This window comes from Paractinoplanes abujensis, assembly GCF_014204895.1.
GTDB lineage: Bacteria > Actinomycetota > Actinomycetes > Mycobacteriales > Micromonosporaceae > Actinoplanes > Actinoplanes abujensis.
This window is the reverse complement of record NZ_JACHMF010000001.1, coordinates 5,733,573-5,790,320: the sequence shown is the minus strand read 5'-3', so window position 1 is coordinate 5,790,320 and position 56,748 is coordinate 5,733,573. Positions and strand designations below refer to the sequence as shown.

General features: G+C 69.6%; 54 protein-coding genes and 1 other RNA gene (2 of these 55 running past the window's edge). 38 read left to right on the top strand and 17 right to left on the bottom strand.

Going from position 1 to position 56,748, the window contains the following annotated elements:
* A protein-coding gene (locus BKA14_RS26380; RefSeq protein WP_184953533.1) for an acetoacetate--CoA ligase crosses the window boundary here: on the top strand, window positions 1–285 show its 3' end. 1,653 nt of this gene lie to the left of the window's left edge; the window shows 285 of its 1,938 coding nt (coding positions 1,654–1,938); its start codon lies off the left edge, out of view; the stop codon is at window positions 283–285.
* A gap of 51 nt (window positions 286–336) precedes the next feature.
* Here the strand turns inward: BKA14_RS26380 and BKA14_RS26375 are convergent, their stop codons facing one another.
* The gene (locus BKA14_RS26375; protein WP_184953532.1) at window positions 337–1,041 is read right to left on the bottom strand and encodes a TIGR03089 family protein; all 705 of its coding nucleotides are present in this window, start codon (window positions 1,039–1,041) and stop codon (window positions 337–339) included.
* A 160-nt stretch (window positions 1,042–1,201) separates the two neighbouring features.
* On the opposite strand from BKA14_RS26375, the gene BKA14_RS26370 reads away from it, so the two are divergent.
* On the top strand, window positions 1,202–2,353 hold the full coding sequence (locus BKA14_RS26370; protein ID WP_184953531.1) for a glycosyltransferase family 4 protein: 1,152 nt from the start codon (window positions 1,202–1,204) through the stop codon (window positions 2,351–2,353).
* 18 nt (window positions 2,354–2,371) lie between these two features.
* Entirely contained in the window at window positions 2,372–3,487 is a 1,116-nt protein-coding gene (locus BKA14_RS26365) for a mannose-1-phosphate guanylyltransferase (RefSeq protein WP_184953530.1), read from the top strand.
* On the opposite strand, the gene BKA14_RS26360 is transcribed toward BKA14_RS26365, so the two are convergent.
* The 3 genes from BKA14_RS26360 to cofD form a co-directional block, all read right to left on the bottom strand.
* Window positions 3,478–4,035: an NUDIX hydrolase gene (locus BKA14_RS26360; protein WP_184953529.1), complete on the bottom strand. Its 558-nt coding sequence runs from the start codon at window positions 4,033–4,035 to the stop codon at window positions 3,478–3,480. The two genes, BKA14_RS26365 and BKA14_RS26360, sit on opposite strands and share 10 nt — an antisense overlap.
* A complete protein-coding gene (locus BKA14_RS26355; RefSeq protein WP_221478078.1) occupies window positions 4,032–5,057 on the bottom strand; it encodes a coenzyme F420-0:L-glutamate ligase in 1,026 nt (341 codons plus the stop codon). The genes BKA14_RS26360 and BKA14_RS26355 overlap by 4 nt, the downstream gene beginning before the upstream one ends.
* A 231-nt stretch (window positions 5,058–5,288) precedes the next feature.
* Window positions 5,289–6,245 (bottom strand): 2-phospho-L-lactate transferase, encoded by a 957-nt coding sequence (cofD, locus tag BKA14_RS26350; protein ID WP_184953528.1) that lies wholly within the window; start codon window positions 6,243–6,245, stop codon window positions 5,289–5,291.
* A 112-nt stretch (window positions 6,246–6,357) separates the two neighbouring features.
* On the opposite strand from cofD, the gene BKA14_RS26345 reads away from it, so the two are divergent.
* The 3 genes from BKA14_RS26345 (at window position 6,358) to BKA14_RS26335 (ending at window position 10,429) form a co-directional block, all read left to right on the top strand.
* Entirely contained in the window at window positions 6,358–7,302 is a 945-nt protein-coding gene (locus BKA14_RS26345; protein ID WP_184953527.1) for a hypothetical protein, read from the top strand.
* A 74-nt stretch (window positions 7,303–7,376) separates the two neighbouring features.
* Complete coding sequence (locus tag BKA14_RS26340; protein ID WP_184953526.1) at window positions 7,377–9,887, top strand: bifunctional FO biosynthesis protein CofGH; 2,511 nt, start codon at window positions 7,377–7,379, stop codon at window positions 9,885–9,887.
* A gap of 284 nt (window positions 9,888–10,171) precedes the next feature.
* Window positions 10,172–10,429 carry a WhiB family transcriptional regulator gene (locus tag BKA14_RS26335; protein ID WP_014688021.1) on the top strand — a complete coding sequence of 86 codons (258 nt, stop codon included), beginning with the start codon at window positions 10,172–10,174 and terminating at the stop codon, window positions 10,427–10,429.
* On the opposite strand, the gene BKA14_RS26330 is transcribed toward BKA14_RS26335, so the two are convergent.
* Entirely contained in the window at window positions 10,430–10,909 is a 480-nt protein-coding gene (locus BKA14_RS26330; protein WP_438861904.1) for a metallopeptidase family protein, read from the bottom strand. It lies immediately after the preceding gene.
* A 206-nt stretch (window positions 10,910–11,115) separates the two neighbouring features.
* On the opposite strand from BKA14_RS26330, the gene BKA14_RS26325 reads away from it, so the two are divergent.
* A complete protein-coding gene (locus BKA14_RS26325) occupies window positions 11,116–11,484 on the top strand; it encodes a DUF3499 domain-containing protein (RefSeq protein WP_184953525.1) in 369 nt (122 codons plus the stop codon).
* Window positions 11,485–11,496: 12 nt separating this feature from the next.
* On the opposite strand, the gene BKA14_RS26320 is transcribed toward BKA14_RS26325, so the two are convergent.
* From BKA14_RS26320 to BKA14_RS26305, 4 genes are all read right to left on the bottom strand, one after another.
* The gene (locus tag BKA14_RS26320) at window positions 11,497–12,345 is read right to left on the bottom strand and encodes a polysaccharide deacetylase family protein (protein ID WP_184953524.1); all 849 of its coding nucleotides are present in this window, start codon (window positions 12,343–12,345) and stop codon (window positions 11,497–11,499) included.
* Between the two features lie 341 nt (window positions 12,346–12,686).
* Complete coding sequence (locus BKA14_RS26315) at window positions 12,687–13,061, bottom strand: DUF779 domain-containing protein (RefSeq protein ID WP_184953523.1); 375 nt, start codon at window positions 13,059–13,061, stop codon at window positions 12,687–12,689.
* Window positions 13,062–13,065: 4 nt separating this feature from the next.
* Window positions 13,066–14,589, bottom strand: coding sequence for an aldehyde dehydrogenase (adh, locus tag BKA14_RS26310; RefSeq protein WP_184953522.1), 1,524 nt, complete (start codon window positions 14,587–14,589; stop codon window positions 13,066–13,068).
* A gap of 33 nt (window positions 14,590–14,622) precedes the next feature.
* Window positions 14,623–15,909, bottom strand: coding sequence for a GAF domain-containing protein (locus BKA14_RS26305; RefSeq protein ID WP_184953521.1), 1,287 nt, complete (start codon window positions 15,907–15,909; stop codon window positions 14,623–14,625).
* A 181-nt stretch (window positions 15,910–16,090) separates the two neighbouring features.
* Between BKA14_RS26305 and BKA14_RS26300 the strand changes: the two genes are divergently transcribed.
* From BKA14_RS26300 to hpf, 12 genes are all read left to right on the top strand, one after another.
* Complete coding sequence (locus BKA14_RS26300; RefSeq protein WP_184953520.1) at window positions 16,091–17,470, top strand: phosphomannomutase/phosphoglucomutase; 1,380 nt, start codon at window positions 16,091–16,093, stop codon at window positions 17,468–17,470.
* Between the two features lie 42 nt (window positions 17,471–17,512).
* Window positions 17,513–17,692, top strand: coding sequence for a Trm112 family protein (locus tag BKA14_RS26295; protein ID WP_184953519.1), 180 nt, complete (start codon window positions 17,513–17,515; stop codon window positions 17,690–17,692).
* Entirely contained in the window at window positions 17,692–18,918 is a 1,227-nt protein-coding gene (locus BKA14_RS26290) for an SIS domain-containing protein (RefSeq protein ID WP_184953518.1), read from the top strand. Before BKA14_RS26295 ends, BKA14_RS26290 begins: the two co-directional genes overlap by 1 nt.
* A 36-nt stretch (window positions 18,919–18,954) precedes the next feature.
* On the top strand, window positions 18,955–19,890 hold the full coding sequence (locus BKA14_RS26285; protein WP_184953517.1) for a cation diffusion facilitator family transporter: 936 nt from the start codon (window positions 18,955–18,957) through the stop codon (window positions 19,888–19,890).
* A gap of 40 nt (window positions 19,891–19,930) precedes the next feature.
* A complete protein-coding gene (manA, locus tag BKA14_RS26280) occupies window positions 19,931–21,085 on the top strand; it encodes a mannose-6-phosphate isomerase, class I (RefSeq protein ID WP_184953516.1) in 1,155 nt (384 codons plus the stop codon).
* A 1,152-nt stretch (window positions 21,086–22,237) separates the two neighbouring features.
* Window positions 22,238–23,098, top strand: coding sequence for a helix-turn-helix domain-containing protein (locus BKA14_RS26275; protein WP_184953515.1), 861 nt, complete (start codon window positions 22,238–22,240; stop codon window positions 23,096–23,098).
* A 42-nt stretch (window positions 23,099–23,140) separates the two neighbouring features.
* The gene (locus tag BKA14_RS26270; RefSeq protein ID WP_184953514.1) at window positions 23,141–23,344 is read left to right on the top strand and encodes a DUF397 domain-containing protein; all 204 of its coding nucleotides are present in this window, start codon (window positions 23,141–23,143) and stop codon (window positions 23,342–23,344) included.
* A 109-nt stretch (window positions 23,345–23,453) separates the two neighbouring features.
* Window positions 23,454–24,143, top strand: a complete 690-nt coding sequence (gene mtrA, locus BKA14_RS26265; protein ID WP_089293161.1) for an MtrAB system response regulator MtrA — start codon at window positions 23,454–23,456, stop codon at window positions 24,141–24,143.
* A 28-nt stretch (window positions 24,144–24,171) separates the two neighbouring features.
* Window positions 24,172–25,872 (top strand): MtrAB system histidine kinase MtrB, encoded by a 1,701-nt coding sequence (mtrB, locus tag BKA14_RS26260; protein ID WP_184953513.1) that lies wholly within the window; start codon window positions 24,172–24,174, stop codon window positions 25,870–25,872.
* Entirely contained in the window at window positions 25,872–27,680 is a 1,809-nt protein-coding gene (locus BKA14_RS26255; RefSeq protein WP_184953512.1) for an LpqB family beta-propeller domain-containing protein, read from the top strand. Before mtrB ends, BKA14_RS26255 begins: the two co-directional genes overlap by 1 nt.
* A 1-nt stretch (window position 27,681) precedes the next feature.
* Window positions 27,682–28,470, top strand: coding sequence for a ComF family protein (locus tag BKA14_RS26250; protein WP_184953511.1), 789 nt, complete (start codon window positions 27,682–27,684; stop codon window positions 28,468–28,470).
* Between the two features lie 259 nt (window positions 28,471–28,729).
* Window positions 28,730–29,353, top strand: a complete 624-nt coding sequence (gene hpf / locus BKA14_RS26245) for a ribosome hibernation-promoting factor, HPF/YfiA family (RefSeq protein WP_184956970.1) — start codon at window positions 28,730–28,732, stop codon at window positions 29,351–29,353.
* On the opposite strand, the gene BKA14_RS26240 is transcribed toward hpf, so the two are convergent.
* Window positions 29,354–30,487 carry a GNAT family N-acetyltransferase gene (locus BKA14_RS26240; RefSeq protein ID WP_184953510.1) on the bottom strand — a complete coding sequence of 378 codons (1,134 nt, stop codon included), beginning with the start codon at window positions 30,485–30,487 and terminating at the stop codon, window positions 29,354–29,356.
* A gap of 163 nt (window positions 30,488–30,650) precedes the next feature.
* On the opposite strand from BKA14_RS26240, the gene secA reads away from it, so the two are divergent.
* Entirely contained in the window at window positions 30,651–33,572 is a 2,922-nt protein-coding gene (gene secA / locus BKA14_RS26235; protein ID WP_184953509.1) for a preprotein translocase subunit SecA, read from the top strand.
* A gap of 125 nt (window positions 33,573–33,697) precedes the next feature.
* Here secA and BKA14_RS26230 read toward each other — a convergent pair whose 3' ends face one another.
* The 3 genes from BKA14_RS26230 to BKA14_RS26220 all read right to left on the bottom strand — a co-directional run bounded on the left by BKA14_RS26230 (window position 33,698) and on the right by BKA14_RS26220 (window position 35,140).
* A complete protein-coding gene (locus tag BKA14_RS26230; protein ID WP_184953508.1) occupies window positions 33,698–34,255 on the bottom strand; it encodes an Rv3235 family protein in 558 nt (185 codons plus the stop codon).
* A gap of 149 nt (window positions 34,256–34,404) precedes the next feature.
* On the bottom strand, window positions 34,405–34,635 hold the full coding sequence (locus BKA14_RS26225; RefSeq protein WP_184953507.1) for a helix-turn-helix transcriptional regulator: 231 nt from the start codon (window positions 34,633–34,635) through the stop codon (window positions 34,405–34,407).
* A 49-nt stretch (window positions 34,636–34,684) separates the two neighbouring features.
* Window positions 34,685–35,140 carry an Lrp/AsnC family transcriptional regulator gene (locus BKA14_RS26220; RefSeq protein WP_184953506.1) on the bottom strand — a complete coding sequence of 152 codons (456 nt, stop codon included), beginning with the start codon at window positions 35,138–35,140 and terminating at the stop codon, window positions 34,685–34,687.
* 94 nt (window positions 35,141–35,234) lie between these two features.
* On the opposite strand from BKA14_RS26220, the gene BKA14_RS26215 reads away from it, so the two are divergent.
* Together BKA14_RS26215 and BKA14_RS26210 are read left to right on the top strand one after the other, a co-directional pair.
* Entirely contained in the window at window positions 35,235–35,741 is a 507-nt protein-coding gene (locus tag BKA14_RS26215; protein ID WP_184953505.1) for a rhodanese-like domain-containing protein, read from the top strand.
* A gap of 270 nt (window positions 35,742–36,011) precedes the next feature.
* On the top strand, window positions 36,012–36,521 hold the full coding sequence (locus BKA14_RS26210; protein ID WP_438861903.1) for a DUF6912 family protein: 510 nt from the start codon (window positions 36,012–36,014) through the stop codon (window positions 36,519–36,521).
* Between the two features lie 12 nt (window positions 36,522–36,533).
* On the opposite strand, the gene BKA14_RS26205 is transcribed toward BKA14_RS26210, so the two are convergent.
* Window positions 36,534–37,592, bottom strand: a complete 1,059-nt coding sequence (locus tag BKA14_RS26205; RefSeq protein ID WP_184953504.1) for a hypothetical protein — start codon at window positions 37,590–37,592, stop codon at window positions 36,534–36,536.
* Between the two features lie 321 nt (window positions 37,593–37,913).
* On the opposite strand from BKA14_RS26205, the gene BKA14_RS26200 reads away from it, so the two are divergent.
* The 8 genes from BKA14_RS26200 (at window position 37,914) to ssrA (ending at window position 44,327) form a co-directional block, all read left to right on the top strand.
* Window positions 37,914–38,429, top strand: a complete 516-nt coding sequence (locus BKA14_RS26200) for a PadR family transcriptional regulator (protein WP_184953503.1) — start codon at window positions 37,914–37,916, stop codon at window positions 38,427–38,429.
* 62 nt (window positions 38,430–38,491) lie between these two features.
* Window positions 38,492–39,610, top strand: a complete 1,119-nt coding sequence (gene prfB, locus BKA14_RS26195) for a peptide chain release factor 2 (protein WP_184953502.1) — start codon at window positions 38,492–38,494, stop codon at window positions 39,608–39,610.
* A 148-nt stretch (window positions 39,611–39,758) separates the two neighbouring features.
* Window positions 39,759–40,439 carry a cell division ATP-binding protein FtsE gene (gene ftsE / locus BKA14_RS26190; RefSeq protein WP_184953501.1) on the top strand — a complete coding sequence of 227 codons (681 nt, stop codon included), beginning with the start codon at window positions 39,759–39,761 and terminating at the stop codon, window positions 40,437–40,439.
* Between the two features lie 60 nt (window positions 40,440–40,499).
* Complete coding sequence (ftsX, locus tag BKA14_RS26185; protein WP_184953500.1) at window positions 40,500–41,375, top strand: permease-like cell division protein FtsX; 876 nt, start codon at window positions 40,500–40,502, stop codon at window positions 41,373–41,375.
* Between the two features lie 105 nt (window positions 41,376–41,480).
* Window positions 41,481–42,719: a M23 family metallopeptidase gene (locus BKA14_RS26180; protein WP_239093515.1), complete on the top strand. Its 1,239-nt coding sequence runs from the start codon at window positions 41,481–41,483 to the stop codon at window positions 42,717–42,719.
* Window positions 42,720–42,772: 53 nt separating this feature from the next.
* Window positions 42,773–43,249, top strand: a complete 477-nt coding sequence (gene smpB, locus BKA14_RS26175) for an SsrA-binding protein SmpB (protein WP_184953499.1) — start codon at window positions 42,773–42,775, stop codon at window positions 43,247–43,249.
* 42 nt (window positions 43,250–43,291) lie between these two features.
* Entirely contained in the window at window positions 43,292–43,927 is a 636-nt protein-coding gene (locus tag BKA14_RS26170) for a cellulose binding domain-containing protein (RefSeq protein WP_184953498.1), read from the top strand.
* Window positions 43,928–43,951: 24 nt separating this feature from the next.
* Window positions 43,952–44,327, top strand: a transfer-messenger RNA (tmRNA) gene (ssrA, locus tag BKA14_RS26165).
* Between the two features lie 233 nt (window positions 44,328–44,560).
* Here ssrA and BKA14_RS26160 read toward each other — a convergent pair.
* On the bottom strand, window positions 44,561–45,307 hold the full coding sequence (locus BKA14_RS26160) for a hypothetical protein (protein WP_184953497.1): 747 nt from the start codon (window positions 45,305–45,307) through the stop codon (window positions 44,561–44,563).
* A 244-nt stretch (window positions 45,308–45,551) separates the two neighbouring features.
* Here BKA14_RS26160 and BKA14_RS26155 point away from each other — a divergent pair, with 244 nt between their 5' ends.
* The gene (locus BKA14_RS26155; protein WP_184953496.1) at window positions 45,552–45,722 is read left to right on the top strand and encodes a hypothetical protein; all 171 of its coding nucleotides are present in this window, start codon (window positions 45,552–45,554) and stop codon (window positions 45,720–45,722) included.
* Window positions 45,723–45,894: 172 nt separating this feature from the next.
* Window positions 45,895–46,977 carry a hypothetical protein gene (locus BKA14_RS26150; RefSeq protein ID WP_184953495.1) on the top strand — a complete coding sequence of 361 codons (1,083 nt, stop codon included), beginning with the start codon at window positions 45,895–45,897 and terminating at the stop codon, window positions 46,975–46,977.
* A 62-nt stretch (window positions 46,978–47,039) separates the two neighbouring features.
* Here the strand turns inward: BKA14_RS26150 and BKA14_RS26145 are convergent, their stop codons facing one another.
* Window positions 47,040–48,062, bottom strand: coding sequence for a hypothetical protein (locus tag BKA14_RS26145; RefSeq protein ID WP_184953494.1), 1,023 nt, complete (start codon window positions 48,060–48,062; stop codon window positions 47,040–47,042).
* 570 nt (window positions 48,063–48,632) lie between these two features.
* Here BKA14_RS26145 and BKA14_RS26140 point away from each other — a divergent pair.
* The 6 genes from BKA14_RS26140 to BKA14_RS26115 all read left to right on the top strand — a co-directional run bounded on the left by BKA14_RS26140 (window position 48,633) and on the right by BKA14_RS26115 (window position 55,977).
* Window positions 48,633–49,589 carry an NAD-dependent epimerase/dehydratase family protein gene (locus tag BKA14_RS26140; protein WP_184953493.1) on the top strand — a complete coding sequence of 319 codons (957 nt, stop codon included), beginning with the start codon at window positions 48,633–48,635 and terminating at the stop codon, window positions 49,587–49,589.
* A gap of 354 nt (window positions 49,590–49,943) precedes the next feature.
* Window positions 49,944–51,338, top strand: a complete 1,395-nt coding sequence (locus BKA14_RS26135) for an exopolysaccharide biosynthesis polyprenyl glycosylphosphotransferase (RefSeq protein WP_184953492.1) — start codon at window positions 49,944–49,946, stop codon at window positions 51,336–51,338.
* A gap of 29 nt (window positions 51,339–51,367) precedes the next feature.
* Entirely contained in the window at window positions 51,368–52,168 is an 801-nt protein-coding gene (locus BKA14_RS26130) for a GumC domain-containing protein (protein ID WP_184953491.1), read from the top strand.
* Window positions 52,165–53,601 (top strand): O-antigen ligase family protein, encoded by a 1,437-nt coding sequence (locus BKA14_RS26125; RefSeq protein WP_184953490.1) that lies wholly within the window; start codon window positions 52,165–52,167, stop codon window positions 53,599–53,601. Before BKA14_RS26130 ends, BKA14_RS26125 begins: the two co-directional genes overlap by 4 nt.
* Complete coding sequence (locus BKA14_RS26120) at window positions 53,598–54,920, top strand: MATE family efflux transporter (protein WP_184953489.1); 1,323 nt, start codon at window positions 53,598–53,600, stop codon at window positions 54,918–54,920. Before BKA14_RS26125 ends, BKA14_RS26120 begins: the two co-directional genes overlap by 4 nt.
* A 1-nt stretch (window position 54,921) precedes the next feature.
* Complete coding sequence (locus tag BKA14_RS26115) at window positions 54,922–55,977, top strand: glycosyltransferase family 2 protein (RefSeq protein WP_184953488.1); 1,056 nt, start codon at window positions 54,922–54,924, stop codon at window positions 55,975–55,977.
* Window positions 55,978–56,007: 30 nt separating this feature from the next.
* On the opposite strand, the gene BKA14_RS26110 is transcribed toward BKA14_RS26115, so the two are convergent.
* A protein-coding gene (locus BKA14_RS26110) for an acyltransferase family protein (RefSeq protein ID WP_184953487.1) crosses the window boundary here: on the bottom strand, window positions 56,008–56,748 show its 3' portion. 411 nt of this gene lie beyond the right edge of the window; 741 of the gene's 1,152 nt are visible here — the last part of the coding sequence; its start codon lies off the right edge, out of view — the gene reads right to left on this strand; its stop codon occupies window positions 56,008–56,010.

Here is a 56,748-nt window from a genome sequence, read left to right as displayed (position 1 = left end):
CTGTTGCTGTTCGTCGTGCTCACCGAGGGTCTCGAGCTGGACGACACGCTGCGCAAGCGGATCGCCGGTGAGCTGCGCGCCGCGCTGTCCCCCCGGCACGTTCCGGACGAGATTCACGCCGTACGGGCGGTGCCTCGCACCCTGTCCGCCAAGAAGCTGGAGGTGCCGGTCAAGCGGATCCTCACCGGCACCCCGGTCGAGTCGGCGGCCGCCAAAGGCGCGCTCGCCAACCCGGAGTCCCTGGTCGCGTTCGAGGAGCTGGCCAAGCGAAGGGGAGCAGGCTAGGCCCTGTCCTGCCGATCACGCGGGGCTGCGGCGTGATCGGCAGGACAGGCCCTAGGCGACGACGAGCGTGACCTTCTCCGACTCGACCCGGCTGTTCGTCTTGACCGGGTCGAGGTTGGCGCAGAGCACGATCGACGCGCCCGCCACCAGCGGCGCGACCAGCCAGTCGATCGGATCGAAGTAGGGCGTCGCGTCGATCAGCATCCGGCCGCCCGGGGTGATGCCGAGCTCGGTGGCGCGCGCCTGGGCGGCCGCGATCACCTCGGCGTGCGTCCGGTTGCCGAGCGCCCGATCCTCGGCGGCGACCGGCGCCCCCGGGAAGTGGTCACCGAACTGGCGTACCTCGAGGACGTAGTCAGCGAAACCGTCCGGCAACTCGCGCAGCGGCATCGCGAAGGGGAGCAGGCCCGTCGCGTACCGGTCCGGGGCTTTTGTCACAGTGTTCTGATCCGGCGCGGTGAACAGCGCATCGGCCGACTCCGGGTCGTTGATCTTCGCCGTCACTCCGGCCGACCACACGCCGAGCAGGATCGCGGCCGTCTGCCAGTGCGGCGGCAGCGTCACCGCGGCCGTGTCGCCGCTGCCCAGCCCCAGACCGTCGACCAGCATGTTCGCGGTTTTCGCGACCCAGTTGTCCAGTGTCGCGCCGGACAATTCCGTCCGATCACCGCTCGCGTCGTCGTAGAACGTCAGCAGCGGACTCGCCGGATCGCGGCGCACCGCGGACGCCAGCACCTGCGGGATCGTCGTCTCCACCGGGACAACGATAGAGGGATTACCGTACGTAATCGATCCTGAACGGGCGATGAGAACAGCGAAACGCTTGGGACAAGGCGGTGTCGCGGTCACATGCGCGATGCATTGCGGGCGTACCCTTGCCAGTGGTCTGAATTACAACCTCTTTGGGAGTTGCCTCGTGACCGCCGGTCGCCCCCCGCGAGTGCTCGTCGACGCCACCAGCGTTCCCGCTGACCGAGGAGGTGTCGGCAGATACGTCGACGGCCTGCTCGGCGCCCTCGGGCGGATGGATCCCGACCGGGTCGATCTGGCCGTGGTGGCCCAGCGTTCGGATGCGGAGCGTTACAGCCGCATGCTCGACAACAAGGCTGAGGTGATCGCCGGCCCGGCCGCCGTCGCGCATCGCCCGGCCCGGCTGGCGTGGGAGCAGACGGGTCTGCCCCTGCTCGCCCAGCAGGTCGGCGCCCAGGTGCTGCACTCGCCCTTCTACACCTGTCCGCTCCGCGCCGGTTGCCCGGTCACGGTGACCGTGCACGATGCGACGTTCTTCACCGAACCGGAGCATTACGACAACACCAAGCGCACGTTCTTCCGCAGCGCGATCAAGACGTCGCTGCGCCGCGCGGCCCGGGTCATCGTGCCCAGCAAGGCCACCCGCGACGAGCTGATCCGGCTGCTGGATGCCGACCCGACCCGCATCGACGTGGCCTATCACGGCGTCGACCAGGCGGCCTTCCACGCGCCCACCGAGGAGGAGAAGGCGCGCGTGCGGGCCCGGCTCGGCCTCACCGACGCCGGCTATGTCGCGTTCCTCGGGGCCAAGGAGCCGCGCAAGAACGTGCCCAACCTGATCCGCGGCTGGGCCCGCGCGGTCGCCGACTGGCCGCACCCGCCCGCGCTGGTGCTCGCCGGCGGCCAGGGTCACGACGACGAGATCGACCGGGCCGTGGCCGAGGTGCCGTCCCACCTGCGCCTGCTGCGCCCCGGCTACCTGCGGTACGCAGACCTGCCCGGTTTCCTGGGCGGCGCGCTGGTTGCCTGCTACCCGTCGTTCGGCGAGGGCTTCGGCCTGCCGATCCTCGAGGCGATGGCGTGCGCGACTCCGGTCCTGACGACCCCGCGGCTCTCGCTGCCCGAGGTCGGCGGCGACGCTGTCGCGTACACGACAGAGGATGCCGACCGGATCGCCACCGACCTGGCTGACCTGCTGCACGACGAGCCTCGCCGCCTCACGTTGGCCAAGGCGGGCTTTGATCGGGCCAAGGAATTCACCTGGGCGTCGAGCGCGGAAGTGCACGTCACAACCTGGAAACGAGTCGCGGCCCTCTGACCTTTACACTCTGTGCGCATGAGCGATCAACTCGACGGCCTGTACGGCGTGGTTCTGGCGGGCGGGACGGGCACCCGGCTGTGGCCGCTGTCGCGTGCCGGGCACCCCAAGTTCCTGCATCCGCTGACCGGCACCGATGCGTCGCTGCTGCAGGCCACGGTCGACCGGCTCGACCTGCTGGCCCCGATGGACCACATCTTCGTCGTCACCGGCGTCGCCCACGCGGCCGCCGTGTCGCGGCAGCTCGAGTCCATCCCCGAGGCGAACGTGCTGGTCGAGCCGTCGCCGCGTGACTCCTGCGCGGCGATCGCCCTGGCCGCGGCGGTGATCGCCCGGCGTAACCCCGAGGCGATCATGGGGTCGTTCGCGTCCGACCACCTGATCTCCGACAAGGAAGGCTTCACCGAGGTCATCCAGAAGGCGATGGTCGGCGCCCGCGAGGGGCTGCTGATGACGCTCGGCATCACCCCGACCCGCCCCGAGACGGGCTACGGCTACTTGCAGTGCGGCAGCGCGATCGGCGACGGCCCGGTGCTTGCGGTCGAGGAGTTCAAGGAGAAGCCGACGTACGACGTGGCCGAGGGCTACGTGAAGTCGGGCAACTACCTGTGGAACGCCGGCATGTTCGTGTGGCGGGTCGACGCGTTCCTGGCCGAGCTGACGCGGCAGCAGCCCCAGCTCGCGTCGGGCATCTCGCGCATTGCGCAGGCCTGGGAGACGGGCGCCCGCGAGGAGGTGCTGGGCGAGGTCTGGCCGACCCTGCCGCGCATCTCGGTCGACTACGCGGTGATGGAAGGCGCGGCCACTGTCGGCCGGGTCGGCACGGTCACCGGCGACTTCGGCTGGAACGACGTCGGCGACTTCCACACGCTGGGCGAGGTGCTGGCGGCCGACCCGTCGGGCAACGTGGTCGTGGGTCACGACCTGGAGCAGAAGTCGGGCGTGCTGCTGCGTGAGACCGAGGGCCTGGTGGTCGTGCCGACCCAGGGCCGTCTCGTCGCCGCCATGGGCGTGCGCGACCTGGTCATCGTCGACACCCCCGACGCCGTCCTGGTGATCCCGCGCGAGCGCGCGCAGGAGGTCAAAAGCCTGGTCGACGAGCTCAAGGAGCTCGGCCAGCACGGCTACGTCTGAAGCCGGGCCAAAGCCGGAGGGATCTGCTGGGCCGTGCCCGACGCGAGCGGGCTCGGCAGGTCGTCGGGAGTGAACCAGCCCAGCTCGGCCGATTCCTCGCTGATCTGTTCGCGCGTGCCCGCCGGGCAGCGCAGCAGGAACCGAACGTCGTAGTGCACCGAAGGCGTCGCCGGCTCGCCGTCGGCGGCGCCGCAGCGCACCTCGTGCACGTCGATGTCGATCGGCGTCTCGTCCAGCACCAGGCCCGAGATGCCCGACTCCTCGGTGGCTTCGCGCAGCGCGGCCGCGGCCAGGGTGGCGTCGCCGGCCTCGCAGTGCCCGCCCAGCTGCATCCATTTGCCCAGGCGGCCGTGCAGGCAGAGCAGCACCCGCCCGTCCCCGTCGACGATCAGCGCGCTGGCCGTGACGTGACCGGCCCGATGGGCGCGGGTCAGCGCGACCGGTCCGTCGGCCAGCAGCTCCAGGGTCCGCTTCCGGGCCAGGGCGGCCTCGTCGGAGGTGGGCCGCCAGGTTTCCAGCCGCCGGACAGCGTCCGCATGCAACGTCAACGTGACTCCTCAGTGCCGGAGAGCTCGAGGCGGATGCCGTCCTCGTGGGGCAGTGACAGGGTGACGATCGATTCGGCGGCCAGGGCGGCCCGCAGCCGGTGTGCGTCGGCGCCCAGCCGCATCCAGCCCGCGGGCGACATGTCGCGGGTCCGCAGGTGCAGCGCGGCCGTGGCGCCGCTGCCGGCGATCGCCTCGTCCGGCGCGACGACGATGGCGGGGGAGAGCGCATCGGCGACGGCCGCCGCGGCCCGGTCGACGGCGGCCGGGTCGACCGGGCGGCCGGGCAGGGCGCCGTCGGGCAGCTGGGCCGCGTCGCGCAGCCCGGCCGTGCGGGCCTCGGCCGTGCCCAGGCTGAACATGTCGGACGCGGCGTCGCGCAGCAGCACCGCGGCGCCGTCCGCGTCGCGGATGCCGGAGCGCGGGTAACCCCGCACCACGGCCACCGGCACCTGATCACATTTGCCCTTGACGAGCTCGCCCGCCGCGGCCAGCTCGTCGATCACCGCCATCTGGGTGATCTCCAATTCGTTCCCGTACGGGTCGGTCTCGCCCCGATGGTCGCGGATCGGCTCGATGCCGGCCGCGCCCAGGGCCACGTCGGTCAGCCCGTTGCGCCAGGCCCGGCCCATGGTGTCGGAGACGATGACGCCCACGTCGAGCCCGCGGGCGCGGAAAGCCGCCCGTAACTGCCGGGCCGACGCGTCGGGATCGGCGGGCAGCAGCACGAGGTGGGTCTTGTCGACGTTCGAGGCGTCGATGCCGGCCGCCGCCATCACGAACCCGTGGTGGGTCTGCACGATGGTCGTCGGCCCGCGCCGCGCCACCACCCGCGCGGTCTCCGCGGCCAGCACCTCGCGGCGGGCCTCCTCGCGCTCGGGCCCGTCGGCGGGCACCTCGGCCAGCCGCCCCTCCGCCTTCGACACGATCTTGCTGGTGACCACCAGCACGTCCCCGTCGGCCAGCCACGGCGCGGCCGCGCTGATCAGCTCGGCCAGGTCGTCACCGGCCACGATGTGGCCCATCCCGCGCACCGGCAGGATCTCCAGCCCGTCCGTCACGACCCCGTCCCCCTCTGCGGTGAGTGTCCCGCCCAGCTTGACCGACGAGGCCGTGAACCGCGACACCGCCCCCGGAGTAGCGCTGATCACTCTCCGAGGGCGGCGAACCGTTCGGTCGGCTCGACAGCGTCGCCGTGTACAGCAGTGGTTCGGCGAGCCCGGGCCGGGTTCTTGACCACCCGCGCCGGCCGCTGTCTAGGCGACTCCCGCCAGGGCCAGCGCGTCCTTCACCATCTGAGCTGTGGTCTCCTCCGACGTCATCCACAGCGGGACAGCGCGGGTCTCGACGCCGGGGACCTCGACGCCGGCGTCGGACGTGTCGACCAGCCAGCCGTCGAGGATGCCGCCGGCCGAGCGCGCGGCGTAGAGGCCGCCGACGCCCGCTGCGGAGACGTCGACCTGCACAGTGGCCAGGCATTTGTCGGCCATGCCGCGGATCGGGGAGTCGCCGATGATGGGTGAGACGCCCACGACCGGCGCCGGGCCGGTGGCCACGGCGTCGCGGATCGCGCCCACGGCCAGAATCGGGGCGATGCTCACCACGGGATTGCTCGGCGCGACGAGCACCACGTCGGCCCCGGCGATGGCCTCGAGCACGCCGGGCGCCGGCCGGGCCGCCTCGGCCCCGACGAACACGAACCGGTGGGTCGGCAGGTCACCGCGGTAGCGCACCCACCACTCCTGGAAGTGGATCGCCTTGCGCTCGCCCTCGACGTCGACCACCACGTGAGTCTCCAGGCGGTCGTCGGTGGCCGGCAGCAGCGTCACACCGGGCTGCCAGCGGGCGCACAGGGCGGCCGTGACCTGCGACAGCGGATAGCCGGCGGTGAGCATCCGGGTGCGTACGAGGTGGGTGGCGGTGTCTTTGTCGCCCAGGCCGAACCATGACGGCTCGGCGCCGTAGGCGGCCAGCTCCTCCTTCACCACCCAGCTCTCGCCGACCCGGCCCCACCCGCGCTCGGGGTCGTGCGCGCCGCCCAGCGTGTACATCACGCTGTCGAGATCGGGGCAGATCTGCAGGCCGTGCATGCGCACGTCGTCGCCGACGTTGACCACGGCGGTGACCTCGGCGCCGAGGCCACGGGCATGGGCGCGCACACCGGCCAGGAACTTCGCGCCGCCGATGCCGCCGGAGAGGACCACGATCCGCATGTCAGCCATCCTCCCGCACCGGTATGACAGAACGCGCCGCCGGGTATCGGAGCGCGTGCCAGACCGGTCTACCCTTAGCCGACCTCACCCACCGTCATCAGGGAGAAGTTCCGTGACCAGCCAACCGCAGCCCGCGCCGGGCGAGGGCAAACCGGCGGGGCAGTTCCTCCGCCCGCTGCGTGATCTCGCGGCGTACGCGCTTGTCGGCGCCCCTGCCCTGCTGCTCTTCGTGGCCGTCATCCGGCTGATCCCGGACGGCGAGAACCAGTTCGGTTACCGCACGCAGGACAGCTTCTACGGCTTCGTCAACACGGCGACCGTGTTCATGCCGCTGGCCGCGGTGCTGCTGGCGGTGCTGGTGCAGCCGCGCCACCCCAAGGCGTCGCTGATCACGCTGATCGCCGTCGTGGAGTACGCGGTGATGGCGCTCTTCGGCGTGCTCTTCGGGCTGCTGATCGGCCTGATCAACCACGCCTCCAACAACGGCGCGCGGATCGCGTTCGAGGAGCTGCTGGTGCGCGCGGCGTGGCTGAGCCTGCTCGGCGTGGCGGGGTATGCGACGTTCCGCCTCTGGCAGGGTCTGTTCCAGGTGGCCAAGCCCAAGCAGCAGCCCGGGGTCTACGGCCAGCCCGCCTACGGGCAGCCGGGCACCTACCCGGGCCAGCCCGGTTACGGCCCGCCGCCGCAGCCGCAGCAGCCGGGCTTCGCCCCGGGCAGCTACCCGCCGCCGGGCGCGCCGCCGCAGCCGGGCTACCCGCAGGGCTATCCGCAGCCCCAGCAGCCCTCGCAGTACGGGCAGCCGCAGGGCCAGCCGCCGGCGTGGAACCAGCCCGCCACCCCGATGCCCGCGTCGGCTCCGCCCGCGCCGCCGGCCTCGGGCCCGCCCGGCCCGTTCGCGCCGCACCCGGCCCCCACCACGGCGTTCCCGCAGTCCCAGTTCACCGAGCCGACCCGGACGGCGCCCGCCGCGACACCCCCGGGCGACGACCGCACCGAGAAGATCCCGGAGGACCGCCCCGGCTTCGGCCCGGCCGACGAGGACCCGCCGCGCCGCTGACTCGTGTCCTATGCCACTGCGGTTGCCCCGGTTCGCCCGGGGCAGCCGCAGGGTTTCCGGCCTAGGCTGCTGGGGTGGCAGAGGTCAGCACGGTCGGAAAAGGGCCCACAGAAGCGAGCATCCGGCGCGCCCTGCGCCGCGCCGCCGACGGCAAGGCGGTCGACGCCGAGGAGGCGACGGCCCTGCTGGCGGCGACGGGCGACCAGTTCGACGAGTTGCTGACGATCGCCGGCACCGTCCGCGACGCCGGTCTGCGCGAGGCCGGCCGGCCCGGCGTGGTGACGTATTCCCGCAAGGTCTTCATTCCCCTGACCCGGCTCTGCCAGGACAGGTGTCACTACTGCACGTTCGCCACGGTGCCGCATCGCCTGCCCGCGGCCTTCCTCGAGCGTGACGAGGTGCTCGAGATCGCCCGCCAGGGCGCCGCCCAGGGCTGCAAGGAGGCTCTGTTCACGCTGGGCGACCGGCCCGAGGAGCGCTGGCCCGCGGCCCGGCAGTGGCTCGACGAGCGAGGTTACGACTCCACCCTCGACTATGTGCGGGCTTGCGCGATCGCCGTGCTGGAGGAGACGGGCCTGCTCCCGCATCTCAACCCGGGCGTGATGAGCTGGGCCGAGCTGCAGCGGTTGAAGCCGGTCGCGCCCAGCATGGGCATGATGCTCGAGACCACCGCGACCCGGCTGTGGTCGGAGCCCGGCGGTCCGCACTTCGGCTCTCCCGACAAGGAGCCCGCCGTTCGGCTGCGGGTTCTCGACGACGCCGGCCGCGTGGGCGTGCCGTTCACCACGGGCATCTTGATCGGCATCGGGGAGACCCCGGCCGAGCGGGTCGACGCGCTCTTCGCGATGCGTCGCGCGGCCCGCGAGTTCGGTCACATCCAAGAGGTCATCATCCAGAATTTCCGCGCCAAGCCCGACACGGCGATGCGCGGCATGCCCGACGCCGAGCTGCGGGAGCTGGCCGCCACGGTGGCCGTGGGCCGCATCATCATGGGCCCCCGGGCCCGCGTGCAGGCCCCGCCCAACCTGATCGACGCCGAGTTCGCGCTGCTGCTGCGGGCCGGCATCGACGACTGGGGCGGCGTGTCGCCGGTGACGCCCGACCACGTCAACCCGGAGCGCCCGTGGCCCCAGATCGACCTGCTCCGGGCCCGGTCGGCCGAGGCGGGCTTCGAGCTGCGCGAACGTCTGACGATCTACCCGGAATACGTCCGCCGCGGCGCCGAGGGCTGGCTCGATCCCCGGCTCGCGACCCACGTGGCCGCGCTGGCCGGTCCGGACGGGCTGGCCCGCGAGGACGCCGAGGTGGTGGGCCGTCCCTGGCAGGAGCCCGACGAGGCGTACGGCTCGGGCCGCACCGATCTGTTCGCGACGATCGACACCGAGGGGCGTACGGGCGACCGGCGCTCCGATTTCGATCATGTCTACGGCGACTGGGCCGAGGTGGCCGCGCACATCACTACCGACACGCGGGCCAGCCTGCCGCAGGATGTGCTCACCGGGCTCAAGCTGGCCGCCTCCGACCCGGCCAAGCTGCTGCTGCCCGAGCACGAGGACGCCGCGATGGCGCTGTTCAACGCGGACGGCGAGGCCCTCGACGAGCTCGCCCATATCGCCGACGACCTGCGCAAACACGTCAACGGCGACGACATCACGTACGTGGTGAACCGCAACATCAACTTCACCAACGTCTGCTACGTCGGGTGCCGTTTCTGCGCGTTCGCCCAGCGCGAGAAGGACGCCGACGCCTATCGCCTCTCCGTCGACCAGGTGGCCGAGCGCGCCGCGCAGGCCTGGCAGGACGGCGCGTCCGAGGTCTGCATGCAGGGCGGCATCGACCCCAAGATGCCCGTGACGGCGTATGCGGACCTGGTGCGGGCCGTCAAGCAGCGCGTCCCCGGCATGCACGTCCACGCCTATTCGCCGATGGAGATCGTCACCGCCGCGGCCAAGGCCGGTGTGCCCGTGCGCGAGTGGCTGGCCGAGTTGAAGGAGGCCGGGCTGGGCACGATCCCCGGCACCGCGGCCGAGATTCTCGACGACGAGGTGCGCTGGGTGCTGACCAAGGGCAAGCTCCCGGCCAGCGCCTGGGTCGACGTGGTGAGCACCGCCCACGAGCTGGGCATCCGGTCGAGCTCCACGATGATGTACGGGCATGTCGACCACCCACGGCAGTGGCTGGGTCACTTCCGCGTGCTGGCCGGCATCCAGGACCGTACGGGTGGCTTCACCGAGTTCGTGGCGTTGCCGTTCATTCACACCAACGCGCCGATCTACCTGGCCGGCATCGCCCGCAACGGCGCGAGCTGGCGGGAGAACAGGGTCGTGCACGCGATGGCCCGGGTCCTGCTGCACGGCCGCATCGACAACATTCAGTGCTCGTGGGTGAAGCTGGGCGACGAAGGCACTCAGGTAATGCTCAACGGGGGCTGCAATGATCTTGGCGGCACCCTGATGGAGGAAACGATCTCACGTATGGCGGGTTCCGAGCACGGATCGGCACGAACGGTCGCTGAGCTGAAGGAACTTGCGGCGGCCGCGGGTCGCCCGGCCGTGGAGCGGACGACAATCTACGGTCGACGCTAGGTCACAAATCGGGTTAAATAGGACGTAGTCGGGCCGCGCTGCGTTACTTTCCGGTGCCCCGGAGAGATATGGCAGGAACGGGACCGCGACGCGCCGAAGCGTGCCGTGGAAACGGGCCTATTTATCAGGTTCGGCTTGACGACGCACGTCTTACACGCGTGTAATTTCGGTGGGGTTGTGAGTGAGGAAGTCGTGAATGCGAACTCTGCTCACAAATAACACGCTGCGTGCGTGGGGGGTCAGCGCCGGCATCGCAGCCGGCGCGGAAATTGGGAGGCACGCCGATGGAAGCGCAGGTTGAAGGGGTCGACCTGCTCGGGGACGCGCCCGAGTGGCAGGAACGGGCGCTGTGTTCGCAGACCGACCCGGAGGCCTTCTTCCCGGAGAAGGGTGGGTCCACCCGGGAGGCGAAGAGGATCTGCGGCCGCTGTGAGGTCAAGGCCGAGTGCCTGGAATACGCGCTGGGTCACGACGAGCGTTTCGGGATCTGGGGTGGACTGTCCGAGCGCGAGCGTCGCAAGCTCAAGCGGCGCGTGGCCTAGCTAGGACAGCTCGTCAGGATCCACCCCGAGCAGGTTGGCGACCTGCTCGATGATCACATCGTGGACGAGGTCGGCGAGGTCCTCACGGTCCATCGCCCGGAATTCCAGCGGCCGCCGGTAGAGCACGATTCGTGGGGGGAGCTCCTGCCGGCCGGGGCGACCGGGCAGCAGCCGGGCCAGCGGCACCTCGCCGTCCTCGAGCACGTCGGAGTCGTAGACGTTGAGCTCGGGCGGCACGTCCTCGACCGCGAACTCGACACCGGCCAGCTCCTTGGCGTAACGCCGCTCGAGCTGCTCGACCGTGTCGAGCACCAGGTCGTCGAAGATCTCGGCCTTGGTGCGGGCGAGGGGAACGGTGGCCGGCACCAGCCTGCCCCGTAGCCCCCGGCCGTGCCGGTCGCGGCGCGCGGGATGCCCCGGACCGGACTTGCGCGCCGCCCGGGAAGGATCGGTGCGGCGGCGTTCGGGACTGGTGGTCACTCCGCAACTCTAGTCCTCCGACGGTGTGACACGGCGTCAGAGGACTTGCGGCGTTGGTGATTCGTCCCAACGGGGGCGTACGCCGGTAATTCGTCCCTTCGGGGGCGGCGTGTCGGGTCGTCATGGCCGAATCGTGATGCATCGTGGGTCGGCGTGTCGCGGGGCTTCCGCACCCACGCGGGCGCTCGGAGAGATAACGTGCCGCCGTGAGGTCACCACGGCGTTGCTCCCGGAACGGCTGTCCCCGACAGGCGGTCGCCACGCTGACCTACGTCTACAGCGACTCCACGGCTGTCGTCGGCCCCTTGGCGGCCTTCGCCGAACCCCACACGTACGACCTGTGCGAGCCGCACGCCCGCAGTCTCACCGCCCCCCGAGGCTGGGAGCTCGTCCGGCACGACGGCGATTTCGCCCCGCCCCCGCCCACCACCGACGACCTGGTCGCGCTGGCCGACGCCGTGCGCGAGGCCGCCCGCCCGCCGGCGCCGCCCCCACGCACCGACGACGAGGAGCGCATCCCCGGCCACCAGACGGGCCGCCGGGGTCACCTGCGGGTCATCCCACCCTCGCATTGACGCCGGAAACGGCTAGGGCAGCGCGACGAGCGTGTAGCGCTTCTTGAGCCACGGGATCAGCTTCTTGTAGGCCTTGATGGTGTCCGGCTGCGCGTAGTCGTGCGACAGCACGATCGCCCCCGGCCGGCAGTGCCGGGCCACGCTCGAGATGACCTTGGCCTGGTGGGCCGCGCTGGTCTCGCCCTTGCGGTGACTCCAGTCGCGCGGGTCGACGTCCCAGTAGATCGAGGTCATTTTCAGCTGCTGGGCCACCGCCACCAGCCGCGGCGTGAAGTTGCCGCCGGGCGCGCGGAAATACTTGATCTTCGCCTGGGGCGCGGCCCGGAGGATCGCCGCGTTGGTGCGCTGCAAGTCGGCGCGGATCTTGGGGGCGGGGTTCTTGCCCAGCTTGAGGCTGTGGTTCCAGGTGTGGTTGCAGAGCGTGTGACCGCCCGCGACGATCTGCCGCACCAGCTCCGGGTGCCGCTGCGCGTTGCTGCCGACCAGGCAGAAGGTGGCCTTCACGTGATGCTTGGCCAGAAGCCGGAGCAGCTTCGGCGTCTCGGCCGGGTCGGGCCCGTCGTCGAAGGTGAGCGCGACGCCCTTGGTGCCGGTGAGCACGTGGCTGCCCGCCGGCCCGCCGAAGCGCGGGTTGCTGACCTTACGGGCGCCCGGATGCTTCGTCGTCGGCTTGGTCCTGGGCTTGGTGGCCTTGGGCTTGGTGGCCTTGGGCGGGGCGGCCGGCTCGATGGTCGGCGCGGACGCGGTGACCGGCGGGGCGGCCTCGGGCAGTCTCGTCTCGGCCGACGCGCGCCCGGTCAGGCCCACGGCCAGCAGCACGACGCCGAGCAGAACCGCCTTCCGGGCGCGTGTCATTCGCATCCAAGCCTCCCTGTGCCGTCGGGCTGCCGACAATGCCGTCCGGGCGGCGCGAACCGCTGCTTCCCGGCGCGATTCGGCACGGTCAGGGGAGACGTCAAACGGCCGTTCGTCGCCGGTTCGGACCCTTTTCAGCACCCGTCGAGTGAGTGCCATTGCGCGGCGGTCCACGGCGTGCAGGGCGGCCAGTAGCTGGTGGGCGGAGGGGGGTCGCACTCTTTCCTCGGGGGTCGGCGTCAGGACGTGGTGCCGGCGACAGCAAACCGCCGCCGTCCCTATTGATACGGGACGACGGCGGCGCGCGGATCAGATTGTGGCCGGTTTCAAATGATCCTCATCGGGTCCTATCCCGACAATTCGGCGAGCTCCTGCTCGGTGAGCAGGCGCGAGCGGATCAGGAACCGTACGCCCTCGGGTGCCTCCAGCGAGAAGCCGGAGCCGCGTCCGCGGACCACGTCCACCGTCAGGTGTGTGTGCTTCCAGAGCTCGAACTGCGAGGCCGACATCCAGAACGTGATCGGCTCGGGCACCCCGTCGATCTGCAGCGCCTCGAGCAGCACATCGGACTGGCCGGTGCGGAACTCGCCCTCCAGGTAGCACATCGGCGAGCTGCCGTCGCAGCATCCGCCGGACTGGTGGAACATCAGCGGACCGTGCTGTCCCCGCAGCTGCCGCATCAGGTCGGCAGCCGCGGGCGTGACATCAACCCTGGTGGCCATCGGCTTAGAAGAAGCCCATCGCCTTGGGGCTGTACGACACGAGCAGGTTCTTGGTCTGCTGGTAGTGGTCGAGCATCATCTTGTGGTTCTCGCGGCCGATGCCGGACTGCTTGTAGCCACCGAACGCGGCGTGCGCGGGGTAGAGGTGGTACGAGTTGGTCCACACGCGGCCGGCCTTGATCGCGCGTCCGGCCCGGTAGGCCGTGTTGATGTCCCGGGTCCACACGCCCGCGCCGAGACCGTAGAGCGTGTCGTTGGCGATCTTGATAGCGTCCGCGTAGTCGGCGAACGAGGTCACCGACACGACCGGCCCGAAGATCTCCTCCTGGAAGATCCGCATCGAGTTGTTGCCCTCGAAGATCGTCGGCTGCACGTAGTAGCCGCCGGACAGGTTGCCGCCCAGGTCGGCCCGCGCGCCGCCGGTGAGCACCTTGGCGCCCTCCTGCCGGCCGATGTCCAGGTACGACAGGATCTTCTCGAGCTGGTCGTTGGAGGCCTGCGCGCCCACCTGGGTGTCGGTGTCGAGCGGGTTGCCCTGCTTGAGGTTCTCCACCCGCTTGACGCCCGCGGCCAGGAAGTCGTTGTAGATGCCCTGCTGGATCAGCGCGCGCGACGGGCAGGTACAGACCTCGCCCTGGTTGAGCGCGAACATCGAGAAGCCCTCGAGCGACTTGTCGTAGAAGTCGTCGTCGAGCCGGCTCACATCCTCGAAGAAGATGTTCGGGCTCTTGCCGCCCAGCTCGAGGGTGACCGGGATGAGGTTCTCGGAGGCGTACTGCATGATCAGCCGGCCGGTGGTGGTCTCACCGGTGAAGGCGACCTTGGCCACCCGGTTGGACGACGCGAGCGGCTTGCCGGCCTCGACCCCGAACCCGTTGACGATGTTGAGCACGCCCGGCGGGATCAAGTCGGCGATCAGCGACACCAGGTAGTGGATCGAGGCCGGGGTCTGCTCGGCCGGCTTGAGCACGACCGCGTTGCCGGCCGCCAGCGCCGGGGCCAGCTTCCACACGGCCATCAGGATGGGGAAGTTCCACGGGATGATCTGCGCGACCACACCCAGGGGCTCGTGGAAGTGGTAGGCGATCGTGTCGTCGTCGATCTCGCCCGCGGTGCCCTCCTGAGCCCGGATGGCGCCCGCGAAGTAGCGGAAGTGGTCGATCGCCAGCGGGATGTCGGCCGCGAGGGTCTCCCGCACGGGCTTGCCGTTCTCCCAGGCCTCGGCGACCGCGAGCTTTTCGAGGTTCGCCTCCATCCGGTCGGCGATCTTGTTGAGGATGTTGGCCCGCTCGGCGGTGGAGGTGCGGCCCCACGCGTCGGCGGCGCCGTGCGCGGCGTCCAGCGCCTTCTCGACGTCCTCGGCGGTGCCCCGGGCCACCTCGCAGAAGTCCTCGCCGGTGACGGGGCTGGGGTTGGCGAAGTACTGACCCTTCGCCGGAGGCACGTACTCGCCACCGATGAAGTGGTCGTAGCGGGATTCGTAGTTGACGATCGCGCCGTCGGTGCCGGGCGCGGAATATACGGTCATGCCTGCCTCCGTACCAATGGGGTACGGCCGACGTTAGTTACGCGGACGTTGCACAGACGTTGCAAGGAGCCCGTACTCCCGGCGAAGCTCGGCGACCCGGGCCCGGGCCAGAGGGCGGCTCGGCGCGTCCGAGGGCAGCAGCTGGGCGTACGCCTCCCAGACCTGCAGGTCGTCGGTGCCCCAAGGGGAGTGCAGCCACGTCTGCAGCAGGTCGCGATCGCGGGCGGCCAGCAGTGCGGCGCGCAGCCGGTCGTCGACGAGCCGGCGCAGCTTGACCACGCCCGGGGCGTCGGAGAAGGGCAGAAGCGGTCCCCCGTACGCCTCCAGGGCCGCCGCCACGCGGCCGTGCTCGAGCAACCGCACGACCGTACGGAAATCCGGCTCGACCTCGGCCCGCAGCCGGTAGGGCCGCGCCTCGATCAGCTCCGGGCCCAGCGTGCGGCGCAGCCGGGACAGCTCGGCGCGCACGGTCACCGGGCTCGCGTCGTCGCCGTAGAGCCCGACCCCCAGCTCGTCGCCGGTGCTGCCCTCGGGGTGGGCCAGCAGCAGCACGAGCAGCTCGGAGTGGCGGCGGCCGAGACGCCACCGGCGGCCCTCGACGGTCAGCACGGCCTCGTTGCGGCCCAGCGTGGTGACCGATCCCGCGGTCGCGGCCGGCCCCAGATGCCCGCGCAAGTAGGCCTCGGCGGCGAGCGCGGTGGCCCGTACGAGGGCAAGGCTGTGGGGGTTGGCGAGATGATCGCCGCCCGTCACGTCGATCGCCCCGAGCAGCCGCCCGGTCGCCGGGTCGTGGATCGGGGCCGCCGCGCACGTCCAGCGCTGCACCGGGCGGCTGAAATGCTCGGTCGCGAAGATCTGCAACGGGTGGTCGATGGCCAGGGCCGTGCCGGGCGCGTTCGTGCCGGCGTGCGCCTCGTCCCACAGCGCGCCGGGCACGAAGTTCATGCGCTCGCCCGCGCGCAGCACCTTGGCCGTTCCTTCGACCCACAGGAGCCGCCCGTACGCGTCGCAGACCGCCATCAGGTGCTCCCCGTCCTCGGCCAGGCCGCCGAGCAGGTCGCGGAAGATCGGCAGCACGCTCGCGAGCGGGTGGGCCGCCCGGTAGGACTCCAGGTCGGTGTCGCTGAGGTCGATCGGGGCGGTCGCGTCGGGGCCGGACAGCGCGACGGCCGAGCGCTTCCAGGAGTCGGCCACCACCGACCGGATCGAGGGGCCGGAGGCCGTTTCGCCCGCCAGGAACCGCTCGTGGGCGCGCCCGACCTGCCGTATCCGCTCGACGGGATCGGCGCCGGCGTCGAGGGCGAGCCACGGGTTGGCCAAGGAGACACCTCCAGACCCACCCATCGTGACCCGCATCACGCCTGGCGACAAGCGCTGTTCGGGCGTGAGTATTTATCGCGATCGGATCACGTAACAGTGATGCCGCCTCGTTGCCACCTTGCCGTCTTCGCGGCTCCGCTACTCTCGGCCCGAACATCCTGAGTAGGGCCTAGGGGGCGCAGTGTCTGACCTGTCCAAGCTTGTCAAGGCGTACGACGTCCGGGGCATCGTCCCGGATCAGTTCGACGAGTCGGTCGCCCGGGCCCTGGGCACGGCGTTCATCGAGATGCTGCGCGAATCCGGCGACAACGCCGACGAGATCGTCATCGCCCACGACATGCGCGAGTCCGGCCCCGGCCTGGCCGCCGCCTTTGCCCGCGGCGCCAACGCGGCCGGCGCGGCCGTCCTCAACGTCGGGCTGGCCTCGACCGACGGGCTCTACTACGCGTCCGGCGCGCTCGGCCTGCCCGGCGCCATGTTCACCGCCAGCCACAACCCCGCGCAGTACAACGGCATCAAGCTGTGCCGCGCGGGCGCCAAGCCGGTCGGCCAGGACAGCGGGCTCGCGGTCGTGCGGCAGCGCGCCGAGGCCCTGCTCGACGACCTGAACGCCGAGGCCGACGGGCCCGCCCGGGTCGAGACGCGCGACCTGCTGGCCGACTACGCGCAGCACCTGCGCTCGCTGGTCGACCTGACCGCGATCCGGCCGCTCAAGGTGATCGTCGACGCCGGCAACGGCATGGGCGGCTACACCGTGCCCGCCGTGCTGGGCGACCAGGTGCTGCCCGCGCTGCCGCTGGAGATCGTTCCGCTCTACTTCGAGCTCGACGGCTCGTTCCCCAACCACGAGGCCAACCCGCTCGACCCGGCCAACCTGGTCGACCTGCAGAATGCGATCCGCGAGCAGGGCGCCGACATCGGCGTCGCGTTCGACGGCGACGCCGACCGCTGCTTCATCATCGACGAGAACGGCGACCCGGTCTCGCCCTCGGCCGTCACGGCGCTGGTGGCCCGGCGCGAGCTGGCCAAGTTCCCGGGCAGCACGGTCATCCACAATCTGATCACCTCGGCCGCCGTGCCCGAGATCATCAAGGAGGCCGGCGGCACGCCCGTGCGCAGCCGGGTCGGCCACTCGTTCATCAAGGCCGAGATGGCCCGGACGAACGCGGTCTTCGGCGGCGAGCACTCGGCGCACTACTACTTCCGCGACTTCTGGTTCGCCGACACCGGCATGCTGGCCGCGATGCACGTTCTGGCCGCGCTGGGCGGCCAGGAGCGCCCGCTGTCCGAGTTCGCCGCGGAGTACGAGCGCTACAGCGCCTCCGGAGAGATCAACTCCACTGTCGCCGACGCCGCGGCCAAGGTGGCCGAGGTGCGGGCCGCGTTCGCCGGGGCGACGTTCGACGAGCTCGACGGTCTCACCGTGAGCCTGCCCGACGGCGCCTGGTTCAACCTGCGGGCCTCGAACACCGAGCCGCTGCTGCGCCTGAACGTGGAGGCCGCGAAGCCGGACCGGATGGCGTCCCTGAGGGACGAAGTGCTGGCGATCGTCCGCAGTTAGGATCGTCTGGTTCCGCCCGTCCGCTATGTAAGGAGCCGTTCGGTGGCCCTAGATCCGCAGCTGTTGGACATCCTGGCCTGCCCGGACACGCATCACGCGCCGCTCACCCACGACGCCGACGCGCAGACCCTGACCTGCACCGAGTGCGGCCGGGTCTTCGAGATCCGCGACGACATCCCGGTGCTGCTGCTCGACGAGGCGCGTCCCGGGGACGCGGCCTGATGGCGGGGCCTCTCGAGGGCGGCGCGGCCGGCGTGCACGGTCACCGGCACGCCGACGAGTCCCTGCTCGACGACGAGAAGTCGATGCTCGCCAACGACCCCGGCGGGATGCTGCGCGCCACGGCGTCGGCGGGCGCCCAGGTGCGCGAGGCGGCCGCGCTGGCCGCCGAGACCGACCTGAGCATGCTGGCCGACGAGGGCCGCCCCCGCGCGGTCGTCGTCGCCGGCATCGGCACGGCCGGCCTGACCGGCAGCATCCTGTCGACCGTGGCCGGCCCGCGCTGCCCGGTGCCGATCATCGGGCACCGCAGCCCCGGCCTGCCCGGCTGGGTCGGCGCGGCCGACGTGGTCATCGCCGTCTCCGCCTCCGGCCGCAGCCCCGAGGCGCTGGCCGCGGCCGAGGCAGCCGCCCGGCGCGGCGCCCGGCTGGTCGCGGTGGGCAACCCCGACTCCGAGCTCGAAGCCATGGCCGCGCGGGCCCGGGCGCCGTTCTTCGCGGTGCCCCGGCGTGCGCCAGCCCGGGCCAGCCTGTGGGGCCTGGCCGTGCCGGTGCTGCTCGCGGCGCGCGCGATCGGCCTGGTCAAGGTCAACGAGGCCGACCTGGCCGAGACCGCGACCCGGCTCGACGCCGACGCCGAGCGCTGCCGGCCCGGCGCCGACGCGTTCGTCAACCCGGCCAAGGCGCTCGCGCTCGACCTGGCCGGCTCGATCCCGATCGTCTGGGGCTCGTCGCCGCTGGCCACGGTGGCCGCCCGGCGCTTCGCCGACACCCTGGCCGCCAACGCGCGCTACCCCGTGATGGCGGGTGCCCTGGGCGAGGCCGGTCGCGGCCGCGTGGGCCTGCTCGACGGCGTCTTCGGCGGGCTCGCCGAGTCGTCGCGCGACATCTTCGCCGACCCCGGCGCCGAGGAGACCGGCGCCACCCGGCTGCGGCTGGTGCTGTTCCGCGACGGCGGCCTCAACCCGGAGGACGACGCGGACGAGCCGATCGCCGTGGAGGAACGCCGGGCCGACGCCGTGCAGACCCTGGCCGAGCGGCGCGGCGTGCGCTGCGACGTGCTCACGGCCGAGGGCGGCTCCGCGCTCGAACGGCTCGCGTCGCTCACCGCCGTACCCGATTTCGCCTCGCTCTACCTCGCGCTCGCCCACGGGCTCGATCCGATGGCCGTGCCCGCGATCAGTGAGATGAAAGAGCTTTCCAACCCGCTTCCCGAGGGAATGCAGTGACCGATCCTGTCGGACACCTCACTGCGGAGTGGATAAATGAGTGCTGAAGGCGGCACCCGGGCGATCATCGCGGCCCTGACCGCGAACCTCGGCATCGCGGTCACCAAGTTCATCGCCTGGCTGCTGACCAGCTCGTCGTCGATGCTGGCGGAGTCGATCCACTCGGTGGCCGACTCCGGCAACCAGCTGCTTCTGCTGGTCGGCGGCAAACGGGCCAAGCGGCGGGCCACGCCCGAGCATCCCTTCGGGTTCGGCCGGGAGCGCTACCTCTACGCGTTCATCGTGTCGATCGTGCTGTTCAGCCTGGGCGGCCTGTTCGCGCTGTACGAGGCGTGGCACAAGATCCAGGACCCGCACCCGATCGAGAGCTGGCAGTGGGTGCCGGTGCTGGTGCTGGTGGTCGCGATCGGCCTCGAGACGTACTCGTTCGTCACCGCCATCCGGGAGTCGAACCGCACCCGCGGCAAGACCTCCTGGGTCGACTTCGTGCGGCGGGCCAAGGCGCCCGAGCTGCCGGTGGTGCTGCTGGAGGACTCGGGCGCCCTGCTCGGCCTGGTCTTCGCCTTCTTCGGCGTGGTGCTCACCCTGATCACCGGCAACGGCATCTGGGACGGCATCGGCACCGCGGCGATCGGCCTGCTGCTGGTGGCGATCGCGGCCGTGCTGGCCATCGAGACCAAGAGCCTGCTGATCGGCGAGGGGGCCAACCCCGAGACGGTGCGCGAGATCGAAAAGGCAGTCCTGGCCGGCGCGGGCATCGAGCGGATCATCCACATGAAGACGCTGCACCTCGGCCCCGAGGAACTGCTGGTCGCGGTGAAGATCGCGGTGCCCAGCTCGGAACGGGCCGACGAGGTGGCCCGGCACATCGACGAGACCGAGAAGCGCATCCGCGACGCGGTTCCGATCGCCCGCGTCATCTACATCGAGCCCGACATCTACCGGCCCGCCTCGGCCCCGGCTCCGGCTTGAATCTCTCCTCGCTAAACGGACAAAAGGCTAAAATACCGTCATGAGTGTCTATGCGCTGACCGGGGTCGTCCGGCCGTACGCCTGGGGTTCCCGCACCCTCATCGCCGAACTCCAAGGCCGTTCCGGGCCCACCGAGCAGCCCGAAGCCGAACTGTGGCTGGGCGCCCACCCGGGCGACCCGGCCACCGTGGCCGGCCCCGACGGCCCGGTCAGCCTGGAGGCACTCATCGCCGACGACCCCAAAGGCCAGCTCGGCGGCCCCGTCCTGGAATCGTTCGGCCCTCGACTGCCGTACCTGCTCAAGGTGCTGGCCGCCGAGACCCCGCTGTCGTTGCAGGCCCACCCCGACCCCGAATACGCGAAACTGGCCTACGCCCGGCAGGAAGCCGACCCGGGCCTGCCCCGCAACTACACCGACCCGCATCACAAGCCCGAGATGCTGGTCGCGCTCACACCCTTCGAGGCGCTGTGCGGCTTCCGCCCACCCGCGGACGCGGCCGACGAGATCGCGTCGTTCGGGCTCGAGTCGCTGGCCCCGGTCGTCGAGGCGCTGCGCGGGGGAGACCTCCGTACGGCCGTGCAGACCCTGCTGACCTGGCCCGAGGACAACCGCGGGGAGCTGATCGCCGCTGTTGCCGAGTCGGGCCGCTCGGAGCTGGCGACCCACCTGGCCGGCCACTATCCGGGCGACCCCGGCGTGCTGGTCGCGCTGCTGCTCAACCACGTGCGGCTGGCCCCCGGCGAGGCGATCTGGATGCCCGCCGGCAACATGCACGCCTACCTCAAAGGCCTGGGCGTCGAGCTGATGGCAGCCAGCGACAACGTCCTGCGCGGCGGCCTGACCCCCAAACGCGTCGACGTCGGCGAACTGCTCAACGTGCTGCGCTTCGAGGTGCTGGAAGACCCCATCCTGCCCAGCACCGAGGTGGCCCCCGGCGTCACGACGTGGAAGGTGCCCGTACCCGACTTCGAGCTGTTCCGCATCGAGCTGGACGGCACCCGCGCCCCTGCCGAGGTGCCCGCCGGTGGACCCCGCATCGTCCTGGGCGTCAGCGGCGACACGTACGTGGGCGAGGCCGTGGACGGCACGCCGGTCGCACTGACCGCCGGCACGGCCGCCTACGCCCCTGCGGACGCGGGTCGGATCAAGGTCGCCGGGCAGGGGCAGCTCTTCGTGGCCGCAGTCCCCGCCTGACCGGTCCGTGGGTCCAGCTGACCGGTCCGCGCTCGGCCTGACCAGTCTGCGTTCCGCCTGACTGGTCCGCGCTCGGCCTGACCAGTCTGCGTTCCGCCTGACCGGCTCGCGCTCGGGTCGACCCGTCCGCGCGCCGCCTGACCAGCGCGGCCGCGCCCAGCTGGCCCTGATACGCCCGGCCGACCGGTTCCGCCGTGCCCGGTCGGCCCTGATGCATAGCCTGACCAGCCGAACTGCGCTCGGCCGCCCTGTTCTACGCCTGACCAACTCGCACCGCCACGCCACGCCCTCACCGAGCCGGACGCGCGCCACCGGGAAGCGTCTGGTTCGGCCACGTCAGGGCTCACCCGGTAGGCCCGCGCTGCTCCGGCCCGATTCGTCCGTTGCCACGTCTGCTGAAACAACGGCCGTAACAGTTCCACACAGGGCCCACCCGACCGGGGGACCCCCACCCTAAGGCCGGGACGTCAAATCCAGGCCTCGAGCTTTCCACAACCCCAGGGATGATCGTTCCAGTTGTCCACAGGCCATCGTGAGTTATCCACAGGAGCCGTCGGCCACTCACCGTGCCTTCGGCACATTCGCAAAATAGGAAATTTCCGGATTTGCTTGACACCGGTCTGTGCGGAGTGTGAATCTATAACCACGCAGCGTCATTGGTGATCGGGGGGTCCCACGGACGCGCGCGGTACCAAACCGGGGGGATGAACGGGGCGGCAGGCTCAGGCCTGTCGTCCCGTTCGCTATGTAAGCGCAGAGCCGCGGGACGCGGGGGCGCAGAGGCGCGGGACGCGGGGGCGCAGAGGCGCGGGACGCGGGGGCGCAGGGGTGCAGGGGCGCGGGCCGTAAGGGCACAGAGGCGCGGCGGCGCTGGGGTGCAGACGGCGCGGAGGCGTGGAGATGCTGGGGTGCAGAGGCGCGGCGGCGCGGAGACGCTGAGATCCTGAGATCCTGAGGGCACCGGCGTGCAGAGGCAAGGAAGAGGCCCCGCCCGCCCGCCGGACAGGGCCTCCCTCTCCGGGCCGCGTGGTGTTTGCCGCCACCAGGCACCCGTCGTCCGTTCCATTACTTCATGCCGTTTGACCTGCGTGCAAGTGCACAGCGTGCGTTGCAAGTTGCAGGCTGCGACCGTTTTGACGTTATGGTGTTCGCGTGGCAAGGGCGACCTCGACGGCACGGCGCGAACTCGGCAACGAGTTGAGGCGTCTGCGTGGTGAGCGCCGGGCGGCCGACGTGGCCATCTCGCTGGGCTGGTCGGAGAGCAAACTGAGCCGGATCGAGACGGCGCACACCGGCATCAGCGAGCCCGATCTCGACCGTCTTCTGACTGCTTATGGCGTACGGGTGGAGGACCGCGAGCGGCTGCGCGACCTGGCTCGCCGGGGCCGGGCGCGTGCCTGGTGGACGCCGTATCGGTCGTCGGTGCCGGATCCGTACGACGAATATGTCGCCCTCGAGGCCGAAGCCGTGCTCATCAGTGAGTGGGAGACCCAGGTCGTCCCCGGTTTGCTGCAGACCGATGAGTACGCGCGGGCCGTGATCGAGGTCGGGGCCGACGTCGGCGCGGCCGAGACGATCCAGCGGCGGCTGGCTTTGCGGATGGCCCGGCAGGCCGTGCTGACCCGGGAGCCGCCGCCCATGTTGCGGATCGTTCTCGACGAGGCCGTGCTGCACCGTGAGGTCGGCGGCCCCGAGGTGTTGCGGCGCCAGCTGGCCCGGCTGGTCGAGGCGAGCGAGCGGCCCGGCGTCGAGCTTCTGGTGCTGCCGTTCACCGCGGGCGCGCACGCCGGCCTGACCGAACCGTTCATGGTGCTGGAGTTCGAGTCCGGCACCAGGGCCCCGATCGTGCACATCGAGGGCTTGACCGGCGGTCACTTCCGGGTGAAGCCAACCGATGTCGACGTTTATCGAGATGCCCTGTCTGACCTGCGGGAACGCGCGCTCCCGGCAGAAGAGAGCCGAACGGCTATCGCTCTAAGGGAGGAAGCGCTCCGCCTCTTGACCGCTTCGTGAGCTGAAATGGAGGCGCATTTCTTCCTTGGAAGGGGACTTACGATGCAGGACGCCATTCTCACCTGGCGCAAGAGCACTCGAAGCGGAGCCGCCGGCCACTGCGTCGAGGTTGCCAACGTTCCGTCGACCGTGCTGGTGCGCGACTCGAAGGACGCCTCCGGCCCGATGCTCGCCTTCGGCGACTCGGACTGGGCCGGCTTCATCGCCGGGGTGCGGGCTGGGGAGTTCGACCGGCCCGGCGCCTGACCCGTACGGCAAGACGGCGGGTGGTCCCTGACGGGGCCGCCCGCCTTTTTTACACAAGATCGCCCCCGGGGTACATGGGGCTCGGGAGGACAGTGCAATATTGGACCGCATGAGAGCCCGGGTACTCGTCGTCGATGACGATCCAGCGCTGGCCGAGATGCTCGGCATCGTCCTGCGGAGTGAAGGCTTCCTGCCCTCGTTCGTCGCCGACGGTGAGCGCGCACTGGCCGCCTTCCGGGAGAGCCGGCCCGACATCGTCCTGCTCGACCTGATGCTGCCCGGGATGAGCGGTATCGACGTGGCCCGGGCGATCCGTGCCGAGTCCGGCATCCCGATCGTCATGCTGACCGCCAAGAGCGACACCGTCGACGTGGTCCTCGGCCTCGAGTCCGGCGCCGACGACTACGTGGTCAAGCCGTTCAAGCCCAAGGAGCTGGTGGCGCGGATGCGCGCCCGGCTGCGCCGCGGTGAGGACGCCGCGCCCGAGATGCTGACCATCGGGCCGCCCGGCAACCAGATCACCATCGACGTTCCGGCCCACACCGTGTCCCGCGACGGCGAGGAGGTCAAACTCACGCCGCTCGAGTTCGACCTGCTGGTGGCCTTGGCCCGCAAGCCGCGCCAGGTCTTCACGCGTGAGGTGCTGCTCGAGCAGGTCTGGGGTTATCGCCACGCGGCCGACACCCGGCTCGTCAATGTGCACGTCCAGCGGCTGCGGGCCAAGATCGAGCCGGATCCGGAGCGACCCGAGATCATCCTGACCGTCCGGGGGGTCGGCTACAAGGCGGGCACCGGTTAGGAGGTCGAGGGGCTAACCTTGCCGCGTAATGCGCGCTCCGGCTTGGCTTCCCCTCCCTCTGCGCCGCGTCCTCCGGGTCGTGCGGCGCTATTGGCGTGTCCTCGCGCGCCGGCTCCAGGTGTGGTCGGCACCGGCCCGCCGGGCCTGGCGTCGCTCGTTGCAGCTGCGCGTCGTCGCGCTGACTCTCGTCGCGTCCAGCCTGCTGGTCGGCGCGTTCGGCTGGTTCATCGCCGACCGCAGCGCCAAGATCCTGCTGAGCCGTGCGCAAGACGAGGTGCAGATCTCGATGCGCAACAAGGTGGCCTATGCGGAGCAGCAGCTCACCGTGCATCCGCAGGCGCGCGATCCCCGGCTGCCCAAGACGTTCAACGACATCGTCAGCCAGCTCGCCGACGGTGACCCCTCCGAGTCCGGTGGCTCGCTGGTTTCGATCCGGGCCGAGGATCACCCCGAGCTGCCCTCGGTGACCTCACGCAACGTGGCCACCGACGAGCTGATCACCGGCGATCTGATCCATCAGGTGGCCGACGAGGAGAAGGTCGCGCGGCAGATCGTCACCGCGCGGGTCAACGACTCCACCACGAAATATCTGGCCACCGGCTCTCCCGTGCCGACCAGTTTCGGTCACGTCGAGCTCTATTACATGGTGCCGCTGACGACCGAGGACAGCGCGGCCAACCAGATCCGCACGATGGTGCTGGCCACCGGCATCGCGCTGGTGATCATGCTCGGGGTGATCGCGGGCCTGGTCACGAGGCTGGTCGTCACACCCGTACGGGTGGCTGCCCGCACGGCCCAGCGCCTGTCCGCGGGTTTGCTCGACCAGCGCATGAAGGTCGACGGCGAGGACGACCTGGCCCTGCTGGCCGCCTCGTTCAACCAGATGGCGGCCAACCTGCAGCGCCAGATCGTGCGACTGGAGGAGCTGTCGCGCCTGCAACGCCGGTTCACCTCCGACGTCTCCCACGAGCTGCGCACCCCCTTGACCACCGTACGCATGGCGGCCGACCTGATCTTCGCCGAGCGCGACGAGTTCGACCCGGCCGTGGCCCGCAGCGCCGAGTTGCTGCAGGCCGAGCTGGACCGGTTCGAGAGCCTGCTGACCGACCTGCTGGAGATCAGCCGTTTCGACGCCGGTTTCGCCGCGCTCGACGCCGAGCACACCGACCTGGTGCCGATCGTCGAGCGCGTGGCCGAGCGGCTGGCCGGTCTGGCCGAGCGGGTCGGCGTCGCGATCGAGTTGCGTCTGCCCGACGAGCCGGTGATCGCCGAGGTCGATCCGCGCCGGGTCGAGCGGGTGCTGCGCAACCTGGTCGGCAACGCGGTCGAGCACGGCGAGGCCAAGCCGGTGCAGGTCACGCTGGCCAGTGACGACGCGGCGGTGGCGATCACCGTGCGCGACCACGGCATCGGTCTCAAGCCGGGCGAGGAGCGGCTGGTCTTCAACCGGTTCTGGCGGGCCGACCCGTCCCGGGCCCGGCAGACCGGCGGCACCGGCCTGGGCCTGTCGATCAGCGCGGAGGACGCGCGGCTGCACGGCGGCTGGCTCGAGGCCTGGGGTGCGCCGGGGGAGGGGGCCCAGTTCCGGCTCACCCTGCCCGTACGGTCGGGGGACCGGCTGCTGGCGGCGCCGCTTCCGCTGATCCCGCGCGACCGCACCCCGGCGCCGGCGGAGGCGCCGGTGCCCGAGTCCGCGGAAAGCGCCGAGCCCAAGGCCGAGGTGGTCTGATGAGGCGCCTGCTGTGCACGGCGGTCGTGCTGGCCACGTTGGTGGCCGGCGGCTGCGGCATCCCCGACGAGAGCGACGTGACGATCGTCGACGACGGCCCCTCGATCGGCGTCTCCGTGCCCGGCGTCGAGGATCCGCCGGTGCAGCCTCGCCGCGAGGACAACGACGAACCGAAGGCCCTGGTCGCCAACTATCTGCAGGCCGCCGCGGGCGACCCCGAGACGGCGGCGGACAGGGCCAGGGCGTTCCTCGCGCCCGACAAGGCGGCGCGGTTCCCGGACGGCGGCGACATCAAGGTGGTTCGCGAGACCGAGGCTTCGCTGCACAGCCCGGGCGAGGCCGGGGTGACGATCAAGATCCAGGTGGTCGGCACGCTCAAGGCCAACGGCGTGCTCGAGCCGGCCGCTCCGAGCGACCCCAAGGCGTACGAGTTGCGGGTGGGTCAGGTGGCCGGCCGATCCGGGCAGTTCATCCTGGACGCCCCGCAGATGCTCATGATGACCGATCAGACCCTGCAGGCGTATTACTCGCAGCGCACGATCTACTGGTGGAACACGGCCAACACCGGCCTGGTCCCCGACGTGCGTTACATGCCGCTCAGCGTGCCCAGTGTGCAGCAGCCGACGACGGTGCTGAGCTGGCTCACCGGCGCGCCCGCGCCCTGGCTGGACGACGCGGTCAACCCGCTGCCCCAGGGCAGTCAGGCGGCCGCCAACGTGCCCGCGATCAGCAACGACACCCTGCAGATCAGCCTCAACGCCCAGGCCTTGCCGCAGGGCAGCGACCCCGGCGCGCTCGATCGGTTGCGGCGGCAGTTGCAGTGGTCGATGCGCCCGCTGGTGACCAGCGCCGTCGAGATCAAGATCGGTCACGACGACCCGGTCCGCACCGAGAACGGCGTCTATCTCGACAGCAACGCGGCGTACCGGCTGGCCGACGTGCCCGAACGGTTCGCCCTCTACAACGGGACCATCCACCGGCTCAAGGAGTCGCCGCACGAGACCGACCCGGTGCCCGTGATCAAGCCGGCCGCCAACAAGAACATCACCACGGCCGCCCTGAGCTCGTCCTCGACCCGGGCCTACGCGGCCGTGGTGACCGGCACGGGTGACGCCCGCCGGCTGCGGGTGGCCCAGGCGCCGCTGGGCGAGCAGGCCGACCTGCAGCAGGTGGGCGGCGCGCTCAAGGGCGATCTCGGCGTGCCGGTGTGGGCGCAGACCCCCGACGGCGACGACCCCGCCGCGGCGATCGGCCTGATCACGATGGACGGCCAGATCTACAGCTTCGACGCGACCGGGGCTGCCGCGCGGCGAGTCGGCTGGCAGAACCCGCCCGGCACCGTGACCGGTCTTTCGGTGGCTCCCGACGGGCATCGGGTCGTGCTGGTCAGCGGGGGCCGGCTGTATCGCGCCGTGCTCAACACCAGCGGCGACGACATCACCTTGAGCGACCCGGAACGGGTGTGGCCGCCCGACCTCGCCACGGTGACCGCGGTCGCCTGGAACAGTGAGTCGTCGCTGGCCGTGGCGGGTATGCGCACCAACAACCGGTACGCGGTGCTCGACGTGACCGTCGACGGCACTCTGGCCACGACCCGCCTCAACGACATCGGGGCCGAGCGGGTCACCTATCTGACGGCGTATCCGTCCACCCCGACGAACCCGGAGCGGCTGGCCTCGGAGTGGTACGTGGCCGGCCGCGACGCCTGGGACGTGCTCAGCGAGCCGGTCAAGGTGCAGGCCGACCAGCTGGTCGACGTGACCCCGCAGCCCGGGGTCAATCCCGCCGCCCCCTTCTTCCTGGATTGACTTGGCCGGACTGCTCGGTGACCTGGCCGACCTCGTGCTGCCCGCCCCGTGCGCGGGCTGCGAGGCCGAACGAGTGCCGCTGAGCTTCGGTGTCTGCGCGAGCTGCGCCGTCCGGCTGGAAGCCCTCAGACCCTTCCGTACGGTTCCCGACCCCCCGCCGCCGGGCCTGCCCCGGTGTGTGGCCGTCGGGGCGTACGGGAGCGCCTTGCGGGGTGTTCTGCTCAACTACAAGGAGAAGGGGCGGCACCGGCTGGCCGGCCCGCTCGGCGCGCTGCTCGCCACCGCGGTGGCCGCGATCGCCCCGCGCGGCGCACCGGTGATTCTGGTGCCCGTGCCGTCGACCGCCGCGGCCGCCCGGGAGCGGCACGGCGATCACATGCGGCGTCTGGCCGCACACGCCGTACGTCGGTTGCGCGCCGCCGGTTGGGACGCTGACGTCAGCCCTCAGCTCGAAGCGTTACCGCGCCCCGACTCTACGTCACTGAGTGTGGCCGGCAGGCGTGCCGCGGCTGAGGATTCGCTGCGAATTCGGCGGGCCCGAATCGGCGTTCTGCGACGCGCCGCGCCCCGGAAAGGCACGCTGGTGGTAGTCGACGACATCGTCACCACCGGGGCCACGCTGGCCGCGGCGACGGGTCGGCTCGAGGAGGCGAAGATGCAGGTCGCGGGGGCTGCCGTCCTTGCTGCCACCGAACTGCGTAGATCAACCGCAGTCGGTTTCGGCGGATTACCACCTGGGGGTACTGAAAAGGTGGAACGTCGGGGATCTGGTATCCCGAACGAGGGGTGACGCGAGAGCATCGGCACGTTAGCGTCTTGGTGACGAGGGTATGAGTGCCGTCTCATCCCGCCTGAGCCGGAGGCGCAGCGTTCCGCGAACCGCCGCACCGGAAAGGAGTCGTCTCATTCGCGATCGGTAACGCCCTGTGAGCGATCAAGGGATCGTTCCGGCTTACCGCCAACCAGCACTTAACGCGTCGCAGTTCGGCGCCCCCGCCGCACCCTTCGCAGGGGCGTCTGCAGAACAGAAACGTTGGGGGAGGTCACGAGTGGACATTGTCGTCAAGGGCCGCAACGTAGAGGTTCCCGATCACTATCGGGAACACGTCGCCGAGAAGCTGAGCAAGGTCGAACGTTACGACCAGAAGCTGATCCGGGCCGACGTCGAGCTGTTTCATGAACGCAATCCGCGCCAGTCCGACACGTGCCAGCGAGTCGAGATCACCGTCATGACGAGGGGCCCGGTCATTCGTGCCGAGGCCTGCGCGAAAGATTTCTACGCTGCCCTCGACCTGGCTATCACCAAACTCGACGGCCGGCTGCGGCGTTCCGCCGACCGGCGCCGGGTCCACCGGGGGCGGCACACGCCCCGTTCGGTGGCGGCGGCCACCGCCGGCCTGCCCACCGACCTCAGCCTCGCCGCGCAGGCGGCCGAGGAGACGTCATCGGTAGCCACCGCCCTCGCGGAACACGACGAGGATCAGCCGTGGCGGATCGTACGGGAAAAAGAGCACCCCGCTGACCCGATGACCGTCGACGACGCCCTCTTCCAGATGGAGCTCGTCGGCCACGACTTCTATCTCTTCCTCGACAAGGACAGCGGCCGCCCGAGCGTTGTCTATCGCCGCCGCGGCTACGACTACGGAATCCTGTCGCTGGAGACCACGGGTTAGTCACCCATCAAGCCGGGGGCCTTCGGTCAGGAGGTCCTCGGCGAGGAGGACGAACTGCACGTCGTCGGTGCGCGTGCCGTCCGGGCCGGGCAGCCGCGACCGCAGGAACGCCTCCTTGTGGAATCCCGCCTTGTCCAGCACCCGCTGCGAGCCCACATTGCCGGGCATCGCGCCCGCGATCAGCCGGGCCACGTCCGTCTCGGCGAAGACCCACAGAGACAGCAGCTGGGCGGCGCGCGTCGGGAAACCCCGGCCGCGAAACGCCTGCAGCATGCTGTAGCCGATCATGGCCTGCTGCGTGTGCGGGTCGTCGTAGTAGAGGCCGATGTCGCCCGCCGGCACACCGGTCGCCGCGTCCTCGATCACGAGGTCGGCCCGGGTGCCGGCCAGCCAGTGCGCCTCGGCCCAGAAGCACCGCTGGTGAATGCGCTGCGGCGTCGGCGGCACGGGCGGCACGCTGGTGGCCACCACGTCGGGCTGGCCCAGCAGCTCGGCCAGGAAGCTCGTGTCGCCCGGGCCGAGCGGGCGCAGCCGGACGACGCCGTCGGTGAGCTCGCCGCCGGGCAGGTCGGGCAGCAGACGGGGCACCGGATCGCCGGAGTCGGTGGCCAGCCGGGTGAAGACCACCATGTCCTCGCGGCCCTCGGTGCGCCCGGGCTCGGCGCCCCGGCGGACCCCCTCCCGGGTGTAACCCGCGGCCAGCGCGACCCGCTGGCTGAGCGGGTTGTCCCAGTGCGTCAGCAGTTCGAGGCGCTCCAGCCCGTGGCTCAGGGCATGCGCGCTCAGGGCCCGCAGGGCGGCGGAGGCGACCCCGCGGCGGCGCGCCCACGGGCCGACCCAGTAACCCACCTCGGCCTGGCGCCGGGCCGGCACCACCTTGTCGAACCCGATGCCGCCGAGCAGTTCGTCGGTGTCCGGGTCGGCGATCGCATACAGCGCGCCACCCTCGGCGAAGGTGGCCACGACGCGCTCGGCTATGTAACGCTCGGCGTGCGCGATGGTGAAGGGTTTCGGCATCTGCGGGAGGAACCGTTGCGAGAGCGGATCGTCGAATCCGGCTGCCAGCGCGTCGGCGTCGTCGGCGCGAAACGCCCGGAGGCGTATCCCTGTGCCGTTGATCTGTGCGATGGTCACGCCCTCTCCTTTGCCCCGCTCATCCTGCCCGAAGAGCTGCGCTCTGAGCGAACTTGATGCGAAGTTTCACACCATTTGTGCGGTTAACCCGAGGCTCGGGTCACAGCTTCCGCGGAAGGGTGCCTACGATGGTTCGGCAGACTGTCTAGGGGAGCGCTGACCCGTGTCGATTTTGGAAAAGGTCCTACGTGCCGGCGAAGGCCGCATGGTGCGCCGGCTCAAGGCGATCGCGGAAGCGGTCAATTCGATCGAGGACGACTATGTCGACCTCACCGATGACGAGTTGCGCGAGTGCACCCAGCAGTTCAAGGAACGTGTCGAGGGCGGCGAATCGCTCGACTCGTTGCTGCCCGAGGCGTTCGCCGTGGCCCGTGAGGGCGCGAAGCGGGTGCTCGGCCAGCGGGCGTACGACGTGCAGCTGATGGGCGGCGCGGCGCTGCACTTCGGCAACATCCCCGAGATGAAGACCGGTGAGGGCAAGACCCTGACCGGCGTGTTCCCGGCCTACCTCAACGGGTTGAGCGGCAAGGGCGTGCACATCATCACGGTCAACGACTACCTGGCTCAGCGCGACGCCGAGTGGGTCGGCCGGGTGCACGTGTTCCTCGGCCTGAGCGTGGGCGTGATCCTGCCCAACCGGCCCGCCGCCGAGCACCGCGCGGCGTACCTGTGCGACATCACGTACGGCACCAACAACGAGTTCGGCTTCGACTACCTGCGCGACAACATGGCCTGGTCGAAGGACGAGCTGGTGCAGCGCGGCCACAACTTCGCGATCGTCGACGAGGTCGACTCGATCCTGATCGACGAGGCGCGCACCCCGCTGATCATCTCGGGCCCGGCGGAGCACTCGCAGCGGTGGTACGGCGAGTTCGCCTCGATCGTGAGCCGGCTCCAGCGCGGCAAGGACGGCGAGGGCGACTACGAGGTCGACGAGGCCAAGCGCACCGTCTCGATCACCGAGCGCGGCGTCGGCCGGGTGGAGGACCGCCTGGGCATCGACAACCTGTACGAGTCGGTGAACACCCCGCTGGTGGGCTACCTCAACAACGCCATCAAGGCCAAGGAGCTCTACAAGCGCGACAAGGACTACATCGTCGACGAGGGCGGCGAGGTCCTCATCGTCGACGAGTTCACCGGTCGCATCCTGCACGGCCGCCGCTACAACGAGGGCATGCACCAGGCCATCGAGGCCAAGGAGGGCGTCGAGGTCAAGCAGGAGAACCAGACGCTGGCCACCATCACCCTGCAGAACTACTTCCGGCTGTACGACAAGCTGGGCGGCATGACCGGTACGGCGCAGACCGAGGCCGGCGAGTTCAACTCGGTCTACAAGGTCGGCGTCGTGAGCATCCCGACGCACCGGCCGATGGTCCGCATCGACCACCCCGACGTCATCTACAAGACCGAGAAGGCCAAGTTCGACGCGGTCATCGAGGACATCGCCGAGCGGCACGCCACCGGCCAGCCCGTCCTCGTCGGCACGGTGTCGGTGGAGAACTCCGAGATCCTCTCGCAGCTCCTGCGCCGCCGGGGCATCCCGCACTCGGTGCTGAACGCGAAGTTCCACGCCCAGGAAGCCACGATCATCGCGCAGGCCGGCCGCAAGGGCGGCGTCACGGTCGCGACGAACATGGCCGGCCGTGGCACCGACATCCTGCTCGGCGGCAACCCCGAGTTCCTCGCAGCCAGCGAGCTCGCCCAGCGCGGTCTCGACCCGGTGGAGAACGAGGAGGAGTACGCGAAGGCGCTTGAAGAGGTCCTCCCCGTGTGGAAGGAGGCCTGCGAGGCCGAGGCGGCCGAGGTGCAGGCGGCCGGCGGGCTCTACGTGCTCGGCACCGAGCGGCACGACTCCCGGCGCATCGACAACCAGCTGCGCGGCCGCTCCGGCCGGCAGGGCGACCCGGGCGAGTCCCGGTTCTACCTGTCGCTGCAGGACGACCTGATGAAGCGGTTCCGCGCGGGCGCCGTCGAGGCCGTCATGGAGCGGTTCAACATCCCGGACGACGTGCCGATCGAGTCCAAGATGGTGACCCGGCAGATCCGTAGCGCCCAGACCCAGATCGAGGGTCAGAACGCCGAGATCCGCAAGAACGTCCTCAAGTACGACGAGGTCATGAACAAGCAGCGCCAGGTGGTCTACGCCGAGCGCAAGCGGGTCCTCGACGGCGAGGACATGCACGACCAGGTCGACAACATGATCGACGACGTGGTCAGCGACTACGTGCTGGCGGCGACGGGCGAGGGCTACGCCGAGGACTGGGACCTCGAGCAGCTCTGGACCAACCTCCGGCGGCTCTACCCGGTCTCGATCACGATCGAGGACCTCGTCGAGGAGATGGGCGGCGAGCGCCAGGCCCTCGACCAGGAATACCTGACCGCGCAGCTGAAGAAGGACGCCCACGACGCGTACGCGGCGCGCGAGGAGGAGCTCGGGGCGGAGGCCCTGCGCGAACTCGAGCGTCAGGTGCTGCTCAGTGTCATCGACCGCAAGTGGCGCGAGCACCTCTACGAGATGGACTACCTGCAGGAAGGCATCAACCTGCGGGCGTACGCCCAGCGCGACCCGGTCGTGGAGTATCAGCGCGAGGGCTTCGACATGTTCAACCAGATGATGGAGGGCATCAAGGAGGAGGCGGTCGGGTTCCTGTTCAACCTGGAGGTCCAGGTGCAGGAGCAGCCCACGGTGACCGTCGACCCGAGCAAGGCCGTGCCCCTGCCGGCCGGCGGCGTGATGGGTTCCGACGACTCCGCCAACGAGACCGACTCCGACCGCGTCGAGGTGCGGGCCAAGGGGCTCGGCGGCGAGCGGCGCCCGCAGAACCTGCAGTACACCGCCCCGGCCATCGACGGTGAGGCCGGCGAGGGCAGCCCGGTGATCCAGCGCGAGCAGCAGGCTCAGGCTCCGGCCCTGGGCATCGGCCCCGGCGGCTCGCCGGTGCCGGCCAGCCCGGCCCACTCGACGGCGGGGCGGCGTTCACCGGCCGGCCAGTCCGAGTCGAACGGGCCGTCGCGCAACGCGCCCTGCTACTGCGGCTCGGGCAAGAAGTACAAGCGCTGCCACGGAGCCCCCTCGGCGAACTGACAGCTCGGCTCCTCAACGGCCCGCCCGCGAATCTTTCGCGGGCGGGCCGTTTTGCGTCGTGCGGGTCTTGGGCCCGGGACGCCCACTGCCGGGCGTGGTCGGCAGGCGCCCCGGGAGTCTCGGGTTCAGATGAGGCGCAGGGCGGTGGCGCGCCAGGCATCCTCGTGGAGCTCCAGCCGCAGCGCCAGAGCCCAGGTGCGCTCGCCGGTGAGCAGGGCCACGGCGGCCTCCACGGCGCCCGGCCGGGGCTCGCAGAGCCGCACGTGGATGACGGCGACCGGCGGGATGCGGCTCGGTTTCCTCCGGTGGCCCCGGCGCAGGTCGGCCACCCGGTGCGCGGCCGCCATGCCCTGGGCCACCACCGCTGAGGCCTCCATCGGGCGCGACAGACGGCGCAGGTGGGCCGCCGGGCGATGACCGTTGAGCACTTCGACGCAGGTTTGCACGAACCGCCGTACGGCGAGCTTGGCGTCGGCCGAGGCGCCGGCAATGGGGGAGTGCCGCGGCGTGGGCGGTTGCTCCGGACCCTTCCGGCCCGCCTCCGGCACCGCCGGCCAGTTGAGCGCGAGCTGCTGGGCGGTGGCCCAGACGGTGGGCTCGAGCTCGTCGTCGAAGGGTGGCTCGCAGCGTGGGACGGGTCGAAGACTGATAGCGCTCCGGGGTTCTTCGAGCGTCCTTGGCATCGCCGCACCGCCTTGGGATCGGGGAGAAGTTGACCTTGCGTTTGCCTTCGTTTGCTTGCGTTAGCGATTGTCGGCAAGGCGCGCGGAGGTGGTCAACGCAGACGGAGATCCATCTGAGCCAGGCGGGAAGACGGAAGAATCGGACGGTTTTACTCGGCGTCGGTCGCGTTCAGCGGGTTCTGCGCGACCCAGGCGGCCGTCTCGGCGTACTTCTCCTCGATGTACTGCTCGAGCCGGGCGCGCTCGACGCGCCACTGGCCCCGGCCACCGATCTTGATCGCGGGCAGCTCACCGCTGCGGACCATGTGATAGACCTGCGACTCCGAGACGTTCAGCTCGGTGGCGACGTCGGGCAGCGGGAGAAAGCGCGGCTCGGCCATGCTCGTTCCACCTCCATCCCCCGTACGGGTGCCTCAGTTTGCCACCGATTCACTGCGGAGGCGCGATCGCCCGCCCGGTCAGCGGGCTGGAATAGACCACGCTGGTGGTGACCGCGCCGAGGCCGGAGATGCGCCCGGTGACCTCCTCCAGGTGCCGCATCGAGCGGGTCAGCACCTTGAGCACGAAACAGTCCTCGCCGGTCACGTGATGCGCCTCGACGATCTCAGGGGTCGACTCGAGCAGCGCATGGAAGGGTCGGTAGTTGCCCGTGGGGTAGCGAAGGCGAACGAAGGCCATCACCTGCAAACCGACCCTCTCGGGGTCGAGCGCGGCCCGGTAGCCCGCGATCACGCCGGCCTCCTCGAGCCGCCGGATCCGCTCGGCCACGGCACTGGGGGACATCGCAACGGCCCGGGCCAGCTCGGCGAACGACGAGCGGCCATCCTTCTGCAGCTCGGTCAGTAACTGCCAGTCCGTGCGGTCCAGCGCGAAATCCGTGGTCATGGCGGCAATCTAAGCGCCTTTCCCCGGCCTTACGCCAGATGTGCCGGGGAACGACCGTGTAACGACGAAGTTTGCGGACCTAGCGTGATGTGCCATGACTTCCTTCTTCGAGACGCAGCTCGCTCACCAGACCGATGTCTCCGACGTCCGCGCGGCGCTGGCCACCGGCGAGCCCGGCTTCACGCTGATCGACTCGCGCTCCCGGGCGTCCTGGGACCAGGCCCACATCCCGGGCGCCCGGCACCTGCCGGCCGCCGACATCCCCGCCGGCGCCCCCGGCCTGCTCGACCCGGCGGTGCCCGTGGTGACGTACTGCTGGGGGCCCGGCTGCAACGGCGCCACCCGCTCGGCGCTGGCCCTGACCCGGGCCGGCTACGAGGTCAAGGAAATGATCGGCGGCATCGAGTACTGGATCCGGGAAGGCTTCCCCGTACGCACCCCCGACGGCGACGTGGCCCTGCCGCCGGACCCGAGGGTGGCCCCGGTCGACCGGCGGTGGGCCTTGGCGGCCCTCGGTGCCGTCCCCGTCGCGGGCCCGTCCGCGCCCGTTACCGCGGGCCTGGTGCTCGCCGCCCCCACCGCCGACGCCTGCGGCTGCTGACCCTCAGCTCGGGCCGTGCTCGCCTCTCCTCGCTCCCGCCCCGCCGACAAAGGATCTTGTCTAGTGCAGCCACCGCCTCCCCCGCCCACCCAAGGGAGGGGCACGACCCTACTTCACGAGTGGAGTCGGGAGCGGGTTATCCACAATGCGGGGTTATCCACAGGGCGCGAGCACCCGGCAGGGCACGATCAGGGCACGACTGGTGGAATGGGCCTACCCCGCGCCGCCCCGGCGGTGTACTACGGGGACGATTCAACCGCTGGAGGAGACGTGCCGATCACCGAGCTGGTCCGGGTCTATGTGCCGGCCACCGTGCCGATGCTGGCGGCCCTGCGCGCCGACGGGCAGCTGGGTGCCGGGCCGCTGGAGGCGCACGCGGTGACTCCCGCGCTCCGCGAGTGGTATGCCGAGGGCGACGAGGAGGAGCTGGAATACGTCGCCTTCACCCGGGCCGCCCAGGGCGCGCTGCACCTGCTGCGCCTCGACCCGGAGGCGCCGCGCCGGCGGGTCGTGGTCTCGGCCGACGTGCCGTCCACGGCGCTCGTCCGTGAGGATGTCGAGCTGGGTTCGAGCACCGTGCGGCTGCCCCAGCCGGTGTCGATCAAGGAGGTGGCCTCGATCCACGTGGACAGCGCGGACGCGGCCGAGGCGGTGTCGGCGGCGTCCGAGGTGGTCGACGAGGCGGCCGCGGGCGATCCCGACGCCCAGTTCACGGTCGACAGCGCCGAGGATCACGAGCTCGAGTGGTACGCGGTGTCGGAGCTGGACGAGCTGCTCTGACGCGCGGGCGCCCTAGGCGCCGGCGGAGGGCCCTGCCTGCGGCTTGACGGACGTTCTGCCATCGGAGCTCGGCTCCTCAGAAGCGTCGGAGTTCGGCTCGTCAGAAGCGTCGGAGCTCGGCTCACCGGAAATGTCGGAACTGGGCTCGTCATCGAGGTCCGAGTCGTCCGGCGCCGGACTGATCGTGCGCCCGATGGCGATGGTCGCGGTGATCGCTCCTACGAAGAGGATGATCAGGGCGCTGTTGAGCCGCGCCCCGCTGAGCATCTGCTGCACCACCAGTTCGAGGTCGCTGACTCGTCCGGCCAGGTCGAGCACGCGGTTCCCAGCCGTACGGGTGAGGGTTTCCCCGATCACGAGCAGCAGCCCGGCCCCGGCCCCGGCCAGCCCGTAGAGCGGCCACGGCACGTCGAGTCCGTCCGACTTGGCGCGCTCACGCCGCAGCACCCGGTAGGACACCAGCGCCGCCACGACACCGCTGAGCACACCCTGCCCGTACGAGATCCACTGGTTGGCGTCGGCCCGTGAGCTCGCCGAGCTGGAGCTGAGCGCGTCGATCAGCGGCCCCTGGAACAGATTGAGCACGAAGCCGATGACGAAGACGCCGACAGACGCCCAGCCCACCGCGTGCACGACGCGGGGGATGCGGAAGCCGGCCAGCGCCCCACCGATCGTGGCGGCCGCGGCGACCGTCCCGCCGACCACCGCGTACAGCCAGCCCTCAGTGTTGATCGTGACGATGGTCAGCGCGCCCAGCACGCCGATGAGCAGGCCGCTGCCGGTGGCGATGGCGAACCTGGTGCTGGCGCCGATCTCGCCGCGCCGGCTCAGCAGCGCCAGCACCGCGAGGGCCACGGTGGACCCGGTGACCAGGCTGGCCGAGATGGCGCCGGGCAACGCGTACGCCGTCGAGGTCACTTCCATCTCGGCGTCGGCCCGTCCGGTGATCGTGGCGCGGGCCGACCACAGCATGGCGCCCATCCAGATCAGGCTGAGGGCGGCCAGCAGATAGCCGTGCGACGAGGTGGGCGCGGCCGGTTTCGGGGCCGGTGCGACCTCCTGGGAAGACATGAGGCTCAGGGTACGCGGCTCGCCCGGCGAGCCGGACGGGCCCTGAGGTGGCAAAACGGAGTCAGATGTCGTATTTGTTGGGAACGTAGGCGTTCCGAAGCGGAGATCTGTCCGGTTTCGGGGGTTTCCTGCCCGGCATCGCCGTCTGACCGTTTGGCTAGGGCCATTTTAGCTGGTCAAGACCCAGATTTTCGGCAGAACGCGCCGTCTCGACCCTCGTGGTCGGACTGTCCGTGCGGGACAGTCGTTTGTGGAGACGCAAACTGGACGGATCGGGCGAAATCCTGGACGTCGGCGCGACAAAGTGGCAGCTTAGAAGGCATGCCCGACTCTCAAATCAATCCCACGGCTGCCGCACTGCTCGGCCTGCTTCACGAGGGGCCGATGACCGGCGGTCAGCTTATGGCGGCTGCCGAACGCCGCCTCGGGCCATACTGGTCGATGACGCGGAGCCAGGTCTACCGCGAATTGCCGGTTCTTGCCGAAATGGGCTTCGTCCGGCTCGGCAAGCCCGGCCCCAGATCCAGCCAGCCCTACGCCATCACCGCCTCCGGCAAGCGAGCCTTCAGCCGGTGGCTAGCCGAGCCCGCGGGCCGCGATGCTCTGCGCAACCCGGTCGCTCTGCGGGTCGCCTTCGGCGAGCAGCACAGCGGCAACCAGCTGCAAACCCTCTATACCGGCGCCAGCGAGTATCACGCCGAGGCCATGGCCATGGCCAAGGAGCAGGCGAAGGAGGCGAAAAAGGCGGGCGACGCGTACGGCGCGGCCGCCCTCGAGTTCGCCGTCGCCTATCACAAGGCCGCGCTCAGCTGGCTCAAGATCGCTCCGGCCGGCTGACGTCCGACAGTGTGCCCCGCCCCGACCAGCAATCTGGTCGGGGCGGCGTAGTCTTGACTGTCGTGACCGCTGCCGACTATCCCGAGCAACTGAAGACCCTCGACGCCACCCTGCGCAACATCGAGAACGTCCTGGACGTCGACAAGCTGCGGCGGGACAAGGCGGACCTCGAGGAGCAGGCCTCCGCGCCGGACCTGTGGGACGACCAGGCCCGAGCTCAAGAGGTCAACAGCCGCCTTTCGTACGTTTCCGGCGACATCGATCGCATCGAGCGGCTGCGCTCCCGGCTCGACGACGCCGGCTTGCTGCTCGAGATGGCCGAAGCCGAGGGCGACGAGGACTCCGTGCACGAGGTGGGCGAGGAGATCGTCGCGCTGAGCAAGGCCATCGAGGAGATGGAAGTGCGCACCCTGCTCTCGGGGGAGTACGACTCCCGCGAGGCCGTGGTGGCCATCCGGGCCGGCGCCGGCGGTGTCGACGCGGCCGACTTCGCCGAGATGCTCATGCGGATGTATCTGCGCTGGGCCGAGCGGCACGGCTACCCCACCGAGGTGTACGACACGTCTTATGCCGAGGAGGCCGGGCTCAAGTCGGCCACCTTCGCGGTCAAGGTGCCGTACGCGTACGGGACCTTGAGTGTGGAATCGGGCACCCACCGCCTCGTGCGGATCAGCCCGTTCGACAACCAGGGCCGGCGCCAGACGAGCTTCGCCGGTGTCGAGGTGATGCCCGTGGTCGAGCAGACCGACCACATCGACATCCCGGAGAACGAGCTCCGCGTCGACGTCTACCGTTCGTCGGGTCCTGGTGGACAGAGCGTTAACACCACCGACTCCGCTGTGCGCCTGACGCACATTCCGACGGGCATCGTCGTGACGTGTCAGAACGAGAAATCACAGCTGCAGAACAAGGCCTCGGCCATGCGCGTGCTTCAGGCGCGGCTGCTCGAGCGCAAGCGCCAGGAGGAGGAGGCCAAGATGGCCGGCCTCAAGCAGGACACCACCGGATCCTGGGGCGACCAGATGCGCTCGTACGTGCTGCACCCGTACCAGATGGTCAAGGATCTGCGCACTGAGCAGGAGACGGGCAACCCGTCGAACGTTTTCGACGGCGACCTCGACGAGTTCATCGAGGCCGGTATCCGCTGGCGTAAGCAGTCCGAGAAGTCGGCCTCGGCGTAACGTCCGCCAAGATCGTCTACGGACGGCGACGGCCCCCGGACGAACGGTGGGCCGCCGTCGCCCGGCGGCCGGGTTTCTTCACCGGACGCGCAGAATGGCGGACCCGCCGGGGTTGGCGATTTCGTTACACCGCGTAGACTCCGTTCCCGTGATTCAGCTCGAGAACGTGACGAAGACGTACCCCAAGGCGTCTCGCCCGTCGCTGGACGAGGTCAGCGTCGGGATCGAGAAGGGTGAGTTCGTCTTCTTCATCGGCCCCTCCGGTTCCGGCAAGTCCACGATCATCAAGCTTCTGCTGCACGAGGTCGCGCCGACCCGCGGCAAGGTGACGGTCAATGCGAAGGACGTCACCTCCATCCGATCCTGGAAGATTCCCCACTTCCGGCGCTCGATCGGCTGTGTGTTCCAAGACTTCCGTCTGCTGCCCAACCGCACCGCGTACGAGAACGTGGCCTTCGCGCTGGAGGTCATCGGCAAGACCAAGGCCGTGTCCCGGCGGGTCGTGCCCGAGGTTCTCGAGCTGGTCGGCCTGGGCGGCAAGGAGCACCGCTACCCGCACGAGCTCTCCGGTGGTGAGCAGCAGCGTGTGGCGGTCGCCCGGGCGTTCGTCAACCGTCCGCTGATCCTGCTGGCCGACGAGCCCACCGGAAACCTCGACCCGGACACGTCGATCGAGATCATGCGACTGCTGGACCGGATCAACCGGACCGGCACGACGGTCGTGATGGTCACGCACGACTCCAACATCGTCAACCAGATGCGCCGGCGCGTCATCGAGATCGAGAGTGGTCGCATCGTGCGCGACCAGGCTCGCGGCGTCTACGGCTGAGCTCCGCCGACTACCCCCGACTGAAGAAGAACTGCGCGGAGTCCCGGAAGGAACCCCCCGATGCGCTTGAAGTACGTCCTCAACGAGGTCCTGGTGGGCCTGTGGCGCAACGTCACAATGACGGTCGCCATGATCATCACCATGTCGGTCTCGCTGACCATGCTGGGCGCGAGCGTGCTGCTGTACATGCAGGTCGACCAGATGAAGAACTACTACTACGGCGAGATCGAGGTCTCGATCTTCCTGCGCACGGACGTGACCGACGGCCAGCGGCAGCAGATCGACAGCGCGATCTCGTCCAACCCCCTGGTCGCCAACCAGACGTACGAGACGCGTGAGCAGGCGCTCGAGCGGTTCAAGACGCTCTGGAAGGACTCGCCCGAGTTCGTCAACTCGGTCGGCCCGAACAGCCTGCCCGAGTCGTTCCGGGTGAAGTTGAAGAACCCTGAGACCTACAAGACCTTCACCGATCAGATGAAGGGCATGCAGGGCATTCAGGACATCATCGACCAGCGTGCGCTGCTCGACAAGGTGTTCAACATCTTCAACGCCATCCAGGTGGGTGCGCTGGTGGTCGCGGGGGTGATGGCGTTGGCCGCGCTGCTCCTGGTCGGAAACACCATCCAGGTCGCCGCGTACAGCAAGCGCCGCGAGGTCGCGGTCATGAAGCTGGTCGGCGCGTCGAACTGGTTCATCCAGGCCCCGTTCGTGCTCGAGGCGGTGGTGGCCGGCCTGATCGGTGCCATCCTCGGCTTCGTCGCCCTCTTCGTGAGCAAGATCGTGCTGTTCGACAACAAGCTGCAGGCGCTCACCACGATCCTGACACCCATCGACAACGGCAACGTGTGGCTGATGCTGCCGCTGCTGGCCGGCGTCGGTGCCCTCGTCAGCGCCGTCACCGCCTGGGTCACCCTGCGCTTCTACCTCAAGGTCTGACGCCCTCGGGCTGAACTCACACCATGGCCGCATCCTCTTCCCGAGGATGCGGCCATTGGGCGTTTTAGGAGGTACGACACGTAAGGTCGGGTTACGGTGCTCTTCGTGTGGTCCAAACGCCGACATAGCCGGAAAAGTGCGCTTCTGCTGGTTTGCGCGGCCCTGCTGATCGCACCGCACCCGGCCCACGCCGACCCGAATGACGACGCCGAACGGGCCGGAAAGGCCGTCCAGCGGGCCGAGGCAGTCCTCGAACACGCGACCGACGTGGCCCGCGCGGCCGCCGGACGCCTCGAGGCCGCCACCGCGGCGATGCCCGCGGCCCAGAAGAAGGTGGCGACCTCCCGCGGGGCGGTCGCGGCCGCGCTGGCCGCCTCCAAGAGCGCGGACCGCAAGGCCAAGGCGGCCCGGGAGGCGTACGAGAAGGTCGCCGGACGCTTCCGGGAGGCGCGGGACCAGGTCTCCGACGCGCGTGACCGGGTCGACGAGATCGCCACCGCGAGCTACATGGGCAGCGACATCGCCCGGCTCAACGTGCTCGTCGACGCGAGCGGCCCGGCCGACATGATGGACCGGCTCAGCATCGTCGACCAGATCATGCGCGCCCAGCAGCGCGAAGTCGGCGTCCTGACCGAGGCGCGGCGCCAGGCCCGTACGGAACAGGACCGGGCCGGACTGGCCAAGCGGGCCGCCGAGGACGCCGAGGCGGCCGCGCGCGAACGGCTCGCCTCCGCACGGGACGCCCAGGCGGCCGCCGAACAGGCCCGCGCCGCCCTGGCCAAGCTGGCCCAGACCCGCGCCGCCGCGCTCCAAGTAGCCAGATCCCAGCGCTCAGCCGTGCTCGCCCGCTACCGGGCCGCCAAGGCCGAGGAGGCCCGGATCCAGGCCGCACTGCGCGGCTACTCCCTCAAGTCCGGCGACGCCCGATACGCCGGAGGCCGGCTGCTCATGCCGGTCGTCGGCTGGAAGTCCAGCGACTACGGATGGCGATTCGATCCGTACTACCGGGTGTGGCAACTGCACGCGGGCACGGACATCGCAGCGGGCGGCGGCACACCCATCCGCGCGGCCGCGGCGGGCCGCGTCATCCGGGCCGACTGGGCCGGCGGGTACGGCCGATACACCTGCATCAGCCACGGGCGAATCAACGGCGTCGGCTTCCAGACCTGCTACGGGCACCAGTCGGCGTTCCTGGTCGACGTCGGGGACTACGTACGCCGGGGCGAGGTGATCGGGCTGGTCGGCACCACCGGCGCGTCCACCGGCAACCATCTGCACTTCGAGACCCGCTTCAACGGCGAACCCCGCAACCCGCTGAATTATCTGCCGCGATGTCTGTGTTGAACCCCCTGTAACATTGCGAGGTTCCATCACTCATCCATAGGAGGTTCGGCGGCATGCCACGCGAACAAGGTCGCAAGGTCGTCGCCTCCAACCGCAAGGCCCACCACGACTACGCCATCTCCGACACGTTCGAGGCGGGGCTGGTGCTGACCGGCACCGAGGTCAAGTCGTTGCGGGCCGGGCGGGCCTCGCTGGTCGACGCGTTCGGCCACGAGCACAACGGCGAGATCTTCCTGCACGGGATGCACATCCCGGAATACACCCAGGGCACCTGGACCAACCACGAGCCGCGGCGTGTCCGCAAGCTTCTGCTCAACCGCGAAGAGATCGCCAAGATGCGCAACAAGCTGCGTGACGACGGTGTGACGCTGGTGCCGCTCCAGGTCTACTTCAACAACGGGTACGCCAAGGTCGAGATCGGCCTCGGCAAGGGCAAGAAGAGCTACGACAAGCGGCAGGACCTGGCCAGTCGCGACGCGCAGAAAGAGATCAACCGATCTCTCGGCCGGCGCGCCAAAGGCATGGGCTGACAAGGTACCCTTCCCCGCCGGCTTTATTGGGGAGGTCGCAAGTTGGCTGCCAAGCACTCCGTGCGCGTGTTCGGGACGGCCAGGTTCATCCTGAGTTCCGGCGCGGCGATCCTCGTGCTCCTGGTCATGTGGATAGCCATGCGCGCGGTCGGCCCGGCCGAGGCCGCCAACCCGCCCGTGCAGGCGCTGCCCTCCCCGCCGCGGACGACCGTGGCCGCGCCCCCGCCGGTGATCTCGTCCACGCCGTCCGTTTCCCGGGCCCCTTCCCGTACGCCCTCAGCGACGCCCACGCGGACCCGCAAGACCACCAGTCCTGCCCCGTCCAAGACCCGCCCGGTCGTCAGGACCACGCCGCCCCCGCAGACCGACGTCGAGGCCACCCTGTCCGTGGGCGCGAGCTGGAACGAGGGCTACGTGGCGGCCGTCCGCGTCACGAACGAAGGCGACCGCCCCGTACGGTGGCGGGTCACCGTCAGCCATGCTGACCTGCGCAACCTGGCGCTGCGCGGGGTGTGGAACGCCAGCGGGAATCAGCAGGGCGAAAGCATCGTTTTCAGCGGAGGCACCCTGGCCCCCGGCGCCCACGCCGACTTCGGCTACCAGACGTCGTCGAGCGGCCGGGGCAAGGCCCGCCCGTCGGCCTGTAATGCGTTGGGCGGCTCCTGCCGCGTCAGGTAGGATGGCACAGTTGTTCATCGACCAGGGGGTGACTGGTTTCGACTTCGAATGTGGAGACAGGGGAAGCGAGCCGAGGAAGCCGACGTCGTCTCGAGAATCGATCGTCGGAAAACAATAAGCGCCGATTCCAATCGCGCTGAGTTCGCCCTCGCCGCCTGAGGCGAGTAGCGACTCTGTCGGACCGGGAGTACCTCCGTCCCGGATTTCCGGCATCAGCTAGGAGGTTGGCCAACAGGTCCCGGTCGCGGGGACCTTGCGGCGAGATTAATCAGCGACTGGGCCCGTCACAGGAACTCGCTCACGTGATTCCCGGGGCCGAGTAGAGGCATAGTGAGCTGCGCTCGGAGAAGCCCTGACGAAGCGACGAAGGACCCGGGTTCGATTCCCGGCACCTCCACGAGAGGCGAAGGCCCCGGTCTGCGGAAAACGCAGACCGGGGCCTTCCTCTATATCTGCTCAGGGGGCCGAGCCCCCTGAAACCCCACGGTGTCTTCCGGTTGCGCTGGTGGGTGGTTGCGCGGGTTCAAGGGTGCGGACGCAACACGCGCGGCCTGGGGCCCGTACTTGTGGAAAGCGCGAGCCGGCTCGCTACGGCCCGGTCGAGAGGTGCGCTGGGGATCCGCTCCCGGGCGGCTATCGCGGGGCGGCGTTCGCGGAAGCCTTGGCGTCGGCCGGCTGGGTCCTCGCGGGCGTCGTACTGCCGCACCCCAGCATGGTCTGAGCGATCTTGCGCACCGTCTTCGCGGGAAGAGCGTCACTGCACCCGACAGTGCCTTCCTCGACCGGGCCGAAGGTGGAGTAGGTGCCCTCATCCACGAGCTGATAGGTGAGGGTTCTCCAGCCGAAGTCGCAGACCTCCCGGGTGAAGGCTCCGCTGACCTGCATCGTCCCCTTGTAGAGGCCGTAGTAGCCGGGGCTGTTGAACCGCCACTGAACCGAGGCATCCTGGGTGTTGGTGGTGGCCTCATCCGTCCGCACACCGAACCCGACCGTGCGGCCCACCTGATCGAACAACGCCTGGGAGTTTCCGGACTCGCCGTTCGCGAATCTGGTTCCCGTGACACTGCGGCTGTCGTTGATGCTTGTGTTGCCGTTGATACTCGTGCTTACCCGGCCGACCACGTTGAGGCGATATGTATTTGAGGAGAGCGTTCCGGGGGTCACATAGAAGCTGGTGAAGTGGGTCACTACGGGAGTCACGGAAGCGGATTTGATCGTGATCAGCTCATCGCCGACCTCCCGGGCGGTACAGGATTTCCTCTCGGTCGGCGGGGCGTCGGAGGCGGAGGCGCTCGAGGCGAAACCTGCGGTCATCCCGACGGCGGCTGTCGTCACAACGAGGAATTTGCCGATCCGTCGTGGCAGTGATTCGTGGACCATCTTGTTCTCCTGCTTCGAGTCGGTTGGTCGGGTCCGGGCGTGGCTGGCCCCGATCCGGTGTGTCTTGCACGCTCCGGCTCGATCGCCCGTCGACCGGCTAACGCTGCATACGTCGACCGCGAATGTGACCAACGCTCTCGGTGGGTAGTCAGTCACGCCGTAGCTCGCACATTCATTTCATTGCGGCCGGTCAGTGACGTGAAATTGCTTCTGTCCGGCCGGGGTGATCCGGGGATTCAAAGGGTTGTCCGACCGCGAGCTTCGTTGTGAGGAGCTGACGGACGTGGCCTTGGTGCCGACCGGCCAGGCGCTGCCGCAGCACTGCTACGTCCGCATCACGGGCCAGCAGAAAACCGCGTGGATCGACTTGATCCCGACGCGCAGCGAGCTCAGGCTCGACACTCGCCTGCAATGACGGCCGCGGCGCCTGTCAGTGGTCGATTCGAGCGTGTCCGAAGGCACCCGAGGGCGCTGATTCTGCCGCAACCGGAACGCACCGGCCGAGGCACCGAGCGCGCACCCCCCGGCCCTGAATCTCTTTCGTATGCACGGCCGTCCCGAGGCCGTACAAACGGGGGAGAAACGAATTGCGTCTTGTCAAGCTGCCCAAACACCGCCCGGCGCTGGCGGCCCTGCTCGCGGTGGCGAGTGCGGTCACCATGGTGCCCCGTGATGCTTCCGCAGCGGTCGATGGCGCCGTCGTGGCGAATGCCGCGGATCCTCGTGGCAGCGGGCGTCTGTTCTCCGCCACCAGCCCGTTCAACCAGGTCATCCCCACCAATCCGCAGATCGACCCACGGTCGGCGCAGTACGTGAAGACGTTGGTCCGCAGCAAGACCGAGAAGGACTTCGTCCTGTCGGTCACCGACTGGACCGTTCCGGTCTATTTCTCCGAGGCGAACACGGCTCGGCATGACGTCCGGATCGCCGGACAGCCGCCGGGCGGGCACTACGACCGCGCCTTCATCCACGACGTCCAGCGGATCATGCGCGGCGTGCCGATCCCGGACAATGCCAAGCCCGACCCGCAGGACGACGCGCACCTGACGGTGATCGACCCCGCCAACGGCTGCGAGTACGACCTCTACGGCGCCAAGAAGACCGCGACCGGCTGGACCGCCCTGTGGGCCAACGCGACCACCACCCCGGCCAGCGGCATCTACCCGTACGGCCTGTCGTCGCGGGCCACCGGGTTCTCGCCGCTCGCGGGCATGATCTGGCCCGCCGAGCTCCGGGCCGGCCGCATCGATCACGCCCTCATGTTCGCTTTCCCGTACACCAAGTCGGGGGGACCGGTCGCCCCCGCCACGGCCAGCGACGGCAAGACGAACCTGGCCGCGGCCCTGCCGCAGGGCGCCCGGGTCCAACTCGATCCCGCCCTGGACCTGCGCACCTTGAAGCTGTCCCCCTACGAGCGAACGATCGCCGAGGCCCTGCAGAGGTACGGAATGTTCCTCGGTGACACCGGCGGCGCCCTCGCGCTCTACGCGGTGAGCCCGCAGAGCTTCGACACCAATCCCTACGCCGGAGTGCTGCCCAACGATCCCTACGTCCTGCTGAACAAGATCCCCGTGAACCGGTTCCGGGTCCTGGCCACCGGCCCGCAGATGGCGCGGACCCCGTTGAACGTCGTGCCGTCGACGTGCGCCCGGATCGACATCGTCGGCTGACTTCTATGAACGGTCAAGAGCCACCGTCGCGCCCGAAAGGACGCGGCGGTGGCTCTTCGCATTTACGGGGTTCGACCAAGGACCTCGATCTGGGCGCAGGATGAAGGCACCACGGTCAGGGGTGTCTGCACAGACTGCGAGCCGGTCCTGAGGACCCGGAATTTGTTCACGGGGATCCGGTCGAGGAAGACGTAGGGCTCATCGGGCAACACATCCACGTACGGATTGGTGGTGAAGCTCTGCGGGCTCACCGCGTAGAGCGCGAGGGCGCCGCCGGTGTCACCGAGGAACATTCCGTACCTCTGCAGGGCCTCGGCGATCGTGCGCTCGTAAGCGGTGAGCCGGAGCTGGTCGAGGTCCAGCGTGGGGTCGAGTTGCACCCGAGCGCCCTGCGGTAGCGCGGCCGCCAATTTTGTCTTGCCGTCGCTGGCGGTGGCGGGGAAAACCGGTCCGCCGGAGCGGGTGTACGGATACGCGAACATCAGTGCGTGGTCGATGCGCCCGCTGCGCAGTTCGGCGGGCCAGATCAGGCCCGCGAGCGGCGAGAACCCGGTGGCCCGCGAGGACAGGCCGTACGGGTAGATGCCGCTCTCCGGTATTGAGGTCGCGTTGGCCCATTTGGCGGTCCAGCCGGTCGCGGTCTTCTCCGCGCCGTAGAGGTCGTATTCACAGCCGTTGGCGGGGTCGATGACCGTCAGGTGCGCGTCGTCCTGCGGGTCGGGCTTGGCATTGTCCGGGATGGGCACGCCGCGCATGATCCGCCGGACGTCGTGCACGAAGGTCCGGTCGTAGTGCGCGCCCGGTGGCTGGCCGGAGATCCTGACGTCATGGCGTGTCGTGTCCGATTTGGCGAAGTAGGCCGGGACGGTCCAGTCGGTGACCGACAGGACGAATCCCTTGTCCCGCTTGCTGCGAATCATCAGCTTCACGTACTCCGCCGACCGCGGATCGATCTGCGCGTTCGCCGGGATGACCTGATTGAACGGGCTCGTGGCGGAGAACAGTCGCCCGCCGACGCGGGGATCCCGGTTGACGAGGCCCTCCGGGGCGACCGCCGATTCATGAAAGCCGACGATCACTACCACCGCCAAAGACGCCAAAAGCAGTGCCGCGATGATCCGGACGGGCGCCGGTCGCGTGAATGTGGATCGCATTCAGTCGCGACTCCCGAATTAGGCGAGGCTGGGAAAGCCCAGATCATCGCATCGCCCACGGCCTTCACCGGATAAAAGTCATCCGAACAAGTGACGGTGTCGCTGGATCGAGCGAAAGGCTGGCCGAACGCGTTGCCGGCCGACCGGTGACGTCAGGTGCGCCGGATGATCGGTTTAGCCCGCTCCGGTGAAATCCGGCCGGGCCGCCGGGCGTGCCGGAATCGTCCGTCACCTCGTTGTCGAGGCTCTCGTTGATCAACGTTGACATCGATCTTTCGTGAGCGCTTCCCACCCGTCCCTCGGGCGGTGGACCTGGGAGGAATCTCCTCAACTACACCCCTCAACACCGTCCGGCCCAGAATGCGAGCGCCGCCGCCGAGCCGGGCGAGCTGCCGTGAACGTGAATGACGTAGGCGCCGAAATAACTATCACCCTGCTGAGAAGAGGGTGTTTGTTGTCGTGTCCAGATCTGATCTGCAAAACAAATAGGCGGAAAGAAAAATGAAGATTCTGGTGACCGGTGGAGCCGGCTTCATCGGCGCGAACCTGTGCCGCGAGCTTCTCGCAAGGCCCGAGGTCCAGGGCGTCACGGTCCTCGACGATTTCAGCACCGGAAGCATTTCCAACATCGAGTCGCTTCCGGTCGAGGTGGTCAAGGACACCATCCTCTGCCGTGACACCGTCCTTGAACTGGTCGATCAGCACGACTCGGTCGTTCATCTCGCCGCGCAGCCGTCCGTGCCCCTTTCCATCATGGATCCGGTTTCGAGTCACGACGTGAACGTGAACGGTACCGTCGAGATTCTGGAAGCCTGCCGGAAATTCCAGAAGGCGTTCGTTTTCGCCTCCTCGTCGGCCGTGTACGGCCAAACGCAGAAGCTTCCGATCAGCGAGGACGACGCCGCCGCGCCGGCCAGTCCGTACGCGGCCAATAAACTCGCCGCGGAATCGTACGCGCTGGCCTATGCGTCGACCTACAAGTTTCCCGTGGTGGCATTCCGGTTCTTCAACGTCTACGGCCCGCTCCAGTCGCCGGACCATCCCTACGCCGCGGTCATTCCCTCTTTCATCGACGCGGCGCTCCAGGGCCGGCCGCTGGTCATCTACGGCGATGGGGGCCAAACCCGGGACTTCACCTATGTGGGTTCGCTGGTGGCGGTTCTGGCGGATTCGGCGCTCAAGCAACTGGCCAGCCCGGTGCCCGTCAATCTGGCCTTCGGCACGCGGACGACGATCATCGACCTGGCCAAGAAGATTGAATTGCTCACCGGGCGGTCGATCGATTTCCAATTCACCCGGGTCCGGCCCGGCGACGTGCGGGACTCGCAGGCGGAGAACAGCCGGCTGCGGGCCCTGATGCCCGAGGCGCGTGACTCCGAGCTAGAAGTCGGACTGCGGGCGACGATCGACTGGCTCAGCCTCGGGAAGACGGGGTCCCGCGGCCTCAGTGAGGTCTGACCCGGCCTCGATCGCCGAGCGCCGGCTCGTGCTCGCCCGGGACGACCTCTGCCTGGAGAACGGGCGCGGGGTCGTTCCGGGATCGGGAGGCATCTTCGCCTTTCCGAAGCTCACTCAGAAATGCCGGCCGGGCATTTTCACGAGCTGAGAGCGAAACTCGCCAACCGGTCATCGCGGTCGGCGGTTCGGCTGATCCCGGCCGAGTGAACATGAGAGCGCAGGACTTTTGCAGACGGCGTCAGCGTGCACAATTCATCGAAAGCATCGACGCCCGGCCCGTGAGTCGTTGATCGAGCCGTGCCCAAGAACCGGAATCAGGAGTACGCCGCTATGCGATTCCGTAGCGCACTGGACGTGGGTGGCATCGAAATTGCGACGCTCGTCTCGGTCGCCACGATCGGGCTTGCCGCTGTGACCGAGTCGCTGACTTGGTATGAGGCCCCGGCCGCCGCGGCGGCCCTGTGCGCAGCCATTTTCGTTATTCGCTGTGGTCGCCCCTTCGCCCATTTCCTGCCCCTGGCGAAGCGACTGGTGCCGGCCAGTGCCCCACTGGTAATTCTATTGATGACGGAAGTTTCCGGCCTTTTCACGCGACGCGTGAACATTCCGTCGCACAACCTCGCGGCGGTGTGCCTGGTCGGGAGCCTGGGCATCCTCCTGCTCTCCTTCCGGCGGCCGCCGAAACGCAAGCCGGTCCGGATCGCGCTTTTCGGAAATTCGGAGCTGGCCACGGCGCTGGCCCAGGAATTGGCCGTCCACCCGTCGGCCGGCCACATCGTTGGATATGTCGGTGAGCGATCGGCCAATCCGCTCCAGAGCGAGGATTACCATCTCGGGCCGCGAAGCGATTTGCCGGCCATTGTCAAGAAGAACGAGATCGACCTGCTGCTGGTCTCCTCGGAGGAGGCCCGGCGTTCCGTCTTCGAGTTGCTGGCCGCGGACTGCCTCGATCTGAAGGTCCGGGTGGCGGAGCTGGCCTCGTTCTACGAGGACACGTTCGGGCTCACGCCGCTGGCGGCCATCGAACCGCGGTGGCTCGAATCGGTATTGCATCCGAGCTATCGGCAGGAGATTCCCCGGAGCAAGCGGATCCTCGATGTGGTCGTCAGCCTGGTGGCGGGCATCATTGCCGTGCCTGTGCTGATTCCCCTCGTCCTGCTCGTAAAACTGGACGGCGGCCCGGCCCTCTACCGCCAGATCCGCATCGGCGAACGCGGCCGGCCTTTCGAGATCTTGAAATTGCGTTCCATGCGTTCCAGCGACGAGCACCCGCAATGGTCGTCCCGCTCAGATCCCCGGGTCACCTGGATCGGGCGATTCATGCGCCGCACCCACCTCGACGAGTTGCCGCAGATCGTCAACGTCCTGCGCGGCGACATGAGCATCGTGGGCCCGCGACCCGAACAACCGGCCCTGGCCGAACGCTTGCGGTCGTCAATTCCGTACTATGACGTCCGGCATCTGGTGCGGCCCGGCCTGACCGGTTGGGCTCAGGTGCGTGGTGGTTATGCGGGATCTGAGGACGGCTCGGCTTTGAAGGTCTGCTACGACCTTTATTACATCAAGCACCGCTCGTTCTCGTTCGACTGCGTGACTCTGCTGGAGACCGTCCGAACCCTGGTCTTCGATCGGCAGTGGCAGAACGCCGGCGCATACCTGGCCTCGGCTTTCCCGGAGGGCCTCCGCGCGCTTTCCAGCCAGACGACCCCCTTTCCCCCCGAACCTAGTCGAGTAGGCGCTCCCCGGTGATGAATTCCCAACTCAAGGACAAACCGAGCATGGCCGATCGGGACCGGAAGGCCTCGTTCGCTGATGCGCCGACAAACGCGTCGGCGCCGGCACTGGGCGGGATCGCCGGCTATTGGAGGTTCATCGTCCTGGTCGCCACGGCGTGTGTCGCCGCGACGGCGGGTTATGTGTACGTGGTGCCGCCGACGTTCGAAGCCTCGGCACACATCCAGGTCGCTCCCATCCCGACGAATGCCGACCTGCCGGGTCTGGGGCTCGTCAACGATTCCGTCGAGCCCGCGCGATCGCTGCAGACAGCCGTCGCGCTGCTCGACACTCCGGCCGCCGCGGCGGCCACCGCCGCCAAGCTGGGCGCCCCCTGGAATGCGGCCTCCGTCGAGAGAAGCGTCTCCCTCGAGCCGTTGGGGCAGAGCTATGTCGTTGAAGTGAAAGCGCAGGCCGATTCGCCCGCGACCGCCGCCCGGCTGGCCACGACGTTCATGGAGAGCGCGCTCGCGACGAGAAACTCCGAGCTCAAGAAGCGGGCGGCCACCCTGCTCGCCCTGCGCGGCGCGTTGCCCGCGGGCATGACGAGCAGGCCGAACCCGGCCACCACGGCCCGGCTCGAGCTGATCGTCCGCACCGGTGATCCCACGCTGTCGATGGCTCAGCCCGCGAGCCCACCGGACTCTCCGGCCGGCCTGCCGGGACCGTACAAGATCGCGTTGTCGGTGATCCTCGGGTTCGGCCTCGCCGTCGCCATCGCGTGGGCCAGGATCCGCCGGGACCGGCCCGCCGATGTCGTACGGGTACCGGCGTACGCGCCGGACACCAGTGGCTGGAACAAGTGACCACGGCTCTTCACAAGCGCCCTACGCGGCAACTCCCCGGCTGGTTCCTGGCTTTCGTCGTGCCCTCGTCGGCGGTCGCGCTGGGGTTATTGATCGGGTTCGACGAGCGGATCGCGATCGGTGCGGTGGGTGCGGTGGTCCTGGCGGTCTGCTGCTTCGGATATCCGATCGCGGGCCTGCTCTGCTTCGTGCCGGCCGTGTTCATCCCCTTCAGCGCGGCCGGTAACGCCCTGTTCAAAGCGGGCTTCGTGCTGTGCGTCGTCGCCTGGGCCTTCGACGCTATCCGGCGCCGTTCCGTCCTGCTCGGGCGGATCGGTGAGTTCCGCTGGCTGGTCGTCCTCATCGTCGCGATGTACTCCTGGTTCGGGGCGACGATGCTGTGGGCGGCCGACCCGTGGGCCGTCGTGGCGGAGTGCTGGCCGTGGGCGATCGCGCTCGCGGTATTCGCCCTGGCACTGACCCGTATCGCCACCACCAGGCACCTTCTGCTGCTGGTAGCGACCTTCGTCGCGTCCGCCACCCTGGCCGCCGCGACCGGCCTGATCGCCCTGCAGTCGACCGCCTCCGCCTTCGCCGACCCGTTGACCAGCGCGGACAACCGCGTCTCGGGAGCCGCCGGAGACCCCAACGTGCTGGGGGCCGGGCTCGTCGCCGCGGCGATCCTGGCGTTCGGGCTGGCGTGTGCGGTCCGCCGGGTCTGGGCCCGCTCGGCGATCGCCGCGGCGATCCTGGTGCTGGCGGCGGCCGCGGCCGGAACGGCGTCGCGCATGGTGGTCATCTCGGCCGGCGTCGCCCTGATCGCGGCGCTGGTGATCTTCCGGCAGGCGATCGGACGGGTGCTTGCGGCCTCCGCGTGTGTAGTCGCCTCGGCCGCATTGTGGTTCACCTATTTCCCGTCCGCGTGGCAACGACTGGTGATCTCCAGCGACGGTGGCTCGGGCCGGGAGGACCTGTGGCGGGCCGCGCTCCACCTGGCATTGGAGCACCCGGTCGTGGGTCTGGGGATGGCCGGCTTCCAGACCCGGAAGCCGGCCGTCGCGCTCGAGATCGGCGAGGTGCAGAACGCTGCCGTGGTGGCGGAGCAACCCCTCGTGGCCCACAACACGTACCTGCAGCTCTGGGCGGACAGCGGGGCCATCGGCCTCCTGCTGTTCCTCGCGATCGTCGTGTTCTGCCTGTGGTGCTCGCTGCGGGCCGGGCGCGAGTTCACCACGGCCGGCCGGGGCGACCTGGCGGCGTTGAGTCGCTGCGCGGCGGTCGCCGTCATCTCGATGCTCGGCTCGGCCGCGTTCCTCACCATGGCGCGCGACTACCGGCTGTGGCTTCTGCTGGCCGTCGGACCGATCCTCCTGTCGCTGGCGCGGGTCGAGACACCCTGGCGCCGCGGACACCGGGTGGAGCCGGCGCCACTCGCCGGGTGCCCCGCATCATGACGGAAGCCGCAACCCTGCCGCAGGACCGCCGGCCGCCCATGGTGCGTGCGGCGATCCAGACGTACGGGTCCTACGTTCTCGCCTCCGCGGGTGGCCTGGCCAACGTGGTGCTGACCGCGCGCCTGCTGGGCGCGAGCGGCCGCGGCGAAGTCGCGTTCCTCACGACCGTCGCCGGCCTGGTCGCCTTCTTGGCCTCCCTGAGCGCGTACGAAGCCATGATCAATATCAGCGGGACGCTGCCGGGTGAGCGGCCGGCTCTCGCCGGTGCCGGTGTGGTGCTCGCCGGTGTGCTGGGCACGGCGGGCGCGACCGCGGCCTGGCTCTTCTTCCGATTCGTGCCCGCCCCGGCGATCCAGTTCTCCCACCTCGACGCCGTCATCGCGGTCAGCGCGATTCCGATCTCGATCCTGCAGACCTACTTCCTGTACTTGGCCCGGGCCTCGTACAACCTGGCCATGGCCAGCCTCGGCTGGATCAGCGCGCCGCTGGCCACCCTCGCCCTCAACGCGGGCTTCGCGGCGGCGGGCGGCCTGACGATCCGCGTCGCCGTGATGAACTGGGTGATCGGTCTCGCCGTCTCCGCCGCGCTGCTCGTCGCCCACGTCTGCCGTTCGTCCGGCTTCGCCCTTCCCTCCCGGCCGCTCCTGCGGCAGATCCTCGGCTTCGGGCTCCGCAGCCACCTCGGCGGCGTCATGGTGTCCGGCACCTACCGCCTCGACCACTGGATCCTCGGTGCCTTCGGCGGTGCTCGCGAGCTGGGCACCTACAGCGTCACCGTGGCGTGGTTCGACGCGATCGCCCACCTCTCCCGAGCGGTGAGCGTGACCTTCCGGCCCGACCTGCTGCGGGCCTCGGCCGAGGACGCCGGGCGTCAATCGGCTCGGATCTTTCGCGTCTGCGCCGTCCTCGTGCTGATCATCGTCGGCGGGACAGTGTTGGCCGCACCACTGCTCTGTGTGACCATCTTCGGTCCTGAGTTCGCGGATTCCGTGCTCGATCTGCGGATTCTGGCCGTCGGCGCCTTCGGCATGCTGGCTCTGAACATCTTCGGTACGGCGCTGGTGGCTCAGCAGCGGCCGATCCTCGAGTCGATCGCGCACGGTGTCGGCTTCGCCGTCGCGATCGGGCTGTACGTGACACTGATCCCGCCCTTCGGTGCAACCGGTGCGGCTCTGGCGTCCGCGGTCTCCTACCTGATCTGCGGACTCGTCGCCCTGATCCTGGTCCAGCGAACTCTGGGCCTGCAGCCCGGTTCGTTGTTGCCGCGCTCGTCCGACCTCGCACAGCTGGCGGGATTCCTGCAGAGACGGAAAGGCTGACATGTCGCAGATCGGTGGCATCCCGGCGGTCTCGGTGCTGGTGCCCGTCTTCAACGAGGCTTCGTACATCGAGACGGCCTTGGCGCGGATGTGCGACCAGGAGGTGCCCGGCGGATTCGAGCTCCTGATGATCGACGGCGGGTCCACCGACGGCACTCGGGACTTGCTGGCGAACTTCGCGGCTCGCGATTCGCGGATCAGGATCCTGGACAACCCGGCCCGGCGAATTCCGATGGCGCTCAACATCGGCCTGCGCGCGGCCCGCGGGAGCTACATCGCCCGGATGGATGCGCACACCCTCTACCCGCCGGGTTATCTGGCCACGGGGTTGAGCCGCCTAGGCGCGGGAGACGTCGAGTGGGCGAGCGGACCGGCGATCGCGGCCGGGGAGGGCCGCTGGTCCCGGCGCGTGAGCATGGCGCTCGGCACCCCGATGGGTATCGGCGGTGCGACCTTCCGGCGCCTCGGCCCGGAGGCGGACGTCGACACCGGGTTCACGGGTGTCCTCCGCCGGGAGACCCTGGAGCGCCTCAACGGGTGGGACGAGGACTGGCTGGTCAATGAGGACGGCGAACTGGCGGCACGCGTACGGGCGGCCGGTGGCCGCATCGTGTGCCTGCCGGAGATGGCCGCGACCTACATGCCACGAGACAGTCTGCCCGCGCTGGCCCGGCAGTATTGGCGTTACGGCCAGTACCGGGTCAAGACCTCGCGTCGCCATCCCGCGAGCATGCGGCGGTCGCACGTCCTGGCCCCGGCGTTCACGCTCATCGCGCCGCTGGCATTCCTGCCCGGACCGTTCGGCTGGTTGCCGCGGGCCGGTGTCACGGTCTGGGCCGCGGCCGCGGTCGTGACCGCGGGACGTGAGTGGCGCCGCAGCGGGCGTCGGGTCGACAGCGCCCTGTTGCCTGCGGTTCTCGCCGTCATGCACCTGGCGTGGGGCGCCGGGTTCCTCGTCGGCTGTGCCCGGTTCGGCCCGCCCCTCGGCGCCCTGGCCCACCTGACGCGAACGGCCGGCGCCCGCGGCTCCGCGGCGTTGAGCGAGGCTCGCGGCTGAGACCGCTTCAGCCGCGAGCGCGTTTTCGCATCATCGCTGCCGGATGACAGTGATCCGGTGATGCGTTCTGGCCAGTCCGGCGGCCAGCCCACGCTTGAGCAGTGCGGCGACCGGGCGCTCGACGAACCGATGCACCAACCAGGCCGCCCCCAGCATCACCAGCACCAGCGACACCGTCAGCGGCCAGCGCGGGATGTCGTCGTGCAGACGCGCGATGATCGCGTACCCGATCTCCTGGTGGATGAGGTAGAGCGGGTAGGTGAGGGTGCCCGCCGCGGTGAGCCAGGCTCCCTTGATCCACGACAACCATCGCAGGGCCACCATCGTCATGGCCGCGAAGAGGCACGTGGTCACCGCGATCACCTCCGGCCAGGAGTGCCCGTACGGTCCGAGCGTGCCGACGGCGGCCAAGGTCGGCGCGAGCCGCCACAGGCCCAGGCCGTACGAGACGGCAAGCAGGGCCATCAGCGTGGGAGTCGGCTTGAACCGGTAGATCAGATAGAGGGCCATGCCGGCCACGAAGAAGGGGGAGTGGTCGGCGTCCACAATGTAGATCAACCGCAAGTCTCCGGTGGCGGCGGCCGCGGCCGAGGCGCCCGTCCAGATCAGGCAGAAGGCGACGACGCGCCGATAGGTCAACCCCCGCCAGGCCAGGATCGCCATGAGCACGTAGAAGCGCAGCTCGATCCAGAGGGTCCAGTAGACGCCGTCGATGTCGGGCACGCCGAGCCCCGCCTGCACCATGGTCAGGTTGACGAGCAGATGACTGAT

Excerpts from the sequence above, each read along its gene's own strand:
- BKA14_RS26205 (WP_184953504.1), bottom strand. The coding sequence starts at position 37,592 with ATGTCTTCCCAGGAGGTCGCACCGGCCCCGAAACCGGCCGCGCCCACC.
- BKA14_RS26160 (WP_184953497.1), bottom strand. The coding sequence starts at position 45,307 with ATGGTCCACGAATCACTGCCACGACGGATCGGCAAATTCCTCGTTGTG.
- ftsX (WP_184953500.1), top strand. The coding sequence starts at position 40,500 with ATGCGCTTGAAGTACGTCCTCAACGAGGTCCTGGTGGGCCTGTGGCGC.
- mtrB (WP_184953513.1), top strand. The coding sequence starts at position 24,172 with ATGCGCGCTCCGGCTTGGCTTCCCCTCCCTCTGCGCCGCGTCCTCCGG.
- BKA14_RS26335 (WP_014688021.1), top strand. The coding sequence starts at position 10,172 with ATGGAAGCGCAGGTTGAAGGGGTCGACCTGCTCGGGGACGCGCCCGAG.
- manA (WP_184953516.1), top strand. The coding sequence starts at position 19,931 with ATGAGTGTCTATGCGCTGACCGGGGTCGTCCGGCCGTACGCCTGGGGT.
- mtrA (WP_089293161.1), top strand. The coding sequence starts at position 23,454 with ATGAGAGCCCGGGTACTCGTCGTCGATGACGATCCAGCGCTGGCCGAG.
- BKA14_RS26270 (WP_184953514.1), top strand. The coding sequence starts at position 23,141 with ATGCAGGACGCCATTCTCACCTGGCGCAAGAGCACTCGAAGCGGAGCC.
- adh (WP_184953522.1), bottom strand. The coding sequence starts at position 14,589 with ATGACCGTATATTCCGCGCCCGGCACCGACGGCGCGATCGTCAACTAC.
- BKA14_RS26215 (WP_184953505.1), top strand. The coding sequence starts at position 35,235 with ATGACTTCCTTCTTCGAGACGCAGCTCGCTCACCAGACCGATGTCTCC.
- BKA14_RS26130 (WP_184953491.1), top strand. The coding sequence starts at position 51,368 with ATGGCCGATCGGGACCGGAAGGCCTCGTTCGCTGATGCGCCGACAAAC.
- BKA14_RS26115 (WP_184953488.1), top strand. The coding sequence starts at position 54,922 with ATGTCGCAGATCGGTGGCATCCCGGCGGTCTCGGTGCTGGTGCCCGTC.
- BKA14_RS26200 (WP_184953503.1), top strand. The coding sequence starts at position 37,914 with ATGCCCGACTCTCAAATCAATCCCACGGCTGCCGCACTGCTCGGCCTG.
- BKA14_RS26225 (WP_184953507.1), bottom strand. The coding sequence starts at position 34,635 with ATGGCCGAGCCGCGCTTTCTCCCGCTGCCCGACGTCGCCACCGAGCTG.
- BKA14_RS26320 (WP_184953524.1), bottom strand. The coding sequence starts at position 12,345 with ATGCGAATGACACGCGCCCGGAAGGCGGTTCTGCTCGGCGTCGTGCTG.
- BKA14_RS26120 (WP_184953489.1), top strand. The coding sequence starts at position 53,598 with ATGACGGAAGCCGCAACCCTGCCGCAGGACCGCCGGCCGCCCATGGTG.
- BKA14_RS26255 (WP_184953512.1), top strand. The coding sequence starts at position 25,872 with ATGAGGCGCCTGCTGTGCACGGCGGTCGTGCTGGCCACGTTGGTGGCC.
- BKA14_RS26315 (WP_184953523.1), bottom strand. The coding sequence starts at position 13,061 with ATGGCCACCAGGGTTGATGTCACGCCCGCGGCTGCCGACCTGATGCGG.
- BKA14_RS26290 (WP_184953518.1), top strand. The coding sequence starts at position 17,692 with ATGGCGGGGCCTCTCGAGGGCGGCGCGGCCGGCGTGCACGGTCACCGG.
- BKA14_RS26140 (WP_184953493.1), top strand. The coding sequence starts at position 48,633 with ATGAAGATTCTGGTGACCGGTGGAGCCGGCTTCATCGGCGCGAACCTG.
- smpB (WP_184953499.1), top strand. The coding sequence starts at position 42,773 with ATGCCACGCGAACAAGGTCGCAAGGTCGTCGCCTCCAACCGCAAGGCC.
- BKA14_RS26230 (WP_184953508.1), bottom strand. The coding sequence starts at position 34,255 with ATGCCAAGGACGCTCGAAGAACCCCGGAGCGCTATCAGTCTTCGACCC.
- BKA14_RS26365 (WP_184953530.1), top strand. The coding sequence starts at position 2,372 with ATGAGCGATCAACTCGACGGCCTGTACGGCGTGGTTCTGGCGGGCGGG.
- BKA14_RS26220 (WP_184953506.1), bottom strand. The coding sequence starts at position 35,140 with ATGACCACGGATTTCGCGCTGGACCGCACGGACTGGCAGTTACTGACC.
- BKA14_RS26355 (WP_221478078.1), bottom strand. The coding sequence starts at position 5,057 with ATGGGCCACATCGTGGCCGGTGACGACCTGGCCGAGCTGATCAGCGCG.
- cofD (WP_184953528.1), bottom strand. The coding sequence starts at position 6,245 with ATGCGGATCGTGGTCCTCTCCGGCGGCATCGGCGGCGCGAAGTTCCTG.
- BKA14_RS26285 (WP_184953517.1), top strand. The coding sequence starts at position 18,955 with ATGAGTGCTGAAGGCGGCACCCGGGCGATCATCGCGGCCCTGACCGCG.